This is a genomic window from Halorussus vallis (assembly GCF_024138165.1).
Classification (GTDB): Archaea; Halobacteriota; Halobacteria; order Halobacteriales; family Haladaptataceae; genus Halorussus; species Halorussus vallis.
Window position 1 is genome coordinate 2,833,452 of the sequence record NZ_CP100000.1, and the last position, 55,998, is coordinate 2,889,449.

Below are 55,998 nucleotides of genomic sequence, written 5' to 3' on the forward strand. Positions count from 1 at the left end.
CTCGAAAACGCGTTGTGCGCGTCGAAACCGGCGCGTTGGGTCGAGCTATCGCCGACTCACCGCGTCGAACCGACGCGCCACGCCTCGCCGGTCGGCGATGCTCCGGCCCGCGGCGCTCCCGGTAGAATCACCAGTCTTTGCAGTCTTCGCACACGAGGTCGCCCTCGCGCTCGCCGTCGGCGCGCCACCGCCGCTCGACCGCTTCGCCGCAGGCGGCGCACTCGCCGCCCGCGGGCGACCACCCGTAGGTTGAAACCGCCGGTTCGACCGCCGACGCCTCGGTCCCGTCCGAGGCGTCGCTTGGGGCGGTTTCGACGTCACCGTCGGTCGCGTCGGATTCGACGTCGCCGTCTTCCGGGCCGGATTCGGCGTCGGTTTCGCCGTTGAGTTCCGCCGTGTCCGTCTCGCCGGACGCGGCGGTGTCGGTTTCGTTGGGGGCGACGGTCCCGCCCGCTTCGGCGTCCGTCCCCTCCGCGTCGGCGGCGTCCGTCGCGACGGACGCCGCCGACGCGGAGTCGTCTTCGTTCCCGTCTTCGTCCTCGGCCGACGGGAGGAACGAATCGAGCGAGGCGTCTTCTGGCACGGCCACCGCTACGCATGCCCCCGTCGTAAGCGTGGCGGAGTGGGCCGAGTCGGTCGGCCGTCGAACCCGGGAGTCGCGCGGTCGTGAGCGAGGTGCGGCGGCGCGCCGCCGCGCCTCGCTCGCGACCGACCGTCACGGCCGCGGGTCGAAGTACGCCGCCAGTTCCGTCCCGAACTCGCCGGCCAGCGTCGCGATTTCCTCGCCGACCAGCACGTCGTAGTCGTGCTTCAGCGCCGAGGCCACCCGGACGCCGAGCGCCACGTCCAGCAGCGCCTCGCTCTCCAGGAATTCGCGGGCGGCGACGAACTCCCGCTCTCGCTCGACGACGTAGCGGTCGCCGTCGACGAACGGGCCGTAGGCGTCCTCGTCGTCGGCGTACTTCTCGAAGAACCCCGTCGCGTGCGGGCGGACGGCGACCGGCGGCCCCTCGTGGCGCTCCACCCTCGGCCGCTCGGGGACTTCGAGTTCCACCAGCAAGACCGCCGACTCGTCGGCGAACGCGGCGGTCCGGAGCGGGTCGAACCCCCGGCGGTCGAGTTCGTCCCGGACGCCCGAGAGCGACTTGCGGAGCTGGGGGTAGAGCTGGTCCTCGACGACGTCCGGGGCGTTGAAGCGCACCGCCACTGGCGTCGTGCCCCGGCGCTGGACGTGCTCGCGGACCGCCTCGGCCGAGAGCGGTTCGGTCGGGTCGAGGAAGAACAGCTCTTCGCGGGGCGATTCGAGCAGGTCGCGGGCGTAGTGCTGGAGTCGCGCGACGTTGTCGGCCGACAGCACCGCGGCGACGTTCCGCTCGGGGTCGGTCGGGTCGATCAGCACCAGTTGGTCGTCGAACTCGGCGATTCCGTGGTCCTCGGGGTCGAACCGGACCGGCGGCTGCCAGTCGGCCGCGGCCGCGACCGTCTCGCGGAAACCGCCGTGTTCGAGCACGAGCAGTTCGGTCAGGTAGCCTGAGAACCCTCGCGTCCGGAGGTCGCTACCGTAGGCGCCGACGCCCTTGAGGAACTGCTTGAACAGTCGAACCTCGCCCGCGAGTTCGTCGTCGAGTCGCTCGGCCAGGTACTCGGTGTGGAAGGGGGTGCGGTCGACCGCCGACTGAATCTCTGTCGCCGAGTCGAGGCGGTAGCAGGGCACTAAGTCCACGTCGAAGCCGTCGTGTTCGCCGGTGACGTAGGGGTGTTCGGCGAACTCCTCGCGGCCCTCCGGGAGGACGGCGTGGCCGACTTCGAGTCCGTAGGACTCCAGGCGGTCGCGTTCGAGGTCGGCGGGAAAGCGCACGAACAGGTCGATGTCGCGGTCGCCGGCGATCCAGGTCCCGCGGGCGGTGCTGCCGACCTGGACCACGTCGGCCGCAACCGGCAGGTCGGCGATGGCGTCCTCAGCCCGGCCGCGGAGCGTCTCGACCGCCTCGCGCATCCGCTCGCGCTCGGCGGCGTCGGGGGCGATTCGCTCGCCCACCGCGGCGGTCACCGCATCGAACGCCTCGCGCTCGCCCGTCCCCTCGCGCCCGTCCGAATCCTCGTCCTCGCCGGTCATTGGCGGTGGATTCTCGGCCCGCGAGTGAAAACGTGTCGTCTCTCGACGCGGCCGACACGGCTTCGCGGGTCGACCGGCGGGACCCGCCGGTCGACCCGCGAACGTGTGCCAGCGCATCACTCCCGTCGTGCGAAAACGAAAGGTCTATCAGAGTACTCACGCTATCTGGAAATGCGTTCGAAAGCCGCCGTAGCTCAGTTGGTAGAGCACCTGGTTGTTACCCAGGTTGTCCCAGGTTCGAGCCCTGGCGGCGGCGCTACGTTTTCGCGGTCTTCCGATCGATAACCGCCCGACAGCGCACACGCTTCCACCGTCGTTTCGCTACGGCTTCGGGAGTAACCGCCAGACGCTATCCGGTAAGCTTAAAGAGCGTCGCGCGAGAAATACGGATAGAAGGGCCCTTAGCTCAGTCTGGTTAGAGCGCTCGGCTCATACTGACAACCGGATTACATTTCCGGCGTCATGGGACACCGAGTGGTCGATGGTTCGAATCCGTCAGGGCCCATCCTTCAGATTATTCTCGGTGGTAGACGACGTCTCGTACGTAGCTACGCCCCTTTTCCCTTCGCCGACCCGGGACGGGTACGGCTCGAACATGTTCGAGTGAACACCCACGGCGAACCGCCACCTCGTTGCGACCACGATGGTAACCACGTACAGACTGTTCGACGCGTTGCACCTGTTAGTCGCCGGCGTGTGGGCCGGGTGGACCGTATTCATGGCCGCGCTCGTCGTTCCGGCGGCGCGCGACGGTCGACTCGGTTCGAGCGCGCTCGTCGGACTGACGGAGCGGTTCGCCCGATTCTCGCAGGTGGCCCCGCTCGTCATGCTCGTGACGGGCGGATACATGGCGAGTCTGACGTTCATCTCCGACTCACTGCTGAAGACCACGCGAGGCCAACTCGTGCTGACGATGGTCGGTCTCTGGGTCGTGCTCTCGGCTCTGACCAACGTTGCGAGTCGGCGCCTAACCGCCGACGTCGAGTCGGTCGGCGCCGAGCGCTCGGCTCGCGGCGCCTCGACGGCGTTCTCTGCGGCGGCGGCCGTCGCCCTCGCACTGTTGCTCGTCGGCGGTTGGATCTGACGGGACGAGTCGTCGACGCCGCATTCGGCTTCTCGTTCGATAGAACTCCGCGACCACTTTCGGGCCAGCGGAACGACGCGGCGTCGAGAACTTCGACGCCGCGTCTCGATTTCGCGACCCGGACTACTCCGTCTCGGTGCCGGACCGTCCCCTGCGGGCCGCGAAGAGGCCGAGGGCGACGCCGAGGCCGAAGACGACGAAGCGAGGCGGTCCTCGCCTTGCGGGTCGGTCGCGGTCGGGGTTCGGTTTCGTTCGAGCGCACTCTGCACGGGACTTCGATCGAATCGGACACGACTTCGGTGTCATCGACCTAGCGGAGGTGCCCCCGACCCCTCTAGATTCGCTCGAACATGTTGCACACCCGCCCAGTCGGTGTCTCGCGCCCGGACTACTCGGTCGACTCGGCGAAGAACTCCTTGACTATCGTCTCTTCGGCGCGGTGGAGGACGACGCTCACCGTCGACTTGCTGACGCCGAGTTCGTCCGCGAGGTCGGTGAGCGAACACCCTCTCGGGGTGTCGTAGTACCCGCCTTCGATGGCGGCCAGCACGAACTGACGCTGACGGTCGGTCAGGAGTTCGACCGGTTCGACCGACTGCCTGACCCACTCGACTTCGAACGCGAAGCTGCTGGATTCGAGTTCGTCACGGAACTCCGACAGCCGCTCGTGGGAGGTGGTGAGTTCGCAGACCATCCAGCCGTCCTCGACGGTGTAGGGGAACTGCGGCAGGTTCTTCGAGGCGAAGACGGCGTGGTACGGGGCCGGGACGAACGGCAGCTCGAACTGGAGCAATACCGTCTGCTCGTCGGCGTGCAACACCTCCGTGTAGAGGTCGACGGGGGCGTCGTCGAACAGGTGAACGACCGCCTGGGGGTCCGACGTGGTCGCCTGCAGTACGACGAGCAGTCCCCGCTCGGTCGGGAGGGCACTCAGGATCCGGAGGTTGTCGTCGGGATGGTTCCGCGAGTGCCGGAACGGACCGCCGGCCTGCGTCACCGGCGGTTTAAACTTCACTCTTGCCAAGGGCATATGTCTCCTAGGCGCGAGCCGCTCTTATCCGCTCGGCCGCGAACATGTTCGAGCGAATTTCAACGGTCTGGCCGCTCCGACTGCTTCCCGTGGATACGATGGACGACTCTCCCGCCGTTCGGTCCGACGAATCGTCGACGTCCGACGCGGTTCGACCGCCTGACCGCCGCGACGAGCCAGATGCGTCTCCGACGCTCTGGAGGATACGGGCGTTGCTGGCGGCGGAGGCCGCGTCGTTCTTCCTCGCCGCCGCGTTCCACGCGGGCGTGCTCGTCGGCGGATACGAACACGACGAAGCGATGCTCGCCGAGACGGTGATCGGCGCCGTGCTGGTAGGTGGCCTGGCGCTGACCTGGGCTCGCCCGCGCTCGACATTCTCGCTCGCCGCGGGCGTCCAGGCGCTCGCACTGGTCGGGACGCTCGCCGGTGTCGTGGCGATACTCGTCGGCGTCGGTCCTCGCACCGCCCCGGACGTCGCGTACCACGTCGTCGTCCTACTGGTTCTGACGGCCGGCCTCAGACTGGCGTGGAACGCACGCGGGAGCAAATCGACCTGAGAGGCGGTCGGGTGTCGTCGGACTCCGAGAACTCGACGCCCGCCGATGTCGGCCGTGACGATGGCGTCGACCACCGCACCGAACCCGGTAAATAGCTCAGCCATCGCCGCTGGTCGAAACGCCGGTTTCGGTCGAGAATCGGGCCACCACGTCGGACTCGCCCGGGAGACGAAACGCGCGCACGGCGGTGTCGAGAACGACGTGGAGCGACACGCCGGACCGAGAAGAGACGGACGACCGCTCGGGACCGAGAAAGCCGAACGACGCGCCCGAACCGCCGAGCGTCGGGCGACCGCGCCGGTGGGTGAACGACCGCTCAGACGGAGGAGAGACGCGCGATGTAGACCAGACTCAGCACGTGGTCGTCGGCGTCCAGGTCGGCGGGACCCGGCTGGTCGGGGTCGAAGCTCTCGACCTCAGAGAAGCCGCGCATGTACTCCCGGAGGCCCTGGCGAGTTCGCTCGGTGATCCAGCCGACCTCCTCGTAGTACGACAGCGCGTTGCCGGTCTTCTCGAAGCCCGCCTTGTTGATGAGGAAGTCGAGCCACTCGAAGACGACGACCTCCGTGCCGTAGCTGTCGGGTAGTCCGTCGAGATACGGCTTCTCGGGCAGGCCGCCCGAGGCGGCGAGTTGGGACTGGAGGCGGACCAGTTCGTCGCGCTGGGTGTGTCTCAGGACCTCCTGGGGCGACGCGGGGAGGTCGATTCCGTCCTCGAACTCCGCCGGCGTCTCCCGGTTCGGGTCGGCGATGCGGCGCAAATCTCGCAGGTCGTAGGTTCCGGGCTCGGTCGGCATGGCGGTCTCGTATTTCCGAGATGACTCAGACATCACATTTAAACTTTCGTGCCGACGGACGGAGGATTTCGCGCTCATCGCAACTCGCGCTGACCGCTGCTGTCTCGGGCGCCGAAGCACCGCACCGAGCGACGACTTGTTCGAAACGCCACACTGCTCGGTCGTTGACGCGTCCGTCGCGTCGAAGCACGACCGACGGTCCTCCGCGACGCCGGTCGAACGGTGCTCCGTGGACGATTCGACTCGACGCGACTCGAGAACGACTCTCGGGTTTCGAACGCGACTCGAAAAAACGGGCGGCGGTACTCGCCGGGCGGCCTACTTTCCGCGGCGACGCACCGCGGCCACGAGGCTGACGAGCGCGACGACCAGTCCGAGCGCGCCGGCGACCTTCCCCTTCGCGCCGCCGGACCCCGTGTCGAATTCGGTTTCGACCTCCGCCTCGAAGTCGGCTTCCTCGCCGAACTCGGGTCCGTCGCTCCCGCCGCTAGATTTGAGCTTCCAGACCAGCACGCCGACGCCGGCCAGCGCGATGAGCAGGCCGAGCAGTTTGCCCTTTCCGCCGCCGGAGCTGGATTTTCCGTCGCTGCGCTGCGTTCCGGTTCGAGTCTCGGCATCCGCGAACTGGTACTCCTCGACCAGCGCGGGTTTCTCGAGATTTATCTCTAGAATCGCCATCGTCGATAGTTCGACGGTCGGACGTGTATAGATTGCGGCCGGAACCGGGGGAGTGGCGACTGCGGGGCTCCCTATTCGCCGGCAACGAGAGTGGGGAAGAACGCCTCGAAAGCCCCCGCTCGGATGTCGGAGAAGCTGTCGGTGAGAACGCTTCGAAAGCCCCCGCCCGCTCGTCAGCAGTAATATCGAGGACAGTACCGACGGACAACGTGACCGCCTCGAAAGCCCCCGCCCGCTCGCGGTCGCTGGCCGGGATATTCGGGTCGGGCCTGCGGCCTTCCCCGAATAGTGGCCCGACCAGACGACCACGTCCTTCGGACGCGAGCGGGCGGCCCCTTTCAGTCCCGCCCTCGGTGGAAGGCGTCGCCGAGCGTTTTCGGCAGAAAACCCACCGGGCGCATTCGGCCGGCTGGTCGGTCTGCTATCGCCTCGCCGAAGGTCGAACTTCGCATCCGTCGTGGGAATCGCGCCGACGCGTCGGCGCGACCCCCGCGACTCCTTCCTTCCTTCCCGCCGCTGGCCCCAATCCTTTCCGCGTTGGCGGCCGAACTGCCGACGATGGCGGAGTGTCCCGTCTGCGGCATGGACGTGGAGACGACTAGCCCCGAGGAAACCGACTACCGCGACGAGAGCTTCTCGCCCGCGCAGGTCGAGTACGAGGGCGAAACCTACGAGTTCTGCGGCGAGGAACACCGCGAGGCGTTCGAGGCCGACCCCGACGAGTACGTCTGAATCGGGGTCGCCGCCCGCGCTACGCTCGCTCGTCCAACTCCGCCTTCGCCTGCCGGAACAGGCCGTCGAGAATCTCCGGCGTCGTCGGATGGTACGCCCGGTCGGGCACCTCGCGGACGTCCATCTCGTTCTCGACGATCACCTGCATCGTCTTGGCCATCGCATCGGCGTGGTAGTGCAGGCCCTGGTAGCCCAGCACCGTCCCGTCGTCGGCGTCGACCACCAGTTTCGCCAGCCCCTCGGGCACCGCCTTGGTGGTGAACACGCCGTCCTCGCCGGCCGGGCGCGTGACCGCGACGTAGTCGCGGTCCTCCGCCGCCACCGCCTCCTCCGAGACGCCGACCCGGGCGAAGGGGTAGACGCTCACCCCGGAGAAGACGACGTGGTGGTGGACGTTGCGGTACGGCCGGAGGTCCTCACCCTCGCGGTGGGCCAGCACGTTCTCGGCCGCCAGGGCCCCCTGTTCCTTGGCGACGTGCAGAATCGGCTCGTGACCGTTGGCGTCGCCGACGACGAAGACGCGGTCGTGGTCGCGGGCCTGCATCGTGTCCCGGACCCAGCCGTGACCTGGGTCGAGCGCCGTGTGCTCCAGTCCGATGTCGTCGACGGCGGGCCGCCGTCCCGTGAACAGGAACAGTTCGTCGGCCTCGACCGTCCAACTCTCTCCGTCGCGCTCGACGCGGAGGCCGACCCCGCCGTCGCCCCCGCCGAGCGGTTCGACCGACCGCTCGACGGTGTCGGTGAGGACGGTCACGCCGAACTCCTCCCGGTAGAGTTCCAGCAATCGCTTCCGGAACGGTTCGTCGGCCTCGTCCAGCGGGTAGTCGTCGTGTTCGATGACGGTGAGGTCCATCCCGGCGGCCTCGCTGAGGTACGGCACCAGTTCGAGGCCGACGTAGCCGAACCCCATCACGACGCCCGAGTCGGGGAACTCGGTCGCGTCGAGCACGTCGGCGCTGGTCGAGTAGTCGACCTCGTCGAGGCCGGGGAGGTCCGGGACGTTGACGGTCGACCCCGTGGCGACGACGACGTAGTCGGCCTCGATTTCCCGGTCGCCGACCGCGACGGTGCGGTCGTCGACGAACCGCGCCCGTCGGTGGACGAACTCGACGTTCTCGCGCGCCGCGAGGTCCCGGACCGCCGCCCGGCGGTGCTCGGCGAAGTTCTCGACGTGGCGCTCCTTGGTCGCGACGACTGCTTCCAGGTCGACCTCCGGCGCGCCCTCCAGGCGGTCGTCGTGACGCGCCTGGAAGCGGTGTTCGGCCGCCGACAGCACCTCCTTCGACGGCATGCACCCGCGGAGGATGCAGAGGCCGCCCCCAGGTTCGCCGTCGTCGATGAGCGTGAGTCTCACGTCCTCGGCGTCGGCCAGCGTCCGGGCGACCGCGACCCCGGCGCTCCCGTAGGCCCCGACGATGACGACGTGTGTGGTCATAGATACTCCATTACGGCGACGGCATTTATCGATTCGCCCCTCGCCACGAATCACGATGGGTAACGGAACAGTGACCGCCTCGAAAGCCCCCTTCCGACGGAAACGACAGCAACGGAGAACACCTCGAAAGCCCCCGCCCGCTCGCGGTCGCTCAGCGACATATCCGGCTCGCGCCTTCGGCGCTCGCCAGATAGGGGTCGCTGAGACGACTGAAGTGAACGCGAGCGGCCGGCCCCTTTCAGTCCCACCTGCCGGTTGATTCACCGAGCGCTTCCGTCGGAGGTGTCACCGAGCGCTTCCGGCGGCCGACCGACTCTCGGAGTCGGTCGGCCGGGGGAGTCGCCCAAAAAATTCGGATGCGAGGAACGTCGAAGACAGGGAGGAGAAGTTACCGCAGGCGGGTGAGCAGGACCGCCGCGACCAGCGCCGCGACCGAGGCGGTCACGCCGAATCCGGGGATGTTCCCGGTGTTCTCGTCGTCGTCGGTCAGCGTCGGGTCGCCCGACCCGCCGTCGGTGGTTCCGGCCCCGTTGCTGGAACCGTTCGTGGTCCCCGCCGCGGTCGTCTGCGGCGCGGGGTCGGCCTCCGACCGGAGCGAGACGGTGCGCTCGGAGAAGTGGTTCACCGCGACCAGCACGTCGGCGCTGGCGTTCGCGCTCGCGTCGCCCGACGACGACACCAGGTAGCGCGAGCGGTCGCTCCCGATGGCGCTCTCCAGTTGCGTGTAGGTCGCGGCCTTCACCGCGGCCTCGCCGTTGACCCGGACGTCGACGCCCTCGGTGGTGTTCAGCGCCTTCTCGGAGACGCTGGCGACGATGACGGTCCCCTCGTGGGTCGTCCGGTTCACCGCGAACGAGACGTTGCCTTCTGCGGTCTGCTTCGTCTGGATGGTCGTGTTCCGGCCGTAGCTCACGGTGTCGACGACCACTTCGCCGCTCTCGGCCATCACGTAGGCCTCGGCTCTCGCCTTGCCGTCGGCGATGAGTCGCTCCTGCTTCTCGTCGGCGTCGTCCTTGCCGTCCGGGTACGCCCGGAAGACGAGGCGGCCGTCTTGGCCGAGGCGAGCGCTGACGTTCCCGTCGTCGTTGACCGTGACGTTCCCCTGGCCGACGACGAGGAAGGTGCCCTCGGTACCGTTGGCGGTGGTGACCGACACCTGCGAGTCGCCCTCGGCGGTGGCGTTCGCGCCTGCCGAGAGGTTCGCGAGGACCACCTGGCCGCCGCGGTCGCCCTGGACGACGAGGACGCCGCGGGCGTTGTCGTGGGCGATCACTTCGGCGCCGCTCTCGGTCGCGATCTTCGCCTGCGTCTCGGACGTCGCGCCGATCTGGACGCCGCCCGCCTGGATGCTGGTCACGGCCGACAGCGAGGCGCCGGTCCCGCCGAGGAGGCCGCCGCCCTCGGCGGATTCGGCCGACCGGAGTTTCACGGAGTCGATCATCGTCTCGCCGTGGACCGCGTAGTCGGTCACGGCGTGCGCGGACGTGTCGAACGAGACGTGCGTTCCGGCGTACGCCGTTCCGGACGCCTGTCCGACCGCCGCGGGGGCGATGCCCGAAACCAGGACGAGCATCGCGAGGGAGATTGCGATTCGTCTCATGACGGTCGGGCGTGAGTCGTAACGCCGTAATACGTCTTCTGGCTTCGTCCCAAAAACGTGAACTAATTGAGGGGCTTCGACGGTCGAAAACGGAAGTCGATGCCCAGATCCGCCCATCGCGAGCGGGACCGGGACCTACCGCGAGATTTCGCCGCCCGCCTCGGAGACGACGCGCTCGACCTCCTCGGGGGTGACGACCGCCACGTCGCCCGGAATCGTCCGCTTGAGTGCCGCGGTCGCCGCGGCGTATTCGAGCGCGGCGGGGACGTCGTCGCCCGCGTGCCGCCGGACGAGGTAGGCCCCGACGAAGGCGTCGCCGGTGCCGATGGGGTCGAGCGTCTCGGTTTCGAACGCGCCCTGCTCGTAGGTTCGGCCGTCGTTGCGGGCCAGCGCTCCGTCCTCGCCCCGGGTGACGACGACCGTCTCGAAGTCGAACTCCTCGGCGAGTTCCGTCGCGATCTCCTCGGCGTCGCCCTCGCGCGCCAGCACCTCGCGGGCGTCGCGCTCGGCCGTGACCAGCACGTCGATGTCGGCGAACAGCGATTCGAGGACCTCGCGGGCCTCTTCGGGGCTCCAGAGCTTCGAGCGATAGTTCACGTCGAACGCGGTGGTCGTCCCGGCCTCCCGGGCCGCCGCCAGCAGGTCGGCCGTGGTCGCTTCGAGGGTGTCCGAGAGCGCGGGCGTGATGCCGCAGGTGTAGAAGAAGTCGGCGTCGCGGACGCGCTCGACCGGCAACTCGCCGAACTCGGCGGTCGTGACCGCCGCGCCGGTCCGGTCGTAGATGACGTTCGTCCCCCGCGGCGCGCCGCCGTGTTCGAGGTAGTAGGTGCCCTGGCGGCCCTCGTCGCTCCACACCACGTCGGTCGCGACGCCGTGGCGGCGCAGGCCCGCGACGACCCGCCGACCCAACGGCGAGTCCGGAAGCTTCGACAGCCACGTCGCGTCGGCGCCGAGTCTGGCGGCCGCGACCGCGACGTTGCTCTCCGCGCCCGCCGCCCGGAACTCCAGTTCGTCGGTCGTCTCCAGTCGCTCGCCGTTCGGCGGAGAGAGTCGGAGCATCGTCTCCCCGAACGTCACGATGTCGGTCATGTCTCGGGCGTCGCGCCCGCGGGCTATAATTTACTCGGTAGCGGATACTCGGCGGGTTCTGGATAAGGTAACGCCAAGAAAGGTGACCGCTTCAAAAGCCACCGGCCGGTGACTCGGTGACGATGCCAAGTCGAGCACGACTCCGAACGTCTCGAAAGCCCCCGCCCGCTCGCGGTCGCTCAGCGACATATCCGCGGCGCGGCTTCGCCGCGCCACGCATAGGGGTCGCTGAGACGACCACGCCCTTCGGGCGCGAGCGGCCGGCCCCTTTCAGTCCCACCAGCGGTGGACTGTCTGGCTGAGCGCTTCCGGCGGTTTGGTCCGTCGAGCGTTCCCGGTAGTTCGTGTTACCGAGCGCACCCGTCCGGAAAACGCAATCGCATCAGGGCGACGGTTTTTGTCTCCCGCGGCGTTACTCCTCGGTATGGACGAACTCGACGATGCGGCCCGGGCGCTCCGCGAGGCGGACGCTGCGGCCGCGCTCACCGGGGCCGGCGTGAGCGTCCCGTCCGGAATCCCGCCGTTCCGCGGCGAAAACGGCGTCTGGAACGAGTACGACCCCGACGCTTTCGACGTGCGCCGACTCCGCGCCGAACCCGGACCGTTCTGGGAGGACTGGCTGGAACTTCGGGCCGACCTGCTCGACGCCGACGTCGCGCCGAACGCCGCCCACGACGCGCTCGCGTCGCTCGCGCGGTCCGGCCACCTCGACGCCGTCATCACCCAGAACATCGACGGCCTCCACGGCGACGCCGACACCGGGGACGTCGTGGAACTCCACGGAAACGGGACCCGGGCGTCCTGCCGGCGGTGCGACCGAACGGTGCCGGCCGAGGCGGTCCGGAATCGGGCGCAGGACGGCGAACTCCCGCCGCTGTGTTCGGAGTGCGGCGGCGTCCTCGAACCCGACGCCGTGCTGTTCGGCGAGCGCCTCCCGGTGGCCGAACTCTCTCGGGCGGAGGACCTCGCGGAGGAGAGCGACGTCTTCCTGGTCGCGGGGTCGTCGCTCACGGTCCAACCCGCCGCGTCGCTTCCGGCGCGCGCGGCCCGCACCGGCGCGACGGTGATACTGGTGAACCTCGACGAGACGCCCCACGACTCGCGGGCCGACTACGTCTTCCGCGAGGACGTCACCGAGGTACTGCCGGCGCTCGAAGCCGCGGTGATGGGGTAGAATAGGGTCGCTATTCCTCGGCGCGCCGTCCGGCGTGACCCGGGTAGTCGCGCTCGAAGCGGTCCTCTATCTCGCGCTCGCCGAACTCCACCAGCACGGGCCGGCCGTGGGGGCAGGCGTAGGGGTTCTCGCAGTCGTCGAGCGCCGCGAGCAGTTCGACCACCGACCCCTCCCGGAGCGACGTGTTGCCCGTGATGGAGGGGTAGCACGCGAGGTCGGCCAGCAGGTCGTCGGCCACCGCCTCGACCGTCCCGCCGCGTGAGTCGGGGTCGGTCGAGACGAACTCGCCCAGTGCGTCCCGGAGCAGTTCGGGGTCGAGCGTCGCGTCGAGCACTGTCGGAACGGTCCGGACCGTCACTTCGCGTTGTCCGGCCCGCTCCGCCCTGAATCCCAGCGTCTCGAGCGCCTCGCGGTACTCGTCGAAGACGGCCGCCTCGCCCGCGGTGAGTTCGAGGTCGACCGGTTGGGCGAGCATCTGGGTGGTCGTGTCGTCGGCGAACGCCGCCGCGAGTCGCTCGTAGTTGACCCGCTCGTCGGCGGCGTGCTGGTCGACCAGCACGAGGCCGTCGGGCGTCTCGGCGACCAAGTAGGTGTCGCGCAACTGCCCGAGGATGCGCATCCGGGGGAGCGTCTCGAACTCGGGGGTTTCGGTCGCCTCGCCGGAGAGCGTCGCGGTTTCGGTCGGCGCGTCGAACTTCCGGGCCGTGTCGGCGCCGGTCGCCGAATCCCGCTCCGAAGTGTCGGCCGCGGGTTCGTCGGTTCCCGCCGCCGCCGAGGCGGCGTCGTGATCGCGCTCCGTCGCCGCCTCGGCGTCCGCGGTTCGAGTCGTCGACTCGCGTCCGTCCTTCACCTTCGGGCGATTCGCCGAGGTCGTCGTCGACTCGCGGTCGGTTTCCGTCTGCGGGGTTCTCGCGTTTGCAGTCGTCGTCCGTGACGGGGTGCTCGTCGCTCGCGACCCGGTGGTCGTCGCCTCGGTACTCGCCGCCTCTCCACTCGTCTCGGCGTCGCTCACCGCGGTTTCGTCTCCCGCTGCGGCGGCACCCTCGTTCGCGTCGAGCGTCGACTGCTCGCTCCGGTCGGGGGCGTCCGCGTCCGGCGTCAACTCGGTCTGCTCGCTCGCGTCCGGGCCGTCCGAATCGCGCGCGCCGACGTCCGACGCCGGTTCCACGCGCGCCTCGTCGGGCGCGGAGCGCCCGCGAGGCGCGCTCGAGCGCACGAGGCCGTGGTCGAGCAGCGCATCCGAGACGGCGGTTTCAACCGCCTCGCGGACCGCCGACTCGTCGCCGAACCGGACCTCCATCTTTCTGGGGTGGACGTTGACGTCGACCGAACCGGCCGGCACGTCGACGAACAGCACCGCGAAGGGGTAGCGTTCGGTCGATAGCTGGCCGCCGTAGGCGTCGAGCAGCGCCTCCCGGAGCGCGGCCGAGCGCACGTACCGGCCGTTGACGTAGGTCGAGACGTATTCGTGGCTGGCCCGGGTCGTCTCAGGGTCGCTGACGTGGCCCGTGACGCCGATTTCGCCCCCGGACGCGCCTCCCTCCACTTCGATCATCGACGTCGCCACCTCGCGGCCGTACACCGACAGCATCGCCGCTCGGAGGTCGCCCCGGCCGTCGGTGGCGAACACCTCTCGGTCGTCGTGGGTCAGCGACACCGCCACGTCGGGGTTGGCCAGCGCGTAGCGCGTCACGGCCGCGTTGACGCGCGAGAACTCGGTCGCGGTCGTCTTGAGGTACTTCCGGCGCGCGGGGGTGTTGTAGAAGAGGTCCGCGACCTCGACCGTCGTGCCGGCCGGTCGGCCCGCCGGGCCGACCGACGCGACCTCGCCGCCTTCGAGGCGGAGTTCGGTCGCGCGGTCGTCGGCTCCCCCGTTCCCGTCTGCGTCTCGGGGCTTCGTGGTGACCGTGGTCCGGGAGACGGCGCCGATGGTGTGGAGCGCCTCGCCCCGGAAGCCGAGCGTGGCGACGCCGGCTTCGAGGTCGTCGACGTCGGCTATCTTGGACGTGGTGTGTTCGCGCACCGCGGCCCGGACGTCGGCCTCGCTCATCCCGACGCCGTCGTCGCTCACGGCGATTCGCTCGGTGCCGCCCGCCTCGACGGCCACGTCGATGCGGTCGGCGTCGGCGTCGAGGCTGTTCTCGACCAGTTCCTTCACGACCGAGGCGGGCCGCTCGACGACCTCGCCCGCGGCTATCTTGCGCACGGTGTCGTCGTCGAGTTTCGTGATTCGGTCGCTCTCGGTCGTCATCGACAGCACGCCCCCTCGGGTGACCGCCTGCTCATGGAACCACCCACGAAACAGGTGTCCATCAATCCACCGTTGGCGCCGGGTCGGGAGAGAACGAGACGCGACCGGCCTACAGCAGGTCGCGCTTCCGGAAGTAGAGCAGACCGGCCAGCGGCGCGAGCGCGGTCCACACCAGTAGCACGACGGCCGCGAACGGGTAGCCGAGCGCCACCGACGAAATCGGTTCGTAGGGCGTCGAGATGAGCGGGTGGCCGCCGCCGACGTCCGCGAACAGCGTCGTAAGCTTCACGTAGGCGTTGATGGGGTTGATCCGACCGATCCAGTAGTACCACTCCGGCCGGGAGAACCGGTCCCGGACGCCCTGCAAGAGCACGAACTGGAGGCCGGGCCAGCCGACCCTGAGCGCGACGAACGCCGCGAGGGCGACCGCGACCGCCCGGTTGGAGGTGTCGGAGTACGCCGACGCCGAGAGGCCGATGCCGACGAACAACAGCGCGTAAGGAATCGAGACGAGCGTCAGCCCCATCATCCCGAGGAACGAGCCGTCCCGGAAGGTGGCCGCGACGATGACGCCCGTGAGCGCCAGACAGACGACCAGCGGGACGACCACGATGGTCGCCCGCGAGCGGTACTTACCGAGGTAGGCGTCGTCCCGGGAGTTCGGCAGGCCGAGCAGGAACCGGACGCTCCCCGTCTCGGACTCGCCGACCAGCGCGGCGTAGCTTCCGACCAGACAGACCAGCGGGAGCAGGAACGACAGCGCCGACCCGACGGTGACCACCGCCAGCGCCATCGGCGGCCGGTAGCGCGCCGACTGGGGGTCGGACAGCGCGAGCGTCAGCGCGACCGCGAGCACGGTGAACGCCACGACCACGCCGGCGATCTGCTTCGGGTTGCCCAGGAAGACGAGCGCGACGATGGCGCCCACGGTGAGCAGCGCGCCGACGCCCGCGAGCGCCGTCACGTCCGACGAGAGCGCGAACAGGCCCGCCGCGACCACGGTGGCGAGCGCGACGATGGCGCTGACCGCGGTTCCGGTCCGCGAGCGGTAGACGCTCCGGAGGTCCCGGCGGAACACGTCGGTTCGGCTCACGCCCGACCCTCCGTGTACTTCGAGAAGACGTCCGACAGCGAGGCGTCGCGGACCTCGAAGTTATCGAACACGCCCGCCTCGGCCACCGCGTTCAGCGCCCGGAGCTTCGTCTCGCCGTCGCCGTCGCAGGCGATTTCGATCTGGCCGTGACGCGGCGTGACCTCGCGGACGCCGTCCAGTTCGCGCAGGTCCGCCAGCAGTGGGTCCGAGACCGCCGACACCCACACCGAGAGCGTCGTGCCCGCGCCGAGTTCCCGGCGGAGTTCCTCGACGCCGCCGACCGCCGCCAGCGACCCGTCGAGCAAAATGCCGATGCGGTCGGCGACCGCGTCGACCTGTTCGAGGATGTGGCTGGAGAAGAAGACGGTCGCGCCGCGGTCGGCCTCCGACTGGACGACCTCCCGGAGGGTCCTGGCCCCGTTGGGGTCGAGGCCGGTCGAGGGTTCGTCGAAGACGAGCAGGTCGGGGTCGCCGACCAGCGCCACCGCCAGCGCCATCCGCTGACGCATCCCCTTCGAGTAGCCGCCGGCGCGGCGGTGGGCCGCGTCGGACAGGCCGACGCGTTCGAGGAGTTCGTCGGGGTCGTCGTCGGCGTCCTTCGTGGCGATGGCGTGCTCGACGTGCTCGCGGCCGGTGAGTCGGGGGTACGCGCCGTACCCCTCCAGCAGGAGGCCGGCCCGTCGCCGGATGGCGACCGAGTCGCGGTGGGCGTCGTGACCGAACACGGAGACCGACCCGGCGGTCGGTTTCGTGAAGTCGAGCATCGCGTTGATGGTCGTGGACTTGCCCGCGCCGTTCGGGCCAAGGAAGCCGAACACCTCGCCCTCCTCGACCGAGAGCGAGAGGCCGTCGACGGCCGTGACGCCCTCGAACCGTTTGGTGAGGTTATCTATCTCTATTACTGACATTGGGGGACCGTGGTGCAACCCCGGAACGGTGACGGAATAAGTCTTCTCACCCGTCTGTCGCGTCCGACGGCGGCGACTTCGCGTCCGGCCGGGCCGCCGCGGCGCGCCGCGGCGGCCCGGTCGATTTCGTCCCGAAAAGAGTTCGAACTACTCGCCGCCGCGGACCGACTTCAGCGACGCGAAGAAGCCGAAGTAGGCGACGACGCCGCCGAACAGCGCGAGGTGGATCGCCCACGTCGGCGCGCCGAGGAACTCGAACAGCGCCGAGACGACCGCGACCCAGACGACCGCGAACGCGAGGTCGACGGCCATGCCCGACCGGTGTTCGTCGACGTGGTTCCGAATCGCGGCGATGACGTTCACGTCCATCGTTCAGTCGTCGGCCTGCGGTTCGCCGCCGTCGGTGCTGACCGCCGTGCCGTCGGTGGCGACGACGTCCTCGGCGGCCTGCTGCTGGGCCATCGGTTCGGGGCTGTGACACTGCCGGACGATGCGCTTGATGCGCTCGTCGGGTTCGTCGGTGACCAGCGAGACGCCGATGGTGACCGCGAACACGACCGGAACCGCGACCAGCGCCGACCCGATGGCGGGCAGCCACTGGGCGAGCGCCGCCGAGTAGGGCTCGCCGTTGCCGATGTACGTCGGCAGGACCTCGTTTATCATCGGAATGAGCCAGATGACCAGTCCGGTCGTCATGCCGGCCAGCGCGCCCTGGCGGTTGGTGTTCTCCCACCAGAGGCCGAGGAAGAACATCGGGAACAGCACCGCACCGGCCAGCGAGAACGCGTAGGAGACCAGCGCGGCGATGGGCGCCGCCGGGTTGAGCGCCGCGAGGGTGGTGATGACCCCGAGCGCGACGATGCTCCCGCGGCCGACCAGCACCTGCTGGCGCTGGGTCGCGTCCTCGTTGATGATGTTGGCGTAGATGTCGTGGGAGATGGCCGACGACCCGGCGATGAACAGGCCGGCGGTGGTCGCGATGGCCGCGGCGATGCCGCCCGCGGCGACGAAGCCAACGAACCACTGGGGCATCCCCGCCAGTTGGGTCGCGAGCACGACGATGACGTCGCCCGCCGCGCTCGTCATGCCGGGGTCGCCGTACACCGGCCCGATGTTCTTCGCGTAGAGGTCGGTGCCGAACGCCGCGAACGCGGGCGCGGAGAGGTACAGCAGGCAGATGAAGAACAGGCCCCAGACGGTCGACCAGCGGGCGGTCCGCTCGCTCTCGACCGTGTAGAACCGCACCAGCACGTGGGGGAGTCCGCAGGTCCCGACGACCAGCGAGAACGCCGTCGCGATCCAGAGGTAGTAGCTACCGCCGACGAACGGTTCGCTGAACTCCGACCCGAGCGTGCTGATCATCGTGCCGTACTCGATCTGCGGGAGTATCGTCGAGTACCCCTGCGAGAGGCCGACCGCGTAGAGGCCGGCGAGGAACGCGACGATGAGGATGACGTACTGGACGGCCATGTTCTTGGTCGCGCCCAGCATCCCGGAGAGGGTGAGATAGCCCACCGTTATCGTCATCATCAGGATGACCATCGACTGATAGCCGCTCATCCCGGGGATGCCGATGTCGCCGAAGATGTACAGGCCGACCAGCCCCATGCCGCGGGCCTGGCCGATGGCGTAGACGAACCCGATGAGGAACGTCGTGATGGCCGCGATGGCCCGGGCGCTGTCGGAGTCGTACCGGTCGCCGACGAAGTCGGGCGCGGTGTACTTGCCGAACCGCCGCATCTGGGCGGCCAGGAAGATGAGCAGGATGAAGTAGCCCGTCGACCAGCCGACGACGAACGCTAGGCCGTAGAACCCCGAGAGCGCGATGAGCGCCGCCATCCCGAGGTAGGAGGCCGCGGACATCCAGTTGGCCCCGATGGCCAGGCCGTTCTCGACGTTCCCGATGGAGCGGCCGGCGACCCACATGCCCTCGGTGTCGGCGACCTTGAACACGAAGCCGATGACGAGGAACAGCAGCAGCATCGCCGAGACGAGGATGGCCGGCAGGAGCTTGAACGAGACGTTCAGCCCCTCCGGCAGGAGGCCGGCCTGGAGTACGACCGCGCTCGCCGCGCCGGTCGTCATTCGCGCACACCTCCGTCGGTCGCGGCGGCGTCCTCGCCGCCGCCCGCGCCGGCGGTCGTCCCGGCGGCGTGGTCGATGCCGTACTTCTCGTCGAGGCGGTCGCGCTTGCGGGCGTACCACACCGACAGGAGCAACGCGCCGGCCGGCGCGCCGATGCCGACCAGGAAGTAGTGCAGCGGGAAGCCGATGACCGGCATCTCGGACGTCATGACCGCCGGCGCGAGCGCCGTCAGCGTCACCGGTCCGAAGACGATGACCGCCCAGACCGCGAAGCTAGTCCAGATGAGTCGGAGGTGGTCGCGCATGAACGGCGTGCTCGGGTTGAGCAGGTTGACCTCCTCTTCGAGGTAGTCGGCGTCGCGGTGGTCGCGCGCCGTCGCGACCCCCGCGCCGTCCGTCTCGATTCGAGCGTTGTCGGTCGGTTCGTGCGAGTCGTTATCTGTCATGAATGGGTGTCGTGGTTCGTGCGGGTTTCGTCGTTCGCGTGAGTGTCGTCGTTCGTCGCGGTTCGCGAGAATCCGCGGGCGGCGGGGAGGTCGCCGCGTCGGCGACCTCCCCGCCGCGAATCGCCCTGGCTCACCGAGTCGGACGTTCGGGACGCCGGTCCGGACCCTCGGCGCGCCGCGCCGAGGGTCCGGGTCCCGCGCCCCGACTATCCTCTTTCTTCATGAGCTATGTTCACAACCGTCGATTCACCACATAAAGGATGGAACTAACTATGCTACGCCCCGCTAATCACCGGCAAGCACACCGACACGCCGGGGATTCGGTCCGCCGGTCGTCGGCCCGGCGCGCGCCGGGCCGACGACCGCCCGCAATTCTTGCGACCGTGGGTAAACAGCTAGTGTCCCCCGGCCGCGTCGGACGCGTCGGCGTCGTCGAACACCGCGTCGAGCACCTTCTGTTCGGCCTTCCGGAGGTGGTTGTGGAGCGTCGGCGACGAGACGTCCATCGAAGCCGCGAGTTCCTCGGCCGTGCTCCCGCGGGGCCACTCGAAGTAGCCCGCGAGGTAGGCGGCCCGGAGCACCGTCCGCTGGCGCTCGGTCAGGCTGTCGCGGGCCGTCCGCCGGACGCTGGCCGCGCTCGGAACCGGCGTCTCGATCTCGCGCTTCGAGCGCAGGCGGGTTTCGGGGAATCGGTCCTCGACGGCCTCGACGACCCGCCGGACGTCGACGCGCCGGGAGAAGACGCCGGTGACGTCGGCGACGCCGTCCTCGGCCGACAACCCGCGGACCGTCCCGCCGCGCTCGACCACGACCGTCGCGATCGACTCGCCCGAGACGGCGAACTCGAACAGCGCGTCGTCGCCGTAGTCGCGGACGAGGCGGGCGTCGTCGACCGGACCGGCGGCGCTCACTCGTTCGAGAACGTCGCTCACGGCGGACCCCCGGGCCGTCACGAAGTACAGTAGCGAGTGGTCCTCCACCGGGACGACTCCTTCGAGTTCGAACGCACAGCCGAGGTCGGCCGAGGCGGCCGCGAGGAACGCGCCCTCGTCGGCGGTCCGGAGCGAGAGTTCCACGCCGGTGTCCGAGAGCAGCAGGCGCTTCCGCTCGATGGCCGTGAGCGTCCGGCCTACGCGCCGACCGGCGTCGGCGAGCAACGCCCGGTCGCCGGCCGCGAACGCGTCGGCGGCGACGCAGAGCAGACCTCGGGCGGCGTCGCTCGACCGGAGCGGCGCGACGGCGAACGGACAGCCAGCTAGCGGTCCGGCGACGCGAATCTCGTCCACCACGGTCACGGCCGACTGGCCGCCGTCGTCGGACGACGGTGGCCAGTCGGCCGCGCTCGCGGCGTCTGCGACCGCGGCCGCAACGGCCTCGTCGGTCCCCGGCGGTGCGGTGCTGGCTCGGACTTCGCCGCGTTCGTCGCAGACCCAGACGCCGCGGTAGACATCGGCGAGGCGCTCGCAGGCGGCTTCCTCGGCCTCCTCGGTCGTCGATGCGCCGGCGAGCGCCTCGCCGAGCGACGTCAGGCACGCGAATCGGTCGTCGCTCCGCGCGTCGACCGGTCGAAACGGCCGGCGGCTGGAATCGCGGCCGGCCGGGCCGGGCGGACTGCCCGGTCGCGGTTTCCGCGACTCGTCGGCGAAGGCGGCGACGACTTCGTCCGCGGTCGGCGCGTCGAGGTACGGCGAGAGGCTCTCAAGGCTCGCCCACCCGCCGACGGCCCGGACCACCCGCGGGTCGACCGACTCCTCGCGGAGGAGTCGGTGCGCGAAGTGCTGGCGGAGGTCGCGACACGTCACGTCGCGGAGGTCGTCCGTCCGGTCGGCGACGTCGGCGACCAGCATCTGGACCCGGCGGGCCGAGACGTCGACGACGGGTTCGCGGGCGTCCACGTCGTTGGCGTTGGCGTACTTCCGGAGGTCGTGGGCGACCTCGTGCGGGACGTAGGCCGTCCGGGACTCGCCGTCGCCCTCGGGCACGTCGAGGAGGAAGTGCGTCTCGCCGTCGCGGCCGCGGCCGTACTCGCGGAGGTCGACGGGCCGGACGCGGGTGAGTTCCGAGGGCCGGAGGCCGACCTGCCCCGCCAGCGCCACCACGAGGTCCTCGCGGTAGGTGTCGGTCCGCCGACGCAGGCGCTCGTACTGAGCCGTCGTCAGGTAGTCGGCGTCACCCGCCATCTCGTTTCGCCTTTCTTCGAGAACACGAATAAAACTTCCCCGGCCGCGCGGCGACGGGCGTTCCCGGCCGCCATCGGCGGGAGAGACGCGCTCGGCGGCGGCGCTCGTTTCGGTTTCCTGGAACGTCTTTCGCCTTCTTCGAGAGAGGCGAAACCTACTCGTCGAGCAGCGACTCCAGTTCGCCGACGACCTCCGGGTTCTGGAGCGCGCTCGTGTCGCCGAGGTCGTCGCCGCTCGCGATGGCCGCGAGGTACCGCCGGACGACCTTCCCCGACCGGGTCTTCGGCAACGAGGGGGCGAACGTGACGACATCGGGCACCGCGACGGAACCGATGGCCGACTCGACCGCCGACCGGACGGCGGCTTCGAGCGCCTCGTCGCCGGCGACGTTCGACTCGGGGCTGACGAACGCGTGAATCCGGGAGTCCTCGGCGGCGTCCGACCCGACGACCACGGCGGCCTCGGCGACCCCCTCGACGCCGACGACCGCCGACTCGATCTCGGCGGTACTGAGCCGACGGCTGGAGACGGTGATCACGTCGTCGGCCCGGCCGAGCAGGTGGAGGTAGCCGTCCTCGTCCCGGACGGCGTTGTCGCCGGTGTCGTAGCGCCACTCGCCGTCGATTCTCGGGGTCCGGCGCTCAGCCCAGTCGGTCCCCTCGCACAGCGACCGGGCCATCCCCGGCCAGGGTCGGGTGAGGACGAGTCTGCCCGCCTCCCCGTCGGCGACTCGCTCGCCGGTCGCGTCGACGACCGCCGCCTCGATGCCCGGCAGGGCTCGCCCGACCGCGCCGGGCCGCATCCGGTCGACGCCGGGGAGCGTCGAGATGACGATGCCGCCGGTTTCGGTCTGCCACCACGTGTCGACCACCGGGCACTCGCCGCCGCCGACGTGGTCGCGGTACCAGTGCCACGCGGTCTCGTCTATCGGCTCGCCGACGGTGCCGAGCAACCGGAGACTCGACAGGTCGTGGCGCTCTGGGTGTTCGGGTCCCCACTTGACGAACGCCCGGATGGACGCCGGCGAGGTGTAGAAGACGTCGACGCGGTTGCGTTCGATGATCCGCCAGAGCCGGTCGTTCTCGGGGTGGTCTGGCGTCCCCTCGTAGAGGACGGTGGTCGCCCCGAGCGCCAGCGGGCCGTAGACGGCGTAGGAGTGGCCGGTGATCCAGCCCACGTCGGCCGAACACCAGTGGGTGTCGTCGGGGCCGAGGTCGAGCACCGCGCGGGCGGTCCAGGAGACGTGGGCGAGGTAGCCGCCGGTGGCGTGGCGGACGAGCGTCGGTTCGCCGGTCGTCCCCGAGGTGTAGATGAGAAACAGCAGGTCTGTCGCGCCGCGGTCGACCGGGTCCACCTCCGCGCCCGCGTGGGCGTCGACCATGTCACCGTAGGAGCGCCGGTCGCCCGACGCGGCGTCGCCGAGTCGGTCGACGACGATCTGCTCGACATCGTGGTCGACCGACAGGCAGGCGTTGTCGGCCCGGTGGGAGAGGTCGAGGGCGGTCCCGCGCCGGTAGTAGCCGTCGCAGGTGACGAGGTACTCCGAGTCGGCCCCGTCCAGCCGAGTGGCGAGTGCGTCGGCCGAGAAGCCCGCGAAGACCACGCTGTGAGGCGCGCCGATGCGCGCACACGCCAGCATGGCGACCGGGAGTTCGGGAATCATCGGGAGGTAGAGCGTGACCACGTCGCCCTCCTCGACGCCTAGTTCCCGCAGGGCCGCCGCGAACGCGTTCACCTCCTCGTACAGTTCTCGGTAGCTCAGGGTTCGGTTCTCGCCGAGTTGGCCCTCCCAGGCGATGGCCGCCTCCTCGCCCCGGCCGGCCTCGACGTGCCGGTCGACGCAGTTGTACGAGGCGTTCAGCCGCCCGCCGGGGAACCACCGGATGGTGTCCTCGTCGTCGTACACCGCGTCGTAGGGTCGCTCCCAGTCGAGGAGCGCGGCGGCGCGCTCCCAGCATCCCGGCCAACCCGCCTCGCGGAACGCGTCGCGGTCGGCCGCGGTGACGTTCGCCGAGGCGGCGAACGACGCCGGCGGTTCGACCCACTCCCGCTCCCGGACCGCCTCGCGCTCGGGGGGCCGCCCGTCCTCGTTTCGCTCGCCCATTCGTCCCCACTTGGTGAAAACGGGTCAAAAACGTTCGCCCGCTCTCGGCGGCGAGCGGGGCGACGGCCCTCGGTGGTGAACGGGCGACGACGACCCTCGGCCGGCGGCCGAGGGCCGTCGTCGCGTGAGGTGTCGTCGCCCGGGATTTCGTCGCACGAGGCCGTCGCCGGCCGAAAAACCGCCCGTCCGTCCGCGGACCGCCGCGCCCGCGGCGGTCCGCGGCCCTCGCCGTCACTCCTCCAGGCGCCGCTGCCATTCCTGGACGCGGTTCATCAACTCGATGGGCGAGGTGTCGCTCAGTTCCACGTCGCCGAGTTCGTCCAGCACCGACTCGGCGGTCGGGTCCGGCGCGCCAGACCCGGCCGTCGAGTCGGGGTCGCCAAGGCTCTCGCGGTCGAGTTCCCGCGCTTCGTCGGCCTCGCGCTCGTCCGCCGCGCTGTCGGCCACTGCACCGCCGTCGGCGCCCACGTTCTTCATCTGGCCGCTCCCCACGTCGAAGACGACCTGCTTCGTCCCGCCGCCGCTCGCGCCCTTCGTCTCGATGGCCTCGTCGGCCCGGAGTCGAGCCAGCACGTCCCGGGAGCGCTCCACGACCGGCGCGGGCACGCCCGCGAGGTCGGCGACGTGGATGCCGTACGAGCGGTCGGTCGGTCCCTCCTCGACGGTCCGGAGGAAGGTGACGTCGCCGTCGGACTCGTCGGCCGCGACGTGGACGTTCGCCACCCGGTCGAGGTGGTCGGCGAGCGTCGTGAGTTCGTGGTAGTGGGTCGCGAACAGGGTCCGGGCGCGGACTTCGTTGTGCAGGTACTCGGTGGCGGCCCAGGCGATGGAGATGCCGTCGTAGGTCGCGGTGCCCCGGCCCACCTCGTCCAGAATCACGAGCGAGTCCTCGCTGGCGGAGTGGAGGATGTTGCTCAACTCCTGCATCTCGACCATGAACGTCGACCGGCCCTGGGCGAGTTCGTCGAGCGCGCCGACCCGGGTGTAGATGCCGTCGACAAGACCCACTGCGGCCGACTCGGCGGGGACGAAGCTTCCGACCTGCGCGAGCAGGGTTATCAGGGCGACCTGGCGCATGTACGTCGACTTGCCCGACATGTTCGGGCCGGTGACGACGAGGAACCGCCGGTCGTCGGTCAGGCGCACGCCGTTCGGGACGAACTCGGTGGTCTGCTCGACGACGGGGTGGCGGCCCGCCTCGATGTCGAGGCCGCCCGACTCACGCAACTCGGGGCGGGTCCAGTCGTTCTCGACGGCGTGGACCGCGAGGCTCGCCAGCGCGTCGACCTCCGCGAGCGCCCGCCCGACCGCCTGCAGGAGGTCGGCGCTCGCGGCGACCTCCCAGCGCAACTCCTCGAACAGTTCGTACTCCAGGTCGCCCCGGCGCTCCTCCAGTCGCAGTATCTCGCGCTCGCGCTCGGCGAGTTCGTCGGTGGTGTAGCGCTCGGAGTTCTTCAGGCTCTTGACCCGGTCGTAGCGGTCGGGCACCTTGTCGGTCTCGGATTTGCCGACCTGGATGTAGTAGCCGTCGGTCTTGTTGCGGTCGACCTGGAGGTGGGCGATGCCGTGGGCGCGCTTCTCGCGGGCGTCGAGGGTGTCTATCCACTCCTCGGCCTCCTCGTGGCCGTCGATGAGGTCGTCGAGTTCGTCGTCGTAGCCCCGCCGGAACAACCCGCCCTCCGTGACGGTCCCCGGCGGGTCCGCGACGAGGGCGTCCTCCAGCGTCTCGCGCAGTTCGGCCGCCCGCTCGCGGTCGGGACGCCCGACGATGTCCGCGAGCGGCGACGCCGATAGTCCGGGGTCGCCAGCGATGGCGTCGGCGACGTCGGGGAGCAGCGCCAGCGTCTCGCGGACGCGCTGGAGGTCGCGGGCGTCGGCGCTCCCGTGGGCCGCCTTGCTCGCCAGTCGTTCGAGGTCGTAGCCGCCCGACAGCGCCTCCCGGACGCCCTCGCGGGCGAGCGCGGCGTTGGCGAACGCCGCCACCGCGTCCTGTCGCTCCCGGAGCGTCGCGGGGTCCCGGCGGGGTCGCTGGAGCCACTCTTTCAGCAGGCGTTTGCCCGGACTCGTCGTCGTGTGGTCGACGGTCGCGAACAGCGACCCCTCGGGGTCGCCGTGCATCGTCTCGGCGAGTTCGAGGTTGCGCTGGGTGGTCGCGTCGAGTTCCACGTGGTCGTCGCCCGCGTAGGTCCGCAGGCGGGTCATCGAGGACAGGACGGCCGTGCCGGTTTCCTCGACGTACGACAGCAACGCCCCGGCGGCCCGTACCGCGGGTTCGTCCTTCCCGTCGAGGCCGACGCTGTCGAGGGCCTCCGCGCCGAACTGCTCGCGCGTGACGTGGGTCGCCCGACCGGGCGCGAAGGCGTCGGCGCGGTGAATCGAGAGGACGGCGTCGGTGCGCTCGCGCACCCCGTCGAGGAACGCGTCGTCGTTGCGGACCTCCGGGCCGGGCAGGACTTCGGCAGGGTCGAAGCGGTACAGTTCCGTGAACGCCCTCGCCGTCGCGCTCTCGGCGTCGGTCCCCGAGACGTCGGTCACGAGGAACCGACCGGTCGTCACGTCGGCGAACGCCAGGCCGTAGCGGTCGGGGGCGACCCGGACGACCGCGGCGATGTAGCGCGCGTCGGCGTCGGTGGTTTCCAGCAGGGTGCCTGGGGTCACCACCCGCGTTATCTCGCGCTCGTGGCCGTCTTCGGTTTCGTGCTGGTCGGCGATGGCGACCCGGTAGCCCCGCTCGACCAGGCCCTTGAGGTGGGGCGTGAGCTTGTCGACGGGGACGCCCGCCATCGGATAGCTCGACCCGTGGCTCGACTTCTGGGAGACGTTGAGGTCCAGTATCTCTGAGACCTCCTCGGCGTCCTCGCCGAAGAACTCGTAGAAGTCTCCGACCTGCATCACGAGGTAGTCGGCGTCGGTCTCCTCCTTGAGCGAGAGGAACTCCCCGACGATGCCCCCGTCGGCGGCCGTCACGGCGACCGCCTCCGCGGGTGAGCGCGCGGCGAAATCATACTCGGTGACAGGGCCGTCCGCGACAAAAGCGATGCGGGTTCGCGGTGAAAGTGAACGGCCAATGTTGGACGTCGGACGTGTTGCCGTGTGCGCTGAAAGCGGTTCGTCGCTCGCCGCGAACCCCAGCGACACGAAGAAGACTGCCTCGAAAGCCCCCGCTCGCCGGCGGTCGCTCCGCGGGATATTCGACGCTCGCCAGTGGTGAGCGTCGAATAGTGGCCCGTCGGAAGCGACCAGGTGCCTGCAGCCCGCCAGCGCGCGGCCCCTTTCAGTCCCGCCGGTCGGTTGTTACACCGAGCGTTCTCGTCGGCTGGTTCACCTTCTCCCGCGGCGGTCGTTCGGTTTTCGGGTTCCGTGAGTCGACACGCCGAGCGTCGCCACTCGGCCGTCGAGCGTCGCGAACGGCGTGGAAAATCAGAACGCGTGCCGCCTCAGACCTTCGCCTTGTAACCCGCGTCCTCGACGGCCGCGGAGATGTCCTCGTCGCTGGCGTCGCCCTCGACGTTCACCGAGTTCGTCTCGTTGTTCGCCGTCGCGTCGGTCACGCCGGGCACGTCGCGCAGCGCGTTCTCGACGGTTTCCTCGCAGCCACCGCAGCTCATGCCTTCGACGGTTATGGTTCTCGCCATGTCGCTTACTTGGCGGTCGTCCCTTTTCCGCGTTTCCCCTTCGATACCCCGGGTCGAGTTCCATCGAGGTTTAGAAAACCGAACCGACGTCGCCGACGAGTTCCCGAATTTAGCCGTAACCCCGGTAAGGCATCGAGCCGTACGTTCCCGCATGAGCATCAAGGCCGCGCTACAGAGCGTGCTGACGAACCCCGCGTACCTCACCGCGTGGGGTGTGCTGGTCGCGGCGTCGCTCGCGGTCCTTGTCTGGGACCTCCGGGCGAACAACGGCGAGCTGAAGAGCCTCATGAAGTTCGTCTGGGGTTTCACGGTGCTGTACTCCGGGCCGTTCGGCCTGCTGGGGTACTGGTACTCGGGCCGGACCCAGATCGACCACGACTCGCTGTGGCGCAAGGGGTTCCGGTCGGTGAGCCACTGTTACTCGGGATGCGGCACCGGCGAGGTGCTGGGCGTCTCCATCGCGGCCGGCCTGCTCGCGTTCAAGACCACGGGGACCATCCTCCTGACCTTCGCGCTGGCGTACCTCCTCGGCTACGCGCTGACGGTCGGGCCGCTGCTCCAGGAGGGCGTCGGCCTCGGCGAGGCGCTGAAGGACGCCCTCTACTCGGAGACCGCCTCCATCACCGTGATGGAGATCGTCGCTATCAGCATCGACGTCTGGCTGGCGGCCGAGGCGACGATGGGCGAGGTGCTGTTCTGGACCTCGCTGGTCTTCTCGCTGACGATGGGACTGCTCGCGGCCTACCCCGTCAACCTCCTGCTCATCCGCTTCGGCGTCAAGGAGGGAATGATGAACCCCGCGAAGATGGGCACCGAGATGGGCGCCTGAGGACCTCTCGCGCCGCCCGACTCGGCCGTCGCCCGCGCCCACCGACCCCGCCGTGATTCGCCCCCACCGACCCCGCCGCACCGACGCGCTCGCCTTGGATTTTTAGCCACTGGCCCTAAGGCGCTGGCTGGCGTCTTTCCGATGCTATGGCACTGCAAGAACTCGACCTCAGCGACGAGCAGCGCGAGTGCATGGACAACTGCTTCGAGGCCGTCCAGGCCTGCGAGTGGTGCGCCGACCAGTGTCTCGACGAGGACATGGACATGGCCCGGTGTATCCGACTCTGCCGGGACGTCGCCGACCTCGCCAGCGAGCACGCTCGATTCATGGCGCGCAACTCCAACTACAGCGACGAACTCGCGGAGGCCTGCGCCGGGGCCTGCGAGGAGTGCGCCGAGGAGTGTCGCCGCCACGACGCCGACCACTGCCAGACCTGCGCCGAGGTCGTCGAGCGGTGCGCCGAGTCCTGCCGCCAGATGATGCAGGCCTAGAGCCGCGAGTCGATTTCTGCGAGCAGTTGCCGGGCCGCGCCGACGCGTTCGTCGGCCGCGGCGTTTCCGGTTTCGTCGACGTTCGACAGTAACATCCGGACCTGTTCGACGCGTTTCTCGATTACGGACTCGGGGACTCCCGGGCCGACGGCGTCGGCGCAGACCGCCTCGGCCTCGCCGAGCCACCGGCTCGCGCGCGTCTCGACCGGCAACTCCGCGGTCGCTTCGAGGTGGGCGTGCAGGTCGTCGACGAGTTCGCGGAGGTCGTCGTCTTCGGAGTCCTCGGCGTCGTCCATACCTCGCGTTCGGTCCGGACCCGCAAGGATGATGGGGTCGAAGCGAGCGCGTGGGGGTATGAGCGACCACGGCGGAACCGGCGGTGCGGACTCTGCGGAAGACGAGTCCGGAGGCGGGGACGACGCCCACGAGAGCGACGAGGGAGACGGCGGACAGGACGACCACGACCACGGACTCCCGCCCGAGGACCTCCAGTACCCCGAGTTCGTCTTCGAGTCGGGCGACGTCGACGACCGCGGCGGCTTCGACCTGCACGCCGACCTCGACCGCGAAGAACTCCGGGCGTGGCTCTCGGACCTCGCCGGCGGTCTCGCCAGCCACGATATCGCGGTCCAGTCGCCCGACGGGTACGTCACGCTCGGGGTCGCCCCCGAGGGGATGGCGATGCGCTTCGACCCCGACGAGAACTGCGTCGGCGAGTTCGAGGTGACCGTGAAGATGCGCGCGAAGTCGATGTTCGTCGCCGACGACCCCGACGGCGAGAAGGTGGGCGCGCGCGGCGGCAAGGGGTTCGTGCCGGTCGAGATGCTGGATTCGGACGCCGATGCCGAGGCATTCCGGTGTTACAACTGGATAGACGACCCGACGGACCCGTGAAAGCGGGAGGATTCCGTGTCGATTCGCGTGACTGCGGATTCCGTAGAAGTCAGCGAAACTCAGCGATACGTCGAGACGGAGCTAGCTACTCCCGACACCAGTGAGTGAAGAAGCCCTCCCTCGGCCTCCCTTCGGTCGGCCTCGGTCGCCCTTCATCCTCCAGGAATCCCCCACTCCTCCCCGCGCCGCTTCGCGGCGCGCAACCTGTGCTCGGTGTCGGGTCTGGTGATTTCGCCTCCCGTTTCGGCCAGTGCCACCGACCCAGGGATGCGTGAGGGGTCGAAGACCCCGAGCGTGGAGGTACGGGGCGCGGTGCTGTGCGGTGGCGGTGCGGTACTCAGTTGTATCGTGCGAGTGGCGGTCTGCGGCGTAATTGTAGTAGCTGTTGCGGTTTCGAAGTTTCAACTGTGTCGGGAGTAACTAGCCACTCGACTCCCGTCCAACTCACTACACGACCCCCCGATGCTACCGCCTGCCACCCGCTCCCGCGCGTATGGACGCTCTTTTAAGCCCGCGAGAGCTACGTACGTCCATGATTTTCGAATCTCTTCCGACGACGCCGACGTCGGAGGAACTCATCGATAAGGCGTTCTCGCGGGCGGCGCGGGCGGGCCGGGCCCAGCAGGGCTCGCAGGCCCAGCAGTCGATGCTCCAGACCGCCTCCAACATCCTGAGCGACAACCTCGGCAACGTCGCCACCGAGTGGCCCGACTTCCGGGAGGTCGACCCCTTCTACTACGAACTCGCCGACGCCATCGTGGACGTTGACGAACTCCGCAAGAGCCTCTCCGAAATCCAGTGGGCCAGCAGGAAGACCAAGGAGATCGGCCGCGGGTACCAGGGCAAACTCACCGGCGACGTCGACTTCGACCGGAAGGTCCGCAAGCAGGCGTTCGCCCGCCTCGCGGACATCGTCGAGGAGGTCGAAGACGACCTCGCGCAGGTCGGACAGGCCCGAAACGACCTCCGGAACCTCCCGGACATCGACCCTGACGAACCCACCATCGTGGTCGCGGGCTACCCGAACGTCGGCAAGTCGTCGTTCGTCAACGCGGTCACCAACGCCCGCAACGAAATCGCCGAGTACCCCTTCACGACCAAGGGCGTCCGAGTCGGCCACTTCGAGAAGGACCACATCCGCTACCAGATCGTCGACACGCCCGGCCTGCTCGACCGCCCGGCCGACGAGCGCAACGCCATCGAGAGCCAGGCCGTCTCGGCGCTGACCCACCTCGCCGACGCCATCGTCTTCGTCGTCGACGCCTCCGGCTACTGCGGCTACCCCCTCGACGCTCAACTCGAACTCCGAGACTCGCTGGCCGAGCAGTTCGCCGACGCGACGGTGCTCACCGTCTGCAACAAGGCCGACCTCTCGGAAGATGTCGAGGCCGACGCCTACATGAGCGTCGAGAACGGCGAAGGCGTCGACGAGGTGCTTGACGCCGCGGTCGACGCGACCGGGTACGAACCCGAACTCCCCTTCGAAGACCGCGAGCGGTAACGCCGAACTCGGCTCGATTTTCCCCCGCGGCGGAGCGCTCCGGGACGACCGTTTCTCGTGACGTGAGGAACAGTCAGGCCGTCGCGCCGACGCGGCCGGCAATCACGCCGTCACGCCGACGCGGCCGGTCGGCTTGGGGAGCCGACCGGCGGAGCGTCGGGAGTCGTCGATTCGAGACGCGCCGATTCGAACGCTTCCGTTTCGAAAGGCGCCGTTCCGAGCGGCGGTGCTTCGAGGCGGGTCGTCGACGAGAGGCCCGCTCGCTGAGAGCTCCCGCCGGTCGCCCGCTGGAAGTCGACGAACCGGACCTGGACCGTGGGCCGGCGCCCGGTTTCGGCGGCGATGCGCCGGCGAAGCGCCTGCGCGAGGTTCGGGTAGTTCCGGTCGGCGCTCCGGCGGACGGCCACCGTGACGGTCGGGGACCCCTTGCCGACGAGCGACCCGGTGTAGCCGATGCTGACCGACGCGAGGCCGAGTTCCGAGTACCGCGGTTCGTCGAGCACGTCCTGGATGGCCTGATTCGTGCCGCGCTCGAACGTCACCTGCATGTACGTCCCGTATATCGCGCCGCCGGTCGCGGCGACGACCACGAGGGTCGCCGCCGCCACCGTGGCGGCCTGGACCGGTCCATCGGGCGACGGCAGCGAGATGCCGCCCGAGGAGTACCCGAGCGCCAGCAGGGTGAGGTACACCGCGAAGTTGATGGCGACGAAGGTGACGGTGACGGTGACCAGCGACCCGGCCGCGACGACCGGGCGCCCCCAGACCAGCGCGAGGCCGACGACCGCCGCCGCGGGCACCAGCGCCGCGGCGATCATCACGCCGATGAGCGCGGTCGGTCCCTTCGTCGTCAGCCCGAAGGCCGCGGCCGACCCCGCGGCCGCGCCGACCGCGACCGTCAGGAAGTTCGGCGCGGCCCGACTGGCGACCAAGTCGATGGCTTCGATTTCGAGCGTCGGCGGGACGACGTACAGCGCCCTCACCAGCGCGCCGAACAGCCCCGCGGCGAGCACGGCGACGGCGAGCCCTCCGGCCTGGAACACGAGGCTGTCGCGGAACATCTCGTCGTCGCCGGAGACGAGGCCGACGCTCGTCGTGAGCACGGGGCCGACGAACGGCGCGATGACCATCGACCCGACGACGACGGCCGGCGACCCCACCAGTAACCCGGCGGCGGCGATGACCGCCGACAGGAACACCATCCCGACGTAGGCCATCGGGTCGCGGCTTAAGTCGCGGGCCTTCGACCGGAGCTCCGGCACCGGAAGCGGGTCGTAGGTGCCGGCGTACCGGTTCATCAGCTCCTCGATGGTCGGCGTCGAGGCGGTTTCGACGCTCCCGACGACCGTGTAGGCGTCTTCGCCGAGGCCGGCATCGTCGAGTGCGCCGAGTATCTCCCCGGAGGCGTCGGCCGGAATCGGAAACTCCAGCAGCACTTCCTCGTCGCTGTCTTCGAGGACGACGTACTCGATGTCGCGGTCGACCAGCGCCCGAATCACCGGGCCGCGATGCTCGTCGGGTACGAGAACGTGAACGAGGCGCACGAAATCACCACGACGTGGCGGGCTAAAAGGCGTCTGGCCGGCGGGGCGAGCAGTCGAGTCGGGGGACGGAGTCGAGGTCGGTCACAAGAACCATCACCGCAGAGTGAGTGGAACGGGCCAGATGCGGCTCATCGAAGTTCTCGTGCCGGACGAGCGACGAGACGGCGTGCTGACGGTGCTGGACGAGGAGAACATCGACTACGTGCTCACCGCCGAGGAGAGCGGCCGGGAGGCCGCCTCGGTGGTCCGGTTCCCGCTGCCGACCCAGGCGGTCGAGGGGGTGTTGTCGAACCTCCGGGAGGCCGGTCTGGAGGACGACCGCTACACGGTGGTCGCCAGCGCGGAGTCGGCCCGGACCCGGAACTTCTCGGAACTCGAAGACCGGTTCGTCGCGGGCGGCGAGGAGGACGACCGAATCGCCCACGAGGAGATACGGGCGAAGGCGATGGACATGACGCCCGACCCGCTGACCTACTACGCGATGACCCTGCTGTCGGCGCTGGTCGCGACCGCCGGCCTCCTGCTTGACTCGCCGGCCATCGTCGTCGGGTCGATGGTCATCGCCCCGCAGGTCGGGTCGGCGCTCACCGCCAGCGTCGGCGCGGTCCTCGGCGACCGGAAGATGGCGTTCGACGGCCTCGCCTCGCAGGCCTACGGCCTCGCGCTCGCAATCGTCGGCGCGCTGGTGTTCGGGGGAGTCCTCCAGGCGGCGGCGTTCGTCCCGCCGGCCCTCGACGTGACGACCGTCTCCCAGATCGGCAAGCGCGCCTCGCCGGGCCTGCTCTCGCTCGCGGTGGCGATCGCGGCGGGGTCGGCCGGCGCGTTCGGCCTCGCGACCGCGCTCCCCGTCTCGCTAGTCGGCGTGATGATCGCCGCCGCCATCGTTCCGGCGGCCGCCGCGGTCGGCATCGGCCTCGCGGCCGGTCGCCCCGTGGTCGCGCTCGGCGCGCTCAGCCTGCTGGTGGTCAACGCGCTCGCCATCAACCTCATGGGCATCGTCACCCTCCGCCTGTTGGGCTACCAGAGTCGCGACGTCCCCGACGACGGGCGCGACCGCATGAGCCTGGCGCGAAAGGTCGTCGCCGCCGGTCTGGTGCTCGCCGTCACCGCGGGCGCGGGCGTCGCCATGGCCCAACAGATGGCGTTCGAGAACGCCGCCAACCGCCAGGTCCAGGACGTGCTCGCCCAGGACCAGTACGCCGAACTCGAACTGTCGAGCGTCGAGACGGAGTACAACGACCGCGGGCTGTTCGACCCCGCCCAGGAGGTGACGGTCGTCGTGAGTCGCCCCTCGAACGTCCCGTACCCGCGGCTGGCGGAGGAGGTCGCAGACAGCCTCGCCGACCGACTCGGCCAGCGCGTGCGGGTCGAAATCCAGTTCGTCGAACGCCAGCGGGCGACGGCGTGAGTTCGCGGGTGTGTTGGCTCTCGAACGGTGACCGGAACTGCGACAGCCAGCACGAGTACGACAGTGATCGCGACCGCACTCGCACGACGCAACTGAGTCTCGCATCACACCGCAACCGCGACGGCGACCGCCATTCGCACGATACAATTGAGTAGCCGCACCGCAACCGCCACACGCCTCCCCAGCCGACTCCTTCGCACCCTGCGGGCGCTCAGTCGTCCCTCGCGCGAGATGGTTGGCTCACAAGGAGCCGACCGCGCGCGCCACAGCGGCTGTGGCGATACGCGAAACTGGCTTTAGGTCACGGCGCGCGCTGGTGCGACCTCGTGTCGCACCAATTTCGCGCGAGGGATGAGCGAACGCAGTGAGCGAATCGGCTGGGGAGGCGTGTGGCGGTTGCGGTGCGGATACTCACGTGAATCGTGTAAGCAGGACGCTTCGTTCGACAAGGCATCGTGTTTCGTCCGACTACACACCGTCAATTCCACCGTGCGAGCAGACCGCTTCCTTCGTATAACTCCGTTCGTTGCAGAGTACGAGCAGAACGCCTCGTCGTTCAAACATCGTCAACTACGAAGTCTGAGCAGAACACCCTGTTCGCGTAGTTCCAAGAAAGAAGAGGCGTGTCGTTCCGCGTGTTCTCTAGCCGAAGTCCGATTACGCGCTGGTCGCGTTGTAGACGACCTGTACCTGGGCGGAGACCGTCACCGGGCCGGACTCGATGTTCGTCCCGGCGTCGCTCGCGGCACCGGACTCGGTGACGGTCGCCCGAACCGGGCTGAAGCTCACGTCGCCGGTCGAGACGCTGTGGACGCCGGTTACCGAGAGGTTCGCGCTCTGGGCGAGCACGTCGGCGTTCCCGCGGGCGTTGTTCATCGCGTCGCGGAGCGCGTCGGCGCGCACTTCGCGGCGGCGCTCCTCGGAGAGCGTGAGTTCGACGCCGTCGACGCGGTTGGCGCCGTTCGAGACCGCCACGTCGATGATGCGACCCACTCGGTCGACGTTCGAGAGCGTGATTTCGAAGGCGTGGACGCCGCGGAACTCCGGTTGCCGTCCGGGTTTCTCGGTCGTCGTGTAGTAGCGCTGGTCGATGTTGTAGGCGACCGTCCGAATCTGGTCGTCGGAGACGCTGGCGTTCTCCAGCGCCGCGCGCAACTGCGAAACGTTCTCCGCGAGTTGCTGGCGAATCGCGTTGACGTCGTCACCCTCGGCGACGACCGACACCCGCAGTATCGCCTGGTTCGGTTCGGCCTCCGCCTGTCCGCTCGCGGAGACGCTGATGGTCTGGCCGTCGGCGGTGGCGTTCTGTTCCTGTGCGTTCGCAGTCGCGGTCGGGTCGAGGCTTCCGGCGCACCCGGCGGTGACCAGAAGCAACGCGACTGCCAGTGTCGAGAGTACTCCCCTGTGCATCGCAACGTCGGTACGACCGCCTCCGTGATATATCTCTGTATGAGTCAAACGACCGTTTCACCAATCTAGGGGGTCGAGACGCCGATTCGCGGTTCGCGGTTACGCAGGTCGTGGGTCGCGGTTGGCGGTTCACGGGTCGTGGTCGTGGGCCGCGAATCGCCGTCAGGCCTCGACCGTCTCGACTTCGACGTACCGAACCTGGACGGCGACGCGGTGGGCGTTGTCGCCGTTGACGCGCCTGCTCAGGCGCTCGGCCAACTGCGGGTACTGTTCGCCCGGCGGGTGGCCGACGGTGACGACGACCCGGTCCGAGCGGTCGAACGGGAGTTGCCCGCCGTCCTGGAACTCCACGTTCAGCAGTTCGGCATCGGTGTACTGCGGCGACTCGAGCACCGCGTTTATCTCCTGTTCCGCGTCCTCGTGGAACGTCGCGGTCTGGATGGTCGTGTAGGTGACGCCGCCGAGGAACACCGACAGCACCGCGAGCGCCACCATCAAGACTCCGATTCGCTTGAACAGCGTCGCGCGCGTCTCGTCCAGTTCGAACCACGTCTTCGGGCGGTAGCCCAGGTACCAGAGGACGATCAGACCCGAGAGGTTGATGGAGAGGATGTTGACCAGCACGAGCACGCCCGAACTCAGCGCCGCCATCGGCTTCCACCACGCGATGGCGATGCCGACCGCCGCCGCGGGCGGCACCAGCGCCGCGGCGATCATCACGCCGACCAGCGCCACCGAGACGCCGGACGCCATGCTCAACACCCCGGCCGCGCCCGCTCCGAGCGCGACGACCAGCGAGAGGAAGTCGGGGGTGAGCCGACCGCTCACTTGCCCGATGGCGGTCACGTTCGTCTGCGGCGGGAAGAGGTAGCCGTACCGGACCAGCAGCGCGAACAGGGTCGCGCTGAGGATGGCGCCCGCGCCGCCGACGAACTGGAGTTTCACGCCCTCGCGGAATAGTTTCGTGTCGCCGATGACGGTGCCGACGCTCGCGCCCATCGCGGGGCCGATGAGCGGCGCGATGACCATCGACCCGACCACGACCGCCGGCGAGTCCAGCAGCATGCCGGCGGTCGCCACCACCGCGCTGATGACGGTCATCGCCACGAACGTCGGGAACTCCGGCGACATCTCGTTAGCCTGCGTCCGGAGTTCCTCGCGGGCGATGCGCTCGGTGTCGCCGTTCTCCTCGGCGAAACGCTTCTCCAGTTCCTCGTACCGCCGGGAGGTGTCCGTCTCGGCGTCGATAATGACCATGTGGGCCTCGTCGCCGAGGCCGGCGTCCTGGAGTTTGTCGATAATCGGCTGGACGGCGTTGGTCGGCAGCGGGAAGTGGGCGATGGCGGTGTACTCCCGACCGCTCGTCTCGTCGCTCAACATGTAATCGACTCCCTCGTCTTCGAGCACGTCGACTACCGTCTGGCGCTTGCCCGCCGGTATCGACACCTGCACTAACCGCATACACTCGAAGTGGTGTGCGCGAGGATTATAAGTGGGGTGGCAATAGGCTCGGAACGAGTCGGATGAGGGCGCGAGAGCGGGCCGTTCGCGTAACGGAGTCGGTCGACGGATGGCGTTCCTTCGTTGCCTACGAAACACCGCGACGAACGAGAACCGAAACGCGGCAACGATACCGACGAACGCCTCGAAAGCCCCCGCACGCTGGCGATCGTTCCGAACTCTGTCCGGCGTCTCGGCGCGTGCTGGCGCGACTCCGCCGTTTGGAGTCGCGCCCTCACGTGCGAGGGATGAGCGAACGCAGTGAGCGAATCGGCTGGGGAGGCGTGTGGCTGTCGCGGTGCGGTGCGGGTACTCATCGTCATCGTGTGAGTGGCGGTCCGCGTTGTGGTCACGGCGGCGGTCGGTGCTGCGGTTGCAGTGGCGGTACTGTCGCGGTTACGATTCCAGTAAAATTGCCAGGGTAGCGGTCACCAATCGTCCGGATAGGTCACCGTGATTGTCGCCCTGGCGCCCACACTGCTTCCGTCCTCTCGAACACCGAATCCCGTATCGCCCGAAACCACACCCGTTAAACCGCCGCGACGCCAACCCCGACCATGTTCGAGAACCGACCGGACCGGGACGCCGAGGTAGTCTTCGTCGGCCGGTCGAACGTCGGCAAGTCTACCCTGATGCGAGAGCTGACGGGCCACACCTTCGACACCGGGAGCAAGCCCGGCGTCACGCGGTCGCCGAACCACTACGACTGGGCGAGCGAGGACTTCGTGCTGACCGACCTGCCCGGCTTCGGGTTCATGTCCGGCGTCCCCGAGGAGCGTCGCGAGCAGATCAAGACCGACATCGTCCGCTACGTCGAGGACAACGCGGAGAAGATTCTCGTGGGCGTGCTCGTCGTCGACGGCAAGAGTGTCGTCGACATCATCGACCGCCACTCTGGCGAGGACGAGATTCCCTACGACGTCGAGATGTTCTACTTCCTGCGTGACGTGGGCATCCCGGTCGTCGTCGCGGTCAACAAGATGGACAAGGTCGACGACGAGGACGAGCGCCTGAACGAACTCTGCGAGCGCCTGGGTCTGCACCCGCCGTGGAAGCAGTGGCAGGACACCATCGCGCCCATCTCGGCAAAGCGAGGGAACATCGACGCCTTCACCGAGGCGGTCCGCCACCACCTCCACGAGCAGAAGCGCGACGACCTGTTCAAGTTCTTCTAAACCACCTTTTGCTGCGGTCGGAAACGGCGCTTCGCGCCGTTTCCTCCCTGGCAAAATCTGGACCAAAAGCACGGCGTCACCTCCTCTGAAGCGGCCTGCGGCCGCTTCTTCGACGGTTCCTCGGCCCGCTCGCTCACTTCGTTCGCTCGCGGTGGAATCACCTAGAGCTACCGCCTCCGCCACCGCTTCCGTCTCGGCCACCGCCGCCGCCGCTACCGCCTCCGCCCGTGGCCAGCAGACCTACGGGCGTCACCATCGTCCCGCTCACCCATGCCAGATCTTACCAACGACGAGGTAGCGAAGCGCGTGGTCGACGGTGCGGGCAACGACATCGGAATCGTCGATTCGGTCCAGGACGGCACCGCCTACGTCGACCCCGCAAACGACATCGGCGCGGTGAAGTCGAAACTCGACTGGGGCGCCGACGAACACGACACCTACCCGCTCCGCAACGACGCCATCGCCGAGGTGACCGACGAGGAAGTGCGGCTATGCTCGGAGTACCGACCCGACTGAACGCCCGACGATTCGACCCCTTCTCCGTCGATTCGAGTCCGGCCCCAAGTCGGAACTGTCCCGCTCCCGAACCGGACCTGATGAGTCGAACTCCGACGTACGAGGTCGTCGTCGTGGGCGGGGGACCTGCGGGGCTGACGACCGCGCTCTACGCGACGCGGCTCGGCCACCGGACCGCGCTGGTGAACCGCGAGGGCGGCCGATACGAGTCCGTCGCGGCCGTCCACAACCTGCTGGCGGTTTCGGAGGACGCCACCGGCCGCGGGGTGACCGAACTGGGCATCGAACAACTGGTCGAGTACGGCGCGGACTACTACGAGGACGACGTGCGCTCGGTCGAGGAGCGAGCGGACTCCGACGCCGACGCTCAATTCCAGATTACAGCCGAGCGCGCCGACCTGCTGGCCGACCGCGTGGTCTTCGCCACGGGGTTCACCGACGAACCGCCGCGGGTCCCCGGACTCCGCCGGTTCACCGGCCGCGGCCTCCACTACTGTCTCCACTGCGACGCCTACACGCTGGGCGACGCGCCCGTCTTCGTTCTCGGCCACGACGACCACGCGGCCCACGCTGCGATGGTCCTGCTCAACTTCACCGACGACGTCGACCTCCTGACAAACGACGAGGAACCGACGTGGAGCGACGCCGTCGACGAGCAGGTCCGCGCCCACCCCGTGGACGTGGTCGAGGACCGCGTCGACCACGCGTTCCCCGAACGCGAGGGCGAGGACGAGCGCACCGACCCCGACGAACCGCCGTGGCTTGGCGGCCTGGAGTTCGCCGACGGACGCAGTCGCGAGTACGCCGGGGGCTTCGCCATGTACGGCCAAGAGTACAACGCCGAACTCGCCGACCGACTCGGCTGCGAGCGCAACGAGGACGGCTCGATCGCCGTGAACGACCGCCGCGAAACCAGCGTCGAGGGCGCGTACGCGGTCGGCGACCTGACCCACGGTCAGAACCAGACGCCTATCGCGCTCGGCGATGGGGCGTACGCCGGCATCGCGCTCCACAAGGACCTCCGGACGTTCCCGCTCCCGCCGGGCGAACTAGACGACGTCGAAACCGAGGACGTGCCGAGCGCGCCCGACGATATCCGGGCGCGGATGCGCCGGGTGCGGGAGTTGGACGAGCACGCGGGGATGCGTCCGGAGTAGAGCTATCGGGTTAGTATCGAAGCCAGATTCGGACGAACGGTCGGCGGTTTCCGCCGGGGTTCATTACAGTGGCTACTCCTGGCTGACTCATGGACTCCGTGTTTCGTATCGGTGACGAGTATGTGGATAAAGGAAGCCCGAAGAACCCCGAAGATGAGTTTCTCCGTCTGATTCGCGGTCCGCTAAAGACCGGAATCAAGAACACCGGCGGAATTCGGGATTTAAGTTCTCAAGTGACCGATGACCCTGCGGCCATTGTCATCGTCTCTAACGACACGGGCGTTTCGCAATACGAAGACCCGTGGCAGGACGTGCTGGCCGTCTCACTGGGGCACATCGATTACTGGGGCGACGCAAAGAAGGGGAACCCGTATGATGAGTCTCAGCAGAACGAGAAAGTGAAGCGAGCGTTTGACCAGGCTGCGAGAGGTAACCGTGACCGCGTTCCGCCGATACTTGTATTCCGGAAACCGCGGTCGGGTGTCGTCCAGTTCTGCGGTCTTTGCGTGCCGGATCACATAGAAGTCGACCAATACGCAGACGCGGCCGGAAATCACGTCCCGAACTACCTGTTTCACCTTACGATTCTTAACACCGATACCGTTTCCCCGACGTGGATGCACAACCGAGTGAGAGCGGACAGCGACGAACGAGCGCCGGAAGTTTGGAAAACCTGGGTGAAGACGGGAGAGGTCGAACAGTGGCCGACGGGTGAGGCCGTGAATGCCGGGGGTCGCCGCCGGCGATACGAACGGGAGGAAGTAACGGTCAGTCCGCAGTTCCGGACCGAAGTGTTTGACCGTTACAAAAATCAGTGCGCGATGACGGGGATTGGGCATCCATCGCTTCTCGACCTGGCACACGTCCTCCCTCGAAGCGAACATCCCGAACGTGCCGAAGACCCGAAAAACGCGCTGGTCTTGAATTCACTCCATCACCGGGCGTTCGATGCCGGGCTGTTCACCCTCGACGCGGATTATCGGCTACGTGTGGACCCGTCGTTCAATCCCGAACATCCGTTTCTTCGGGAGAGCATTGTCGAACGACAGGGGACACGAATCGAACTCCCTTCGAACGTAGACATAGGTGAGGAGCACCTCGAAAAACGAAACGCCGGGCTTGGGTGGCTGTAACCAAGGAATCGGTTTCGGCAGATTGAGTTTTACGCGATTCGATTGACGAACTCCTCGCCCCTCTCCCCACGCTCGACGTTCTCCCGGACCAACTCCGCGATGTGCCGGTGGTAGTCCCGTTCGGCGGCGGCCCGGTGGGGCGTGACGATGACCTCGTCCATCTCCCACAGCGGCGAATCCTCGGGGAGCGGTTCTTCCTCGAACACGTCGAGGCCCGCACCCCCGAGTTCGCCCTCGCGGAGCGCCTCGACGAGTTCGGACTCTACGACCACCGGACCGCGGGCGACGTTGAGCAGGTAGGCGTCCTCACGCATCGCCGCGAACTCGGCGGTCCCGAACAGCCCCTCAGTCGCGTCGTTCAGCGGCACCGCCAGCGCGACGAACGCGGCGTCCTCGATGGCCTCGTGGAGGTCGTCGGGGGTGTACACCTCGCTGGTGTGCGGGGTCGGCTCGCCCGAGCGCCGGACCCCGACGACGTCCATGCCGAGCGCGTCGGCCCGCTCGGCGATGCCGCGGCCGAGGGTGCCGAGGCCGACGACGCAGAGGCGCTCGCCCTGCAGGGTGAACGGTTCGTGCCACTCGGGGTGGGCCCACTCGCGGCGCTCCTGGGACCGGACGTAGTCGTGGAGTCTGCGGGCGAAGGTGAGCATCAGCCCCACCGCGAACTCGCCGACGCTGGTGTCGTGGATGCCGGTGCTGTTGGTGAAGACGACGCCCCGCGATTCGAACTCCTCGAGTGGGAAGTGGTCGTAGCCCGCCTGGATGGAGTGAATCCAGACGAGGTCTGCGTCGAGGTAGGCGTCGTTCGGGCCGAACGTGACCACCGCGTCGCAAGCCGAGAGTTCTGCGGGGTCGTCGCCGACGACGCCGACTTCGCAGTCGAGGTCGGAGAGTACTTCGGCGAGTTCTTCCGGAGGAAAGACGGCGTCGACGGACTCGTGGACGCCGAGACGGTCGATGTGCATGTCGGAGGGATGCGCCGCTACCGGGTTGAATCTTCGGGAGGTGGTAATCGCGTCGCGGACCGAGCGTCTCGGAAGGGCGGCTCGGGTGAAATGCCTCGTCACAAGGGGCTCGGTGGGGGTAACCCTCGTCACTGCCGCCCGGTGGTGATAGGGAGGGCGCGTTTTTGGCTCTTGCGTGTCGGTACTCGGCGTCGGCGACCCCGTCTACGCCTCCTGCTCGTCCTCTTCGTCCTCGCTGTCCTCCTCCTCACCTTCGCTTTTGGCTTCACCACCCTCCCCGTCCTCGCGCCACCCCGAGAGTCCTCTGAGTTCCGAAACCACCGCGGAAATCTCCTCCTCGTCGAGCACGCCGCGCTCCGTAATCACGCCCGAGACGAGGTCGGCGGGCGTCGCGTCGAACGTCGGGTTCAACACCTCGACCGCCGCGTCCCCGTCGTACACCGCCTCGGGGTCGCCGGCTTCGAGGTGGACCGCGCCGTCGGTCCGAATCTTGTCGGCGGCCGCCACGGCGTAGACCGGGACGCCCTCGCGCGCGGCGGCGCTCGCCGCCGCGCGCGTGCCGGTCTTGTTGACGACCCGTCCGTCCGGAAGTACGGCGTCCGCGCCGACCACGACGGCGTCCACGTCCTCGGTCGCCAGCACGTGCGCCACGGCGGCGTCGGTGTGGATGGTCACCCGACACTCTCTGGCCAGTTCCTCGGCCACCCCGACGCCCTCCCGCGCCGGCCGCGACTCGGCGACGAAGACGTGCTCGGCGCCGCCGAGCGCGTCGAGGACGGTTCCGGACCGCGAGAGCGTCAGCACCGTCTCCCCGCGAATCTCGGCGGCCGCGTTCTCGGCGGCCGCCTCGTCGGCGCGGTAGGCGCGCTCGATGCCCTCGCGGGCCGCCCGCTCGACCGCCTCGGGGATTCGTCGCTCGCTGGCCTCGGCCATCGCCCGGTCGACGCGGTTGCCCAGCGCGGCCATGCTCGGGCGGGCCTCGCGGAGCGCATCGGCGAGTGCGACGAGCGGGGACCAGCCGCCGGAGCCTTGAACCGCAAAGCTCCCCGCCCGGTCGCGCAGGACTTCCAGCGCCCGCACCGAGAGGTACGCCGAGCCGTGTTCCGTATCTTCGGCGACCTGCGAGACGCTGGGAGCGACCCGCGAGTAGGATGTCCAGAGCTGTGGAACGCTCTCGCGGCGCAGGATTTCGGTCGGGTGGACCCACTCGAACTCGGCCGTCTCCCAGTCGACCTCGGCGTCACGGCGCTCACAGTCGAAGAGATAAGGGTGGACCACCCAGCGCGTTCCGAGGTCCTCGTCCGCGAACTCGAAGGTGACTCCTTCCCGGGCGAGCGTGCAGGCGTCGAGCAGTCCGGTTTCCTCGGCTATCTCCTCGCGGGCGGCCACGTCGGGGTTTCCCTCGGCGTGGCCGGCGACGCCGCCCCACAGTCCGGCGTAGGAGCCGACCTCCTCGGACCGGCGCAACAGCAGGACTTCGCCGCGATTACGTAGAAAACAGGTGACGACGTGGGTTTCGTCCATACGCCGGGGTTCGGCGGCCGGCGGCTTGAGTCCGGGGGACTACAGCAGTCCGTCGCCTAGCAGCGTCGACCCCGTCGCCATCCCCTTGAGCTTCTTCAGCGTCTTCTCCTCTTCGTCGCGGTTCTCCTCCAGCGGGTCGGTCACCTCGTCGCCGAGGTCGAGTTGGTCGGCGAGCATCAGCAGGCCCTCGTACATCGTGAGTTCGATGCGCTCGGTCTTCATGCCCGCCTGGGCGTAGAACACGTCGCGGAGTCCCTCCTCGCCCAGCTGCTCGTCGAACATCTGCTTCTCCTCCATCAGGCCGTCGAACAGCGGCACCTCCGTCTCCTCGGGCGTGAGCCCCCGCGCCTCGAACACCTCCTCGACGCGTTCGACGTGGCGCATGGTTTCACCCTCGTGCTGGCCGAACCCGTCGGCCAGTTCCTCGTCGTCGACCTGGCTGGCCATCTCCGAGAGCGTGTCGACGAGTCGATTCTCCACGGTGTACGCGGCCTGAAGCTGGTGGTCGAACAGGTCCTCGAGCGTATTTAGTGTCATTCTCCCATCCCCACGTCGGGGTAGGTCCGGATTCGCTTAGCTGTAGTGGGCGTTCGGCGACCGGTCGGGCGCGAGCCAGTTCCGCGCCGCTCCCGCCGGCGTCGAACGCCCGGCGCTCGCGACGATTGCCCTTACGGGGTCGCCATCGCGGCGGTCGTCGTCTCGTTTCCGGTCGCCGGGCTCGCGGTTTCGTTCCCGACCGTCACGTTCACCGTCGCGCTGTCGGCGGGGCCGCCGGCTTCGGTGGTTTCGGACGCCCCCGCGGCGGTTTCGCCAGTTTCGGTCGCCGTCGCGTTGCCGCCGGTCGCGGTGGCGTTCGCACCGTCCGTCTCGGCGTCGACCGTCACGCTGGACCGAACCGCCGAGAGTTGGTCGACCGTCGGCGCGTTCGTGATGGTGACGACGTTCCCCTCGACGGCGACGTGGAACGCGTCGGCGAAGCCGCTGTCGGCGATGCGCCACGTGTTCTCACCGACCTGTTCGGCGCCCCAGTACCGCAGAACCTTCCGGTACCCCGCGACGAACTGCCGGGCGTCCTGGGGCGAGTCCCACGCCAGTTTCCAGACGTAACCGAGTTCGCCCGACCCGTTCCGGTAGACGTGGAGCCGGTCGCCGTCCCAGCCGGTCGTGTACTGGGACTTGTAGTCGAGCGGGTCGAACGTCTTGATCTCGCCCGACTCGTTCCGGTTGAACCACTGGCTCGGCGGGATGACCCGCGACTGGCCCCCGCTGTGGTAGTAGGGGTAGATGAACATGGCCATCAGTCCGGCCTCGCCCAGGCTCCCGTAGCCCGGTCGGTTCGGCGCCCGCACCCGACTCCAGTCGCCGCCCGTCTGGTCGGCCAGCGTCACGTTCGTCGGCGGGTCGGCCTCGTACCGCTCGGGGTGGATGACCTGCTCGGTGCTGGCCGGCGGATTCTCGTACAGCGCGTTCACCGCGTCCCAGCCGCCGACGTTCTGGACCAGTCGGACGAACGCCGGGCCGTCGCTGTAGGGCTGGTACTTGAGCAGGTAGATGCCCATGTTGGCGAGGTTGGTCTGCGCGCGCTGGTCGCTGGGCCGCTGGAGGCAGTCCCACGTCCCCTGCTTGCACTGGCGCTCGTAGAGCCGTTCGGTGTAGCTCGCGTCGCCCTCTATCAAGCCGTTGCGGGCGTTCACCTGGTCGCGGAGCTTCGCGCCGAACGGGTCGCCGGTGAGGTTGTACTGCTGGTCCTGCCAGGCGTGCATCAGTTCGTGGGCCAGCGTCAGTTCGTCGATGCGGAGCGACTTCGCGTTCTCGGCGATGACCACGATTCGGTCGGCCCGCGGGCTGTAGAACCCGAGGACGTTGCTCCCCCTGTTGCGGTTCTGGACCGCGATGGAGTCGGCCGACTCGTTGACCAGGAACAGCGCCTCGAACTTCGCGTTGTCGAACGCCCGCAGACCCGGCGAGGCGTTCTGGCGGGCCTGCCGGTTGGCGAACTGCTGTCTGCTCACCACGCTCACCGGAACCGACCGGTTGAACTCGATGCACCGGACCGCCTCGACCCGCGCCATCGTGCGCGAGACGAGTCGCTCGCGCTCGGCCTTCTGGACGCCGTCGGACTGGCTGATATCGATTGATTCGTTGTACCAGTAGCCGTTCTCCCAGCCCTTCACGTCGGACTGGGGGTCGGCCAGGTCGGCAGGGACCGACCCGCCGCACGCCAGACCGGTTGCTTCGTCGCCCGTCTCACCGCCGTCCTGCGCACGCGCGAAACCGCTCGCGCGCGCTGGCGACTCGGCCGGCGCGTCCGCTTCGGCCTCGGCGGCGACGCCGTCGGCCGCCGACGGCGTCGCCGTGTCTCCCAACTCCCGATTCGCGTGCCCGACGACCGTCGCCCCCGCGACGCTCGACGTGACGAGTACGACGAGTAACGGTACCACCATCAGTTCGCTATCTCCCGGTAACACTGTTTGCACCCCGCTCACGCGTACCACAATCTCCTCCATGAAAAGCGCCGTGCCCGTCGGCGCCCGCCGAGCGTCGCGACCCGGTTCGCCCGTCGCGGGCGACCGCCAACCGACCGCCTCCACGCTTTTCCCGCTCGGTACCGAACCCCGGATATGGCCGACGTCACGATCGCAATCGTCAGCGACACCCACGTCCCCTCGCGCGCCGAGGGGATTCCCGACTGGGTCGAGGACCGAATCGAGGCGGCCGACCGCGTGATCCACGCCGGCGACTTCGACGACGAAGCCGCCTACGACCGGGTCGACGAACTCGCCGCCGACCTCACGGCGGTCCGGGGAAACATGGACCCGGTGGCGCTGGACCTCCCGCCGGTCGCGGTGCTCGACGCGGCCGGAACCACCTTCGTCGTCACCCACGGCCACCGAACCGAGGGCGACGAGAGCTACCGCGAGGGCGTCGCCCGGGTCGTCTCCGAGGAGGTCGACGGCCCGGCCATCGCGGTCGCCGGCCACACCCACGAAGTGGTCGACGAGGACGTCGAGGGCATCCGCCTGCTCAACCCCGGGAGCGCCACCGGGGCGTCGCCGGCCGAGCGCGAGACGATGATGACCGTCGAGATTCTCGACGGCGATGTGACGGTGGAGTTGTACGTCGAGGACGCGGTCGTCGAGGTTTGAGGCGCGGGGGGAGTCGCCGCGAACGGCCGGGACGCGACGACCGGTCGTCGCGTCCCGGCCACCCCGCGTCGCTACCAGTATCGCTTGCCCGTTTCGCGCGGGTTTTTGTACGCCACGCGCCAACCTCGCCGCATGGAAGTGTTCGCAGTGCCGGACCTGCCGGAGGTCCGGCCGGGCGACGACCTCGCGGCGCTGATAGAGACGCGGGCCGACCTCCGGGACGACGACGTGGTGGCGGTCGCCAGCACCGTCGTCTCGAAGGTCGAGGGACGGCTGTTCGAACTCGCCGACTTCTCGGCGAGTCCGCGGGCGAAGGAGATAGCCGCGCGCCTCGAAGGAATCTCGGGCGACGAGAAGGACCCCCGGTTCGCCCAGGCGGTCCTCGAAGAGAGTACCGAGATAATCGTGGAGGCCCCGTTCCTGCTGACGGCGACGCGGTTCGGCCACATCGGCGTGAACGCGGGCATCGACCGCTCGAACGTCGGCGACGGCGGAGCCGACCTGCTCCTCCTCCCCGAGCGCCCGAGCGAGAGCGCCGCCCGCATCCGCGAGAACCTCTCGGCCGACTGCGCGGTGGTCGTTACCGACACCTGCGGGCGGCCGTTCCGCCACGGCCAGCGCGGGGTCGCCATCGGCTGGGACGGCATTCCGGCCTCGCGGGACTGGCGGGGGGAAACCGACCGCGACGGCCACGAACTCGAGGTCACCGTCGAGTCGGTCGTCGACGAGATCGCCTCGGCGGCCAACCTGGTGACCGGCGAGGGCGACGACGGCCTGCCGGTCGCTGTCGTCCGCGACTGGAACTTCGGCGACCACGGGGGGTCGGAGAACCTCTTCCGGGACGTCGAGGGCGACTTCGTGCGCCAGGCGCTCAGGGGGTGGGAGTTTGCGCGGGATTGAACTCACGCCCGAGCACCCGATGGCTGACCTCGTCGAACTCGGCCGCCTCGCCGAGGACGAGGGGTTCGACACGCTCTTCGCGAGTTCCCACTACAACAACCGCGACCCGTTCGCGGTGCTCTCGCGGGTCGCCGCGGCGACCGACGAGATTCGGGTCGGCCCCGGCGTCGTCAACCCCTACGAGTCCCACCCGGTGTCGCTGGCCTCCCGAGTCGCGACGCTCCAGGAGGCCAGCGGCGGCCGGGCGGTCTGCGGCCTCGGCGCGGGCGACCGCTCGACGCTCCGGAACCTCGGTGTCGAGCGCGAGAAACCGCTCCGGCGAGTGCTGGAGACGATGAAAGTGAGCCAGAAGCTCTGGGCGGGCGACCGGGTCGACCACGACGGAACCTTCCGCGCGGCCGACGCCGCCCTGAACTACGAGGTCGAAACCCCGCCGGTGTACGTCGGCGCGCAGGGGCCACACATGATACGGATGGCGGCCAAGCACGCCGACGGCGTGCTGGTCAACGCCTCGCACCCCGACGACTTCGCGTGGGCCGACGAGCAGGTCGAGCGGGGCCTCGCGGAGCGCCCCGACTCTCGGGGCGAGTTCGACTTCGCGGCCTACGCCAGCGTCAGCGTCGCGGAGGACGAGGACGCCGCCCGCGAGGCCGCCCGGCCGCCGGTCGCGTTCATCGCGGGCGGGGCGGCCCCGCCGGTGCTAGAGCGCCACGGCATCGACCGCGAGCGGGCGGAGGCGGTCGGCGAGAAGGTCGAAGCCGGCGAGTTCTCGGCGGCGTTCGAGGCGGTGACTCCCGAGATGATAGACGCCTTCTGCGTCGCCGGGACGGTGGAGACGGCGGCCGAGAAGATAGCCGGAGTGTTAGAGTACGCCGATAGCTTCGTCGTCGGGTCGCCGCTCGGGCCGGACCCCGAGACGGCGGTCAGCCTTGCTGGGGCGGCCGTCGACCGAGCGAGTCGGGGATGAACAAGTCGACGATCGCGCCCAGCGTCAGGTAGCCGAACACCAGCACCGAGAAGGTGATCAGCAGGAATCCCGAGAGCACGAGGATGAACGAACTCGGGAACGACAGGGCCGCGTCGGTGATGTAGGTCGCCATGTCCACGAAGTTCTGGATGATGTTCACCATGTTCGACGTTGTGTGGCCCGGGTACTTGTTTGCTCCGTAAGCGGAGCGACGGGAGCGGTGGGACCGAGTCGAACCAGGACTACAGGACCTCGCGGTAGACCGACCCGAACGCCTGCCGCCGCAGGGTCGCCACTGCGGCGTCGGGTTCGTTCTGGAATGTCGCGGCCACCACCGTCTCGTCGAACGCGTCGTGCCACGCGACGTTCTCGACGTTCGGGTTCCCGCGTTCGACCACCTCCCGGTCGCGGTCGGCCAGCCACGCCTCGTACTCCTCCCGGGTGCCAGTTTGGACCGCCAACAGCGACGCGAAGAGGGCGTCGCGGGCGGTTTCGACCACGTCGCCGGTCACGCGCTCGCCGTACTCCTCGCGGTCGAACGCCATCGCCTTCGCCGTCTCCTTGACCACCGTCTGGGCCGCGGGTCCGACCGACTCGAAGAGCCTGCGCGCGGCCGCCTCGTCATCTGGCGCGAGGAAACCGTGGGTGTCCATGTCCGGCGGTTCGAACCCCCGGGACTACTCCGTTTCGCCTTCGGTCCCGTCGTCGTCGTCCTCGTCGGCGTCCTCGCGTCGCTCGCGCATCTCGCGGGTCATCTCCCGGGCTTCCCGCAGGACCTCCTGGGCCTCGGGTTCGAGCGCCTCGCCGCCGCCCGCACCGCCTCGCGCCCCCGCGGTGTCGCCGAGGCCGCTGGCCATCGACCCGCGGCCATGCGCGTTCGCGCGTTCGAGTTCGTCCTCGAACAGGTCGCCCGGCCGGGGTTCGTCGTCGCGGCGGGCGTGAGAGTGGTCGTGGGTCGTATCGTCGAACACCTGCGGGAAGCCGACCTCCTTGGCGTACTCCTCGACGCGGGCGGCGAGTTCGGCCGCGCCCGCCTCGTCCCAGTTCGGCGCGTGTTCGTCGAGCCACGCCTCGTGGTCGTCGTCGCCGAGCATCGCGGTGAACGCGAGGTGGTTGGCGAGGTGCTCGGCGTCGGACTGGGGCGTCTCGCAGACCGGACAGGCGTATCCCATGTCCGGGGGTTGGTCGCCCGAACCGAAAAGCGCCACGCTACTCCGTCGCTCGGCGGGCCTATTGGGACTCGGAGTCCGGACTCCACTCCTCGGCGTCCAGGTCCACAACCAGAATCAGGGCGTCCTCGCCGTCGTCGTAGTATCGGGGCACCGTGCGGAGGTACTCGAAGCCGTACTCGTAGTACAGCGACAGCGCGGGCTGGTTGCTCGCGCGGACCTCCAACTTGACGCTCCGGGCGCCGCCGGCTTCGAGCACCGACAGCGCGTGTTCGAGCAGCGTCGCGCCGACGCCGTCGCCGCGCCGGTCTGGGTGGACGGCGATGTCCTTGACGTGGCCCAGCGGTCGGCCGTGGTTCGCCACGAGGTTCGCGACGACGTAACCGACGACGCTCCCCGTCTGGAGGGCGCCGCCGGCCGCGTTGGTCGGCGACCGGCGGCCGGCGCTCCCCTCGTCGGCCACCAGAAACCCCGGTTCGCCCAGGAACCGCTCGAACGCCGAGAACGGCCAGGGCTGCTCGAACGACGCTCGTTCGATGCGCAGGACCGCCAGCAGGTCCGCCTGCACGGCCTGCCGGACGCGAACGGGGCGTTCCTCGTCCGCGGGAGAGATTGTCACTGCCCGTCAGTTGCGCCCCGACCCTTAAGAGTCTCATGCCCGACCGGACGCGAAATTTTTTAATAGGATGATTGAGTACAACGAAGCGCACTCTCCGGCCGGAGGTGCAAGCTCCCGAAAATCTCCCCACCCACCCCCACCTTTCCAAACTACCTTCATACTCCACCTTTTGCTGTCTTTGCGAGCGTAGCGAGCAAAGGCTCGAAAGACGAGCGAAGCGATGTCTTTCGGTGCGCTCAGCGACTCGGAAGCCTGCGGCTTCCGAGTCGCTTCGCTGGCAAAATCTGGACCAAAAGCCTTCGTCACCCTCCTCGGAAGCGGCCTTCGGCCGCTTCTTCGAGGGTTCCTCGGCCCGCTCGCTCACTGCGTTCGCTCGCGGCGGGACTGCTGATGCGCTCGTCGGAAGCCGAGATGCGCGCCCCGACGCCGCGGCAGAAATAGCATTTCGGTGAAGGCCGTCGTTAGTCGAGGAACAACCGGACGTCGTCTTGAGCCGGCCCTTCGTCGGCGACGCCCTCGGGGAACGCGTCGCACCACTCCCCGCGCCAGTCGCATCCATGTGAGATGGTGCGGTCGTCGGTCGCGGGCGACGCGGCGAAGACGACCTGATAGCTGGTCGTGTGGGGTTCGTCGTCACCGTCTACGACATGCTCGACCTTCCGCACACGTTCGATACCGTCGATTTCGATGGACAGGCCGGTCAGGTGTTCGACCTGTTCGCGGGCAACCGCCGCCCAGTCGTCGCCGGACTCGACCGTGCCGTTGGGGAGCATTGCGAAGTCCCGCTCTTCGTTCACGATGACGAGAGCGTCGCCGTCGTCGTCGGTGACGCCGACCACTGCCCGACCGTCGGCGCTCATCGCGCAGTGGTCGGCGTCGTCGTGGACCTTCGTGCGTTCGAGGAACTCGACGTCGCCGCGGTCGCGCAGCGATTCGGGGTCGGTGAGGGTCGGTACGGCGTCGACGGTTGGTGCAGTTTCGTCTGGCATGGGTGGTGTCGTCGGCGCTCGCCCGCGCTTCGGTGGCGGGTCCGAACTCCAAGCTTTCGAACGCCGGAGCGATAACTACGAGGAATTGATAGAAAAAGCCGCCGATTTAGTTTCAATATCTTCTTACACGTAATAATTCACTGGCTGTAGTAATAAACCTTTCGCCGGGATGGTGAATTCGGGCGTTTTAGGCCCTGAAGCGCAATCTCTTATTCGTCTAATCGGCGGTGCGCGCACCGCCGACCGACCGGTCCGTTCGAGGGCGGTCGCTAACGGAGCGTAAAAAATACGGGAAAGAGAGTTTGCTCAGTCGTCGGCGGGCGTCGCGCCGGAGCTGCCGCCTTCGGCCCGCTTCTTCGTGTGCGAGAGCTTGCCGCCGTCGGCGAGAATCTGGCGCTCGCGTTCGGAGGCGTCGAGGTGGGCGGTGAGTTCCCAGTCGTCGTTGACTCGGACCGTGAACTCATCCTGGCCGGAGCGGACCGCCTCGGAGACGTCGTCGACGATCTCGATGTCGTCGCCCTGCTCGATCTTCTCGTAGTCGTCCTCGTCGATTTCGAGCGGGATGAGGCCGAAGTTGAACAGGTTCGCCTTGTGGATGCGGGCGAAGCTCTGGGCGAGGACGCCCTCGACGCCGAGGTACATCGGGCACAGGGCGGCGTGCTCGCGCGAGCTACCCTGACCGTAGTTCTCGCCGGCGACGAGGAAGCCGCCGTCCGAGTCCATCGCGCGCTGGGCGAAGCTGTCGTCGACCCGCGAGAGCGTGAACTCCGAGAGCTTCGGGATGTTCGAGCGGAACTTCAGGATGTCGCTGGTCGCCGGGATGATGTGGTCGGTCGTGATGTTGTCCTCCATCTTCAGGAGGGCGGGACCGGCCAGTTCGGCTTCCAGTTCGTCCTTCAGCGGCACGTCGCCGATGTTCGGGCCCTTGATGAGGTCGTCGTCGGGCGCCTCGTCGGGGCTGATGAGGTCGGCCTTCGAGCCGTAGTACTCCTCGGGGAGTTCGAAGCCGGGGTCCTCGAGGTCGCCGAGTTCGTCGGAGAGGTCCCGCGGGTCGACGATCTCGCCCTTGATGGCCGCCGCGGTGGCGACCTCCGGCGAGCAGAGGTAGACCGAGTCGTCCTCGATGCCCGAGCGACCCTCGAAGTTGCGGTTGAACGTCCGGAGCGACACGGAGTCGCTGGCCGGCACGTGACCGATGCCGATGCAGGCCCCGCAGGTCGCCTCGGAGAAGTTGACGCCGGCCGCCATCATCTCGGCCGTCCAGCCCTCGCGGGCGAGCATCTCGGAGGCCTGCTTGCTACCGGGCGCGACGATCATCTCGGTCGTCTTGTTGATCTCGCGGCCCTCCAGCATCTTCGCGCCGGGCAGGATGTCCTCGTAGCCGCCGTTGGTACAGGAACCGATCATGACCTGGTCGACCGACTCGCCCGTGACTTCGCGGACGGGGACGACGTTGTCGGGCATCGACGGCTTCGCGATGAGCGGTTCGATCTCCGAGAGGTCGATGGTGATCTGGTCGTCGTAGTCGGCGTCGTCGTCCGGGACGACCTCTTCGTAGTCGTCGCCGCGGCCGAGGCTCTCGAGCCACTCCTGGGTGTTCTCGTCGGTCGGGAAGATCGAGGAGGTCGCGCCGAGCTCCGTACCCATGTTGGTGATGGTCGTCCGCTCGGGGACCGACAGCGTCTCGACGCCCGGGCCGGTGTACTCGAAGATCTTGCCGACGCCGCCCTTCACGGAGAGACGGCGGAGCATCTCGAGGATGACGTCCTTCGCGGTCGACCACTCGGAGAGTTCGCCTTCGAGGCGAACGTTGACGACCTCGGGCATCTCGATGTAGTAGGGGCCGCCGCCCATGGCGACCGCCACGTCGAGACCGCCCGACCCGATGGCGAGTTCGCCGAGTCCGCCGGGGGTCGGCGTGTGGGAGTCCGACCCGAGCATCGTCTTGCCGGGCGCGGCGAAGTTCTCCTTGTGGACGTTGTGACAGATACCGTTGCCGGGGCGCGAGAAGTGCGCGCCGTAGGTACCCGCCGCACTGCGGAGGAAGCGGTGGTCGTCGGTGTTCTTGAAGTCGAACTGGTAGGTCTGGTGGTCGCAGTACTGCGCCGCCAGTTCGGTCTGGACCTCGTCCATCTCGAGCGCCTCGAACTGTAGCCAGACGAGCGTTCCCGTCGTGTCCTGGGCGAGCACCTGGTCGATCTCGATACCGATCTCTTCACCGGTTTCGAGTTCGCCCTCGACGAGGTGGTCCTCCAGGATTTTCTCCGTTAGCGTCTGTCCCATATCGTCCGAACATCGTCTCTCCGGAGTTATAAATCCCGCGCGTTTGCGCTCCCCGGTGAGGCGGTTTTCGACCCTCGGCCGGCAAAAGTTGACCGAACCGATAGCGCGACCGGCGGATAGTCGGTTGAAACGGTAATCGGACCGACCGAAACTCCCGAAACGAAGAGTCGGAGTCGTGGCCCGGACCCCGACGGGACCCGGTGGTCACCCGGCGCGGCGGATGCGCCGAGGGCCGACCCTCCCGGCGACCGTCGGCGGGTCGCACGCCCGACCGACTCCGGCACCGATTTACGCTCCGGGCGAAATCTCCCGCGCATGTTCGAGAGCGGAACGTACGTCGCCGACCACGTCGACCCGATAACCGACGAGCAGGTCCAGCCGAACGGCGTCGACCTCACCCTCGAAGCGGTGTACGAACAGCGCGAACCCGGTCGCATCGGCCTCGACGGCAAGGAAATCGGCGACCGCCGGGAACTCGAAACCGAGCAGGTCGCCGACGACGCCCCCGAGGCGTACTACCTGACCGAGGGCGGGTACGTCGTCCGGTACGCCGAAACCGTCTCGATTCCCGACGGCCACGTCGGCTACATCTACCCCCGGTCGTCGCTGCTGCGCAACTCCTGCATGCTCGATACTGCGGTCTGGGACGCCGGCTACACGGGCAAGGGCGAGGGCCTGCTCGAAGTCCACCACGACATCGAGATCGAACGCGGGGCGCAAATCGCCCAACTCGTCCTCGCGGCGGCCGACCACGACGACACCTACGACGGGTCGTACCAGGGCGAGAACGTCGAGTAGCGACCGAGACGAGTCGCGGCGTCGGCCGGTGAACCGGCCGACGCCGCGGACTCCGTGAGTGTCCGGGTGATTTCTCTCTTTGTTGCACTTCTATTCCCTCGTAGCGATGCGAACTACACCTGTTGAAACGTTAATTGAATACTTTTTACAGACAACGTTTAGTGGGAAAACTTCGTACTTTCTTTCGCATGCCGAACCTTCCCAACTTCGACCGGCGTAGTTTCCTGAAGACGACCGGAGCCGCGGGCGTCGCCGCGACGTTACCGTTCGCCGGCGCGTCGGCCGCCGAGGCCGCCGACGGCGACGGGTCCATCGTCGACGACGCGCTCGTATTGACCTCGGGAGTCCTGCACGACGTGCTCGTCGTGTTCGACCCGGCCGCCGACGTGAATCGACTGGATACGCTGGACCTCGCGGAGGGGTTCTACGAGTTCGAGACGCTCCCCGTCGCCTACGTCAAACTGTACAGCGACCAGGTCCGGCAGGTCGCCGACTGGGACGGCGTCCGGTACGTCCAGAAGAACGTCGAACTCGACTACCACAACGACGACGCCCGGGCGGTCACCGAGGTCGACAAGGTCCAGAACGACCTCGGGTACGCCGGCGACGGCGTCCACGTCGCCGTCATCGACTCCGGCGTCGACGGCGACCACCCCGACCTGCAGTCGAGTCTGGTCGCCAACTGGCAGTGGGCCGGCAACCCGCTCGGCAGTCCGACGCTGTGGATTCGCGCCGGGTCGGCCGACACCGACACCATCGGCCACGGCACCCACGTCAGCGGGACCATCGCGGGCGACGGGACGCAGAGCGGCGGCCAGTTCAAGGGGATGGCCCCGAATGCCGACCTGACGGTGTACGCCGCGGGCGCGGGCATCTCCATCCTGAAGGCGACGGCGGCCTACGACCACCTGCTCTCGCGGGTGCAGAGCGGCGCGACCGACGTGAAACTGGTCAACAACTCCTACGGGTCGTCGAACGGCAACGACTTCAACCCCGACGACGCGCTCAACGTCGCGACGTGGAACGCCTACCGCGCCGGACTGCTGTCGATGTTCTCGGCCGGCAACAGCGGCCCGCAGACCAACACGCTCAACCAGTACGCCAAGGCGCCCCAGGTGCTCGGCGTCGCCGCGACCAAGGACAACCGGGCGGTCACGAACTTCTCGTCGCGCGGGCGCAAGCAGGGCGGCGACGCCCAACTCGACAATTGGGACCGCCAAACCGGCCTGAGCAACCTCGAAACCTACTACGCCGACGGGACGCCCTCGCGCCCCTACGGCGTCTACCGGCCCGGGGTCGGCGCGCCCGGCAACCGCATCGTGTCCACGATGTCGCCGACCGACGCCCTCCAGGCCGAGAGCGCCCAGGACGGTCGACTCTACTACGCGACCATCAGCGGGACCAGCATGTCCTCGCCGGTCACCACCGGCATCGCGACGCTGGTCGTCGACGCCTACCGGCAGAACAACTCGGGCGACGTCGCGCCGATGGACCTGCTCAACACCGTCGCGGCCGAGGCCGAGGACGCCCGGTCGGGCTACACCCCGTGGAACGTCGGGGCGGGCTTCACGAACGCCTACCGGTCGGTCCAGCGGGCGGCCAACGGGAACCTCGCGACGTTCGGCGACGTGACGCTCGTCGAGTACTGAGCGGGGACGCGCCGCGACGGCAGACCGATGACGGGCTAGCGACTCCGGACGGACGATGGAAGCGAGTTAGACGACGGCGGACCGGACGACGACGATAGTTCCCGCGAACGCGGGCGAATGCCCGCGTTCGCGAGCGCGCTTTCCGCGTTCACCGTCCGTCCCTTTTTAGTCCGCGAGGTGGTACTCTCTGGAGTGAGTATCGTAGCCAACTTCTCCGTCCCGGCCGACGCCATCGCGCTCTCGTGGACGATGGAGCGCGTTCCGGAGATGCGGATCGAGGCCGAGCGAATCGCGACCCACAGCCGAGAGTGGGTCCTCCCGTTCGTCTGGACCTCCGGGGGCGACTTCGACGCGTTCGAGGCGGCGGTGGACGAGGACCCGACGGCGGTCGGGTGGTCGGTCATCGACGCCTTCGACGACACGCGCCTCTACGAGATT

At 68.6% G+C, this 55,998-nt stretch carries 52 protein-coding genes and 2 tRNA genes (1 of these 54 cut by a window edge); 21 read left to right on the forward strand and 33 right to left on the reverse strand.

The window, feature by feature from the left end; translation table 11 throughout:
- Positions 1-127: 127 nt before the first annotated feature.
- Both NGM07_RS14315 and cca read right to left on the reverse strand, forming a co-directional pair.
- Entirely contained in the window at positions 128-583 is a 456-nt protein-coding gene (locus NGM07_RS14315; RefSeq protein WP_253520257.1) for a DUF7573 domain-containing protein, read from the reverse strand.
- 132 nt (positions 584-715) lie between these two features.
- Positions 716-2,116, reverse strand: a complete 1,401-nt coding sequence (gene cca / locus NGM07_RS14320; protein WP_253512756.1) for a CCA tRNA nucleotidyltransferase — start codon at positions 2,114-2,116, stop codon at positions 716-718.
- Between the two features lie 183 nt (positions 2,117-2,299).
- Here cca and NGM07_RS14325 point away from each other — a divergent pair.
- Both NGM07_RS14325 and NGM07_RS14330 read left to right on the forward strand, forming a co-directional pair.
- Positions 2,300-2,372: transfer RNA gene (locus NGM07_RS14325), tRNA-Asn, on the forward strand.
- 139 nt (positions 2,373-2,511) lie between these two features.
- Positions 2,512-2,621, forward strand: a tRNA-Ile gene (locus tag NGM07_RS14330).
- On the opposite strand, the gene NGM07_RS14335 is transcribed toward NGM07_RS14330, so the two are convergent.
- Positions 2,612-2,836: a hypothetical protein gene (locus NGM07_RS14335; protein ID WP_253512758.1), complete on the reverse strand. Its 225-nt coding sequence runs from the start codon at positions 2,834-2,836 to the stop codon at positions 2,612-2,614. The genes NGM07_RS14330 and NGM07_RS14335 overlap by 10 nt on opposite strands.
- Between NGM07_RS14335 and NGM07_RS14340 the strand changes: the two genes are divergently transcribed.
- A complete protein-coding gene (locus NGM07_RS14340) occupies positions 2,835-3,200 on the forward strand; it encodes a CopD family protein (protein WP_253512760.1) in 366 nt (121 codons plus the stop codon). The two genes, NGM07_RS14335 and NGM07_RS14340, sit on opposite strands and share 2 nt — an antisense overlap.
- Positions 3,201-3,588: 388 nt before the next feature.
- Here the strand turns inward: NGM07_RS14340 and NGM07_RS25420 are convergent, their stop codons facing one another.
- On the reverse strand, positions 3,589-4,197 hold the full coding sequence (locus tag NGM07_RS25420; protein WP_303657238.1) for a helix-turn-helix domain-containing protein: 609 nt from the start codon (positions 4,195-4,197) through the stop codon (positions 3,589-3,591).
- A gap of 131 nt (positions 4,198-4,328) precedes the next feature.
- On the opposite strand from NGM07_RS25420, the gene NGM07_RS14350 reads away from it, so the two are divergent.
- Positions 4,329-4,787 (forward strand): hypothetical protein, encoded by a 459-nt coding sequence (locus NGM07_RS14350; protein WP_253512761.1) that lies wholly within the window; start codon positions 4,329-4,331, stop codon positions 4,785-4,787.
- A 316-nt stretch (positions 4,788-5,103) separates the two neighbouring features.
- Here the strand turns inward: NGM07_RS14350 and NGM07_RS14355 are convergent, their stop codons facing one another.
- Together NGM07_RS14355 and NGM07_RS14360 are read right to left on the reverse strand one after the other, a co-directional pair.
- Positions 5,104-5,583, reverse strand: a complete 480-nt coding sequence (locus NGM07_RS14355) for a FlaD/FlaE family flagellar protein (protein WP_253512763.1) — start codon at positions 5,581-5,583, stop codon at positions 5,104-5,106.
- Positions 5,584-5,901: 318 nt separating this feature from the next.
- On the reverse strand, positions 5,902-6,261 hold the full coding sequence (locus NGM07_RS14360) for a hypothetical protein (RefSeq protein WP_253512765.1): 360 nt from the start codon (positions 6,259-6,261) through the stop codon (positions 5,902-5,904).
- A gap of 558 nt (positions 6,262-6,819) precedes the next feature.
- Here NGM07_RS14360 and NGM07_RS14365 point away from each other — a divergent pair.
- On the forward strand, positions 6,820-6,993 hold the full coding sequence (locus tag NGM07_RS14365) for a YHS domain-containing protein (protein WP_253512767.1): 174 nt from the start codon (positions 6,820-6,822) through the stop codon (positions 6,991-6,993).
- Positions 6,994-7,012: 19 nt separating this feature from the next.
- On the opposite strand, the gene NGM07_RS14370 is transcribed toward NGM07_RS14365, so the two are convergent.
- From NGM07_RS14370 to kdgK1, 3 genes are all read right to left on the reverse strand, one after another.
- Positions 7,013-8,428 (reverse strand): dihydrolipoyl dehydrogenase family protein, encoded by a 1,416-nt coding sequence (locus NGM07_RS14370; RefSeq protein WP_253512769.1) that lies wholly within the window; start codon positions 8,426-8,428, stop codon positions 7,013-7,015.
- A gap of 388 nt (positions 8,429-8,816) precedes the next feature.
- The gene (locus NGM07_RS14375) at positions 8,817-10,028 is read right to left on the reverse strand and encodes a hypothetical protein (RefSeq protein ID WP_253512770.1); all 1,212 of its coding nucleotides are present in this window, start codon (positions 10,026-10,028) and stop codon (positions 8,817-8,819) included.
- Between the two features lie 135 nt (positions 10,029-10,163).
- The gene (gene kdgK1, locus NGM07_RS14380) at positions 10,164-11,117 is read right to left on the reverse strand and encodes a bifunctional 2-dehydro-3-deoxygluconokinase/2-dehydro-3-deoxygalactonokinase (protein ID WP_253512772.1); all 954 of its coding nucleotides are present in this window, start codon (positions 11,115-11,117) and stop codon (positions 10,164-10,166) included.
- Positions 11,118-11,541: 424 nt separating this feature from the next.
- On the opposite strand from kdgK1, the gene NGM07_RS14385 reads away from it, so the two are divergent.
- On the forward strand, positions 11,542-12,291 hold the full coding sequence (locus NGM07_RS14385; RefSeq protein WP_253512774.1) for an SIR2 family NAD-dependent protein deacylase: 750 nt from the start codon (positions 11,542-11,544) through the stop codon (positions 12,289-12,291).
- A 10-nt stretch (positions 12,292-12,301) separates the two neighbouring features.
- Here NGM07_RS14385 and mutL read toward each other — a convergent pair whose 3' ends face one another.
- The 10 genes from mutL to NGM07_RS14435 form a co-directional block, all read right to left on the reverse strand.
- On the reverse strand, positions 12,302-14,542 hold the full coding sequence (mutL, locus tag NGM07_RS14390) for a DNA mismatch repair endonuclease MutL (protein ID WP_253512776.1): 2,241 nt from the start codon (positions 14,540-14,542) through the stop codon (positions 12,302-12,304).
- 109 nt (positions 14,543-14,651) lie between these two features.
- Entirely contained in the window at positions 14,652-15,635 is a 984-nt protein-coding gene (locus NGM07_RS14395; protein ID WP_253512778.1) for an ABC transporter permease subunit, read from the reverse strand.
- Entirely contained in the window at positions 15,632-16,543 is a 912-nt protein-coding gene (locus NGM07_RS14400) for an ABC transporter ATP-binding protein (protein WP_253512780.1), read from the reverse strand. Before NGM07_RS14400 ends, NGM07_RS14395 begins: the two co-directional genes overlap by 4 nt.
- Before the next feature lie 147 nt (positions 16,544-16,690).
- Positions 16,691-16,906, reverse strand: coding sequence for a DUF8119 family protein (locus NGM07_RS14405; RefSeq protein WP_253520213.1), 216 nt, complete (start codon positions 16,904-16,906; stop codon positions 16,691-16,693).
- A 9-nt stretch (positions 16,907-16,915) separates the two neighbouring features.
- Entirely contained in the window at positions 16,916-18,628 is a 1,713-nt protein-coding gene (locus NGM07_RS14410; protein WP_253512782.1) for a sodium:solute symporter family transporter, read from the reverse strand.
- Positions 18,625-19,074: a DUF4212 domain-containing protein gene (locus NGM07_RS14415; protein ID WP_253512784.1), complete on the reverse strand. Its 450-nt coding sequence runs from the start codon at positions 19,072-19,074 to the stop codon at positions 18,625-18,627. Before NGM07_RS14415 ends, NGM07_RS14410 begins: the two co-directional genes overlap by 4 nt.
- A 395-nt stretch (positions 19,075-19,469) precedes the next feature.
- Positions 19,470-21,254, reverse strand: coding sequence for a bacterio-opsin activator domain-containing protein (locus NGM07_RS14420; RefSeq protein WP_253512786.1), 1,785 nt, complete (start codon positions 21,252-21,254; stop codon positions 19,470-19,472).
- 154 nt (positions 21,255-21,408) lie between these two features.
- Positions 21,409-23,358, reverse strand: coding sequence for an acetate--CoA ligase (locus NGM07_RS14425; RefSeq protein WP_253512787.1), 1,950 nt, complete (start codon positions 23,356-23,358; stop codon positions 21,409-21,411).
- Between the two features lie 231 nt (positions 23,359-23,589).
- Positions 23,590-26,325 carry a DNA mismatch repair protein MutS gene (mutS, locus tag NGM07_RS14430; RefSeq protein ID WP_253512789.1) on the reverse strand — a complete coding sequence of 912 codons (2,736 nt, stop codon included), beginning with the start codon at positions 26,323-26,325 and terminating at the stop codon, positions 23,590-23,592.
- Positions 26,326-26,795: 470 nt separating this feature from the next.
- Entirely contained in the window at positions 26,796-26,993 is a 198-nt protein-coding gene (locus tag NGM07_RS14435) for a heavy-metal-associated domain-containing protein (RefSeq protein WP_253512791.1), read from the reverse strand.
- Positions 26,994-27,144: 151 nt separating this feature from the next.
- Between NGM07_RS14435 and NGM07_RS14440 the strand changes: the two genes are divergently transcribed.
- Entirely contained in the window at positions 27,145-27,822 is a 678-nt protein-coding gene (locus tag NGM07_RS14440; RefSeq protein WP_253512793.1) for a DUF4396 domain-containing protein, read from the forward strand.
- Positions 27,823-27,968: 146 nt separating this feature from the next.
- Complete coding sequence (locus tag NGM07_RS14445; protein ID WP_253512795.1) at positions 27,969-28,313, forward strand: four-helix bundle copper-binding protein; 345 nt, start codon at positions 27,969-27,971, stop codon at positions 28,311-28,313.
- Here the strand turns inward: NGM07_RS14445 and NGM07_RS14450 are convergent.
- Positions 28,310-28,609 (reverse strand): DUF8152 family protein, encoded by a 300-nt coding sequence (locus NGM07_RS14450; protein ID WP_253512821.1) that lies wholly within the window; start codon positions 28,607-28,609, stop codon positions 28,310-28,312. The genes NGM07_RS14445 and NGM07_RS14450 overlap by 4 nt on opposite strands.
- 58 nt (positions 28,610-28,667) lie before the next feature.
- Here NGM07_RS14450 and NGM07_RS14455 point away from each other — a divergent pair, with 58 nt between their 5' ends.
- Entirely contained in the window at positions 28,668-29,207 is a 540-nt protein-coding gene (locus NGM07_RS14455) for a hypothetical protein (protein WP_253512822.1), read from the forward strand.
- Between the two features lie 532 nt (positions 29,208-29,739).
- The gene (locus NGM07_RS14460; RefSeq protein WP_253512824.1) at positions 29,740-30,708 is read left to right on the forward strand and encodes an NOG1 family protein; all 969 of its coding nucleotides are present in this window, start codon (positions 29,740-29,742) and stop codon (positions 30,706-30,708) included.
- A 110-nt stretch (positions 30,709-30,818) separates the two neighbouring features.
- Here NGM07_RS14460 and NGM07_RS14465 read toward each other — a convergent pair whose 3' ends face one another.
- On the reverse strand, positions 30,819-32,252 hold the full coding sequence (locus NGM07_RS14465) for a DUF389 domain-containing protein (RefSeq protein WP_253512826.1): 1,434 nt from the start codon (positions 32,250-32,252) through the stop codon (positions 30,819-30,821).
- 121 nt (positions 32,253-32,373) lie between these two features.
- Here NGM07_RS14465 and NGM07_RS14470 point away from each other — a divergent pair, with 121 nt between their 5' ends.
- Positions 32,374-33,660: a TIGR00341 family protein gene (locus NGM07_RS14470; protein ID WP_253512827.1), complete on the forward strand. Its 1,287-nt coding sequence runs from the start codon at positions 32,374-32,376 to the stop codon at positions 33,658-33,660.
- A gap of 657 nt (positions 33,661-34,317) precedes the next feature.
- Here the strand turns inward: NGM07_RS14470 and NGM07_RS14475 are convergent.
- Positions 34,318-35,070, reverse strand: coding sequence for an SIMPL domain-containing protein (locus NGM07_RS14475; RefSeq protein ID WP_253512829.1), 753 nt, complete (start codon positions 35,068-35,070; stop codon positions 34,318-34,320).
- A gap of 162 nt (positions 35,071-35,232) precedes the next feature.
- On the reverse strand, positions 35,233-36,531 hold the full coding sequence (locus NGM07_RS14480; RefSeq protein ID WP_253512831.1) for a TIGR00341 family protein: 1,299 nt from the start codon (positions 36,529-36,531) through the stop codon (positions 35,233-35,235).
- 596 nt (positions 36,532-37,127) lie between these two features.
- Here NGM07_RS14480 and engB point away from each other — a divergent pair.
- From engB to NGM07_RS14500, 4 genes are all read left to right on the forward strand, one after another.
- Positions 37,128-37,745, forward strand: a complete 618-nt coding sequence (gene engB / locus NGM07_RS14485; RefSeq protein ID WP_253512834.1) for a GTP-binding protein EngB — start codon at positions 37,128-37,130, stop codon at positions 37,743-37,745.
- 270 nt (positions 37,746-38,015) lie between these two features.
- Positions 38,016-38,261 carry a DUF8593 domain-containing protein gene (locus NGM07_RS14490; protein WP_253512836.1) on the forward strand — a complete coding sequence of 82 codons (246 nt, stop codon included), beginning with the start codon at positions 38,016-38,018 and terminating at the stop codon, positions 38,259-38,261.
- Positions 38,262-38,341: 80 nt separating this feature from the next.
- Positions 38,342-39,418 (forward strand): NAD(P)/FAD-dependent oxidoreductase, encoded by a 1,077-nt coding sequence (locus NGM07_RS14495; RefSeq protein WP_253512838.1) that lies wholly within the window; start codon positions 38,342-38,344, stop codon positions 39,416-39,418.
- Between the two features lie 89 nt (positions 39,419-39,507).
- Positions 39,508-40,551, forward strand: a complete 1,044-nt coding sequence (locus NGM07_RS14500) for an HNH endonuclease (protein ID WP_253512840.1) — start codon at positions 39,508-39,510, stop codon at positions 40,549-40,551.
- A 29-nt stretch (positions 40,552-40,580) separates the two neighbouring features.
- On the opposite strand, the gene ddh is transcribed toward NGM07_RS14500, so the two are convergent.
- The 4 genes from ddh to NGM07_RS14520 form a co-directional block, all read right to left on the reverse strand.
- Complete coding sequence (gene ddh / locus NGM07_RS14505; protein ID WP_253512842.1) at positions 40,581-41,516, reverse strand: D-2-hydroxyacid dehydrogenase; 936 nt, start codon at positions 41,514-41,516, stop codon at positions 40,581-40,583.
- Positions 41,517-41,720: 204 nt separating this feature from the next.
- Positions 41,721-43,040 carry an eIF2B alpha/beta/delta subunit family protein gene (locus NGM07_RS14510; RefSeq protein ID WP_253512843.1) on the reverse strand — a complete coding sequence of 440 codons (1,320 nt, stop codon included), beginning with the start codon at positions 43,038-43,040 and terminating at the stop codon, positions 41,721-41,723.
- A 39-nt stretch (positions 43,041-43,079) separates the two neighbouring features.
- Complete coding sequence (locus NGM07_RS14515; protein ID WP_253512845.1) at positions 43,080-43,577, reverse strand: YciE/YciF ferroxidase family protein; 498 nt, start codon at positions 43,575-43,577, stop codon at positions 43,080-43,082.
- Between the two features lie 131 nt (positions 43,578-43,708).
- Positions 43,709-45,484 (reverse strand): Hvo_1808 family surface protein, encoded by a 1,776-nt coding sequence (locus tag NGM07_RS14520; RefSeq protein ID WP_253512847.1) that lies wholly within the window; start codon positions 45,482-45,484, stop codon positions 43,709-43,711.
- A gap of 177 nt (positions 45,485-45,661) precedes the next feature.
- Between NGM07_RS14520 and NGM07_RS14525 the strand changes: the two genes are divergently transcribed.
- From NGM07_RS14525 to NGM07_RS14535, 3 genes are all read left to right on the forward strand, one after another.
- Complete coding sequence (locus tag NGM07_RS14525) at positions 45,662-46,186, forward strand: metallophosphoesterase family protein (RefSeq protein WP_253512849.1); 525 nt, start codon at positions 45,662-45,664, stop codon at positions 46,184-46,186.
- A gap of 132 nt (positions 46,187-46,318) precedes the next feature.
- Positions 46,319-47,086 carry a coenzyme F420-0:L-glutamate ligase gene (locus NGM07_RS14530; RefSeq protein ID WP_253512850.1) on the forward strand — a complete coding sequence of 256 codons (768 nt, stop codon included), beginning with the start codon at positions 46,319-46,321 and terminating at the stop codon, positions 47,084-47,086.
- Positions 47,073-48,053, forward strand: a complete 981-nt coding sequence (locus tag NGM07_RS14535; protein WP_253512852.1) for a 5,10-methylenetetrahydromethanopterin reductase — start codon at positions 47,073-47,075, stop codon at positions 48,051-48,053. The genes NGM07_RS14530 and NGM07_RS14535 overlap by 14 nt, the downstream gene beginning before the upstream one ends.
- Here the strand turns inward: NGM07_RS14535 and NGM07_RS14540 are convergent.
- The 6 genes from NGM07_RS14540 to NGM07_RS14565 all read right to left on the reverse strand — a co-directional run bounded on the left by NGM07_RS14540 (position 48,010) and on the right by NGM07_RS14565 (position 53,113).
- Entirely contained in the window at positions 48,010-48,216 is a 207-nt protein-coding gene (locus NGM07_RS14540) for a DUF8024 family protein (RefSeq protein WP_253512854.1), read from the reverse strand. The two genes, NGM07_RS14535 and NGM07_RS14540, sit on opposite strands and share 44 nt — an antisense overlap.
- A 79-nt stretch (positions 48,217-48,295) precedes the next feature.
- Positions 48,296-48,706, reverse strand: a complete 411-nt coding sequence (locus NGM07_RS14545) for a DUF5809 family protein (RefSeq protein ID WP_253512856.1) — start codon at positions 48,704-48,706, stop codon at positions 48,296-48,298.
- Positions 48,707-48,730: 24 nt separating this feature from the next.
- A complete protein-coding gene (locus NGM07_RS14550) occupies positions 48,731-49,225 on the reverse strand; it encodes a DUF5810 domain-containing protein (RefSeq protein WP_253512858.1) in 495 nt (164 codons plus the stop codon).
- 58 nt (positions 49,226-49,283) lie between these two features.
- Positions 49,284-49,841 carry a GNAT family N-acetyltransferase gene (locus NGM07_RS14555; protein ID WP_253512859.1) on the reverse strand — a complete coding sequence of 186 codons (558 nt, stop codon included), beginning with the start codon at positions 49,839-49,841 and terminating at the stop codon, positions 49,284-49,286.
- A gap of 461 nt (positions 49,842-50,302) precedes the next feature.
- The gene (locus tag NGM07_RS14560; RefSeq protein WP_253512861.1) at positions 50,303-50,830 is read right to left on the reverse strand and encodes an NUDIX hydrolase; all 528 of its coding nucleotides are present in this window, start codon (positions 50,828-50,830) and stop codon (positions 50,303-50,305) included.
- A gap of 306 nt (positions 50,831-51,136) precedes the next feature.
- Entirely contained in the window at positions 51,137-53,113 is a 1,977-nt protein-coding gene (locus NGM07_RS14565; protein WP_253512863.1) for an aconitate hydratase, read from the reverse strand.
- A 135-nt stretch (positions 53,114-53,248) separates the two neighbouring features.
- Here NGM07_RS14565 and NGM07_RS14570 point away from each other — a divergent pair, with 135 nt between their 5' ends.
- From NGM07_RS14570 to NGM07_RS14580, 3 genes are all read left to right on the forward strand, one after another.
- Entirely contained in the window at positions 53,249-53,911 is a 663-nt protein-coding gene (locus NGM07_RS14570; protein ID WP_256525332.1) for a deoxyuridine 5'-triphosphate nucleotidohydrolase, read from the forward strand.
- A 188-nt stretch (positions 53,912-54,099) separates the two neighbouring features.
- Positions 54,100-55,560: a S8 family serine peptidase gene (locus NGM07_RS14575; RefSeq protein WP_253512867.1), complete on the forward strand. Its 1,461-nt coding sequence runs from the start codon at positions 54,100-54,102 to the stop codon at positions 55,558-55,560.
- 192 nt (positions 55,561-55,752) lie between these two features.
- A protein-coding gene (locus NGM07_RS14580) for a helix-turn-helix domain-containing protein (protein WP_253512869.1) crosses the window boundary here: on the forward strand, positions 55,753-55,998 show its 5' portion. The gene runs 432 nt beyond the window's last position; 246 of the gene's 678 nt are visible here — the first part of the coding sequence; it begins with the start codon at positions 55,753-55,755; the stop codon falls past the right edge of the window.

What these genes read in the sequence shown, in the direction of transcription:
- NGM07_RS14445 (WP_253512795.1), top strand. Translation starts at nt 27,969, where the DNA reads ATGGCACTGCAAGAACTCGACCTCAGCGACGAGCAGCGCGAGTGCATG.
- kdgK1 (WP_253512772.1), bottom strand. Translation starts at nt 11,117, where the DNA reads ATGACCGACATCGTGACGTTCGGGGAGACGATGCTCCGACTCTCTCCG.
- NGM07_RS14540 (WP_253512854.1), bottom strand. Translation starts at nt 48,216, where the DNA reads ATGGTGAACATCATCCAGAACTTCGTGGACATGGCGACCTACATCACC.
- NGM07_RS14360 (WP_253512765.1), bottom strand. Translation starts at nt 6,261, where the DNA reads ATGGCGATTCTAGAGATAAATCTCGAGAAACCCGCGCTGGTCGAGGAG.
- NGM07_RS14350 (WP_253512761.1), top strand. Translation starts at nt 4,329, where the DNA reads ATGGACGACTCTCCCGCCGTTCGGTCCGACGAATCGTCGACGTCCGAC.
- cca (WP_253512756.1), bottom strand. Translation starts at nt 2,116, where the DNA reads ATGACCGGCGAGGACGAGGATTCGGACGGGCGCGAGGGGACGGGCGAG.
- mutL (WP_253512776.1), bottom strand. Translation starts at nt 14,542, where the DNA reads ATGACGACCGAGAGCGACCGAATCACGAAACTCGACGACGACACCGTG.
- NGM07_RS14335 (WP_253512758.1), bottom strand. Translation starts at nt 2,836, where the DNA reads ATGAATACGGTCCACCCGGCCCACACGCCGGCGACTAACAGGTGCAAC.
- NGM07_RS14435 (WP_253512791.1), bottom strand. Translation starts at nt 26,993, where the DNA reads ATGGCGAGAACCATAACCGTCGAAGGCATGAGCTGCGGTGGCTGCGAG.
- ddh (WP_253512842.1), bottom strand. Translation starts at nt 41,516, where the DNA reads ATGCACATCGACCGTCTCGGCGTCCACGAGTCCGTCGACGCCGTCTTT.
- NGM07_RS14515 (WP_253512845.1), bottom strand. Translation starts at nt 43,577, where the DNA reads ATGACACTAAATACGCTCGAGGACCTGTTCGACCACCAGCTTCAGGCC.
- NGM07_RS14415 (WP_253512784.1), bottom strand. Translation starts at nt 19,074, where the DNA reads ATGACAGATAACGACTCGCACGAACCGACCGACAACGCTCGAATCGAG.
- engB (WP_253512834.1), top strand. Translation starts at nt 37,128, where the DNA reads ATGTTCGAGAACCGACCGGACCGGGACGCCGAGGTAGTCTTCGTCGGC.
- NGM07_RS14340 (WP_253512760.1), top strand. Translation starts at nt 2,835, where the DNA reads ATGGCCGCGCTCGTCGTTCCGGCGGCGCGCGACGGTCGACTCGGTTCG.
- NGM07_RS14365 (WP_253512767.1), top strand. Translation starts at nt 6,820, where the DNA reads ATGGCGGAGTGTCCCGTCTGCGGCATGGACGTGGAGACGACTAGCCCC.
- NGM07_RS14480 (WP_253512831.1), bottom strand. Translation starts at nt 36,531, where the DNA reads ATGCGGTTAGTGCAGGTGTCGATACCGGCGGGCAAGCGCCAGACGGTA.
- NGM07_RS14550 (WP_253512858.1), bottom strand. Translation starts at nt 49,225, where the DNA reads ATGGGATACGCCTGTCCGGTCTGCGAGACGCCCCAGTCCGACGCCGAG.
- NGM07_RS14355 (WP_253512763.1), bottom strand. Translation starts at nt 5,583, where the DNA reads ATGCCGACCGAGCCCGGAACCTACGACCTGCGAGATTTGCGCCGCATC.
- NGM07_RS14490 (WP_253512836.1), top strand. Translation starts at nt 38,016, where the DNA reads ATGCCAGATCTTACCAACGACGAGGTAGCGAAGCGCGTGGTCGACGGT.
- NGM07_RS14470 (WP_253512827.1), top strand. Translation starts at nt 32,374, where the DNA reads ATGCGGCTCATCGAAGTTCTCGTGCCGGACGAGCGACGAGACGGCGTG.
- NGM07_RS14420 (WP_253512786.1), bottom strand. Translation starts at nt 21,254, where the DNA reads ATGGCGGGTGACGCCGACTACCTGACGACGGCTCAGTACGAGCGCCTG.
- NGM07_RS14385 (WP_253512774.1), top strand. Translation starts at nt 11,542, where the DNA reads ATGGACGAACTCGACGATGCGGCCCGGGCGCTCCGCGAGGCGGACGCT.
- NGM07_RS14410 (WP_253512782.1), bottom strand. Translation starts at nt 18,628, where the DNA reads ATGACGACCGGCGCGGCGAGCGCGGTCGTACTCCAGGCCGGCCTCCTG.
- NGM07_RS14400 (WP_253512780.1), bottom strand. Translation starts at nt 16,543, where the DNA reads ATGTCAGTAATAGAGATAGATAACCTCACCAAACGGTTCGAGGGCGTC.
- NGM07_RS14375 (WP_253512770.1), bottom strand. Translation starts at nt 10,028, where the DNA reads ATGAGACGAATCGCAATCTCCCTCGCGATGCTCGTCCTGGTTTCGGGC.
- NGM07_RS14370 (WP_253512769.1), bottom strand. Translation starts at nt 8,428, where the DNA reads ATGACCACACACGTCGTCATCGTCGGGGCCTACGGGAGCGCCGGGGTC.
- NGM07_RS14425 (WP_253512787.1), bottom strand. Translation starts at nt 23,358, where the DNA reads ATGGGCGAGCGAAACGAGGACGGGCGGCCCCCCGAGCGCGAGGCGGTC.
- NGM07_RS14510 (WP_253512843.1), bottom strand. Translation starts at nt 43,040, where the DNA reads ATGGACGAAACCCACGTCGTCACCTGTTTTCTACGTAATCGCGGCGAA.
- NGM07_RS14440 (WP_253512793.1), top strand. Translation starts at nt 27,145, where the DNA reads ATGAGCATCAAGGCCGCGCTACAGAGCGTGCTGACGAACCCCGCGTAC.
- NGM07_RS14525 (WP_253512849.1), top strand. Translation starts at nt 45,662, where the DNA reads ATGGCCGACGTCACGATCGCAATCGTCAGCGACACCCACGTCCCCTCG.
- NGM07_RS14460 (WP_253512824.1), top strand. Translation starts at nt 29,740, where the DNA reads ATGATTTTCGAATCTCTTCCGACGACGCCGACGTCGGAGGAACTCATC.
- NGM07_RS14575 (WP_253512867.1), top strand. Translation starts at nt 54,100, where the DNA reads ATGCCGAACCTTCCCAACTTCGACCGGCGTAGTTTCCTGAAGACGACC.
- NGM07_RS14450 (WP_253512821.1), bottom strand. Translation starts at nt 28,609, where the DNA reads ATGGACGACGCCGAGGACTCCGAAGACGACGACCTCCGCGAACTCGTC.
- NGM07_RS14565 (WP_253512863.1), bottom strand. Translation starts at nt 53,113, where the DNA reads ATGGGACAGACGCTAACGGAGAAAATCCTGGAGGACCACCTCGTCGAG.
- NGM07_RS14520 (WP_253512847.1), bottom strand. Translation starts at nt 45,484, where the DNA reads ATGGTGGTACCGTTACTCGTCGTACTCGTCACGTCGAGCGTCGCGGGG.
- NGM07_RS14545 (WP_253512856.1), bottom strand. Translation starts at nt 48,706, where the DNA reads ATGGACACCCACGGTTTCCTCGCGCCAGATGACGAGGCGGCCGCGCGC.
- NGM07_RS14560 (WP_253512861.1), bottom strand. Translation starts at nt 50,830, where the DNA reads ATGCCAGACGAAACTGCACCAACCGTCGACGCCGTACCGACCCTCACC.
- NGM07_RS14530 (WP_253512850.1), top strand. Translation starts at nt 46,319, where the DNA reads ATGGAAGTGTTCGCAGTGCCGGACCTGCCGGAGGTCCGGCCGGGCGAC.
- NGM07_RS14500 (WP_253512840.1), top strand. Translation starts at nt 39,508, where the DNA reads ATGGACTCCGTGTTTCGTATCGGTGACGAGTATGTGGATAAAGGAAGC.
- NGM07_RS14475 (WP_253512829.1), bottom strand. Translation starts at nt 35,070, where the DNA reads ATGCACAGGGGAGTACTCTCGACACTGGCAGTCGCGTTGCTTCTGGTC.
- NGM07_RS14455 (WP_253512822.1), top strand. Translation starts at nt 28,668, where the DNA reads ATGAGCGACCACGGCGGAACCGGCGGTGCGGACTCTGCGGAAGACGAG.
- NGM07_RS14495 (WP_253512838.1), top strand. Translation starts at nt 38,342, where the DNA reads ATGAGTCGAACTCCGACGTACGAGGTCGTCGTCGTGGGCGGGGGACCT.